Annotated in this window: 46 protein-coding genes and 2 pseudogenes (1 of these 48 only partly in view); 30 read left to right on the top strand and 18 right to left on the bottom strand. The window is 61.5% G+C overall.

Going from position 1 to position 45,935, the window contains the following annotated elements; genetic code table 11:
- Window positions 1-600, top strand: a pseudogene (locus tag EN862_RS33195) (dienelactone hydrolase-related enzyme); the annotation flags it as partial.
- A gap of 34 nt (window positions 601-634) precedes the next feature.
- On the opposite strand, the gene EN862_RS33190 reads toward EN862_RS33195, so the two are convergent.
- Window positions 635-964, bottom strand: a complete 330-nt coding sequence (locus EN862_RS33190; RefSeq protein ID WP_245519802.1) for a hypothetical protein — start codon at window positions 962-964, stop codon at window positions 635-637.
- Between the two features lie 481 nt (window positions 965-1,445).
- Here EN862_RS33190 and EN862_RS33185 point away from each other — a divergent pair, with 481 nt between their 5' ends.
- Window positions 1,446-1,922 (top strand): phage prohead protein, encoded by a 477-nt coding sequence (locus EN862_RS33185; RefSeq protein WP_245519801.1) that lies wholly within the window; start codon window positions 1,446-1,448, stop codon window positions 1,920-1,922.
- Window positions 1,923-2,217: 295 nt separating this feature from the next.
- On the opposite strand, the gene EN862_RS33180 is transcribed toward EN862_RS33185, so the two are convergent.
- The 6 genes from EN862_RS33180 to EN862_RS33155 all read right to left on the bottom strand — a co-directional run bounded on the left by EN862_RS33180 (window position 2,218) and on the right by EN862_RS33155 (window position 10,144).
- The gene (locus EN862_RS33180) at window positions 2,218-4,929 is read right to left on the bottom strand and encodes a CoA-binding protein (protein ID WP_127868717.1); all 2,712 of its coding nucleotides are present in this window, start codon (window positions 4,927-4,929) and stop codon (window positions 2,218-2,220) included.
- A 12-nt stretch (window positions 4,930-4,941) separates the two neighbouring features.
- Window positions 4,942-6,225, bottom strand: a complete 1,284-nt coding sequence (locus EN862_RS33175; protein ID WP_127868716.1) for an ATP citrate lyase citrate-binding domain-containing protein — start codon at window positions 6,223-6,225, stop codon at window positions 4,942-4,944.
- 186 nt (window positions 6,226-6,411) lie between these two features.
- Entirely contained in the window at window positions 6,412-7,188 is a 777-nt protein-coding gene (locus EN862_RS33170; protein WP_127868715.1) for an ABC transporter permease, read from the bottom strand.
- Window positions 7,172-8,002, bottom strand: coding sequence for an ABC transporter ATP-binding protein (locus tag EN862_RS33165; protein ID WP_127868714.1), 831 nt, complete (start codon window positions 8,000-8,002; stop codon window positions 7,172-7,174). The genes EN862_RS33170 and EN862_RS33165 overlap by 17 nt, the downstream gene beginning before the upstream one ends.
- Window positions 8,003-8,014: 12 nt before the next feature.
- Window positions 8,015-9,016, bottom strand: a complete 1,002-nt coding sequence (locus EN862_RS33160; RefSeq protein ID WP_127868713.1) for an ABC transporter substrate-binding protein — start codon at window positions 9,014-9,016, stop codon at window positions 8,015-8,017.
- Window positions 9,017-9,061: 45 nt separating this feature from the next.
- Window positions 9,062-10,144, bottom strand: coding sequence for a 4-oxalomesaconate tautomerase (locus EN862_RS33155; RefSeq protein WP_127868712.1), 1,083 nt, complete (start codon window positions 10,142-10,144; stop codon window positions 9,062-9,064).
- A 105-nt stretch (window positions 10,145-10,249) separates the two neighbouring features.
- On the opposite strand from EN862_RS33155, the gene EN862_RS33150 reads away from it, so the two are divergent.
- On the top strand, window positions 10,250-11,167 hold the full coding sequence (locus EN862_RS33150; protein WP_127868711.1) for a LysR family transcriptional regulator: 918 nt from the start codon (window positions 10,250-10,252) through the stop codon (window positions 11,165-11,167).
- A gap of 5 nt (window positions 11,168-11,172) precedes the next feature.
- On the opposite strand, the gene EN862_RS33145 is transcribed toward EN862_RS33150, so the two are convergent.
- Window positions 11,173-11,484, bottom strand: coding sequence for a hypothetical protein (locus EN862_RS33145; RefSeq protein WP_193771622.1), 312 nt, complete (start codon window positions 11,482-11,484; stop codon window positions 11,173-11,175).
- 307 nt (window positions 11,485-11,791) lie between these two features.
- Here EN862_RS33145 and EN862_RS33140 point away from each other — a divergent pair, with 307 nt between their 5' ends.
- Window positions 11,792-12,244 carry a MucR family transcriptional regulator gene (locus EN862_RS33140; RefSeq protein WP_127868710.1) on the top strand — a complete coding sequence of 151 codons (453 nt, stop codon included), beginning with the start codon at window positions 11,792-11,794 and terminating at the stop codon, window positions 12,242-12,244.
- A gap of 256 nt (window positions 12,245-12,500) precedes the next feature.
- A complete protein-coding gene (locus EN862_RS33135; protein WP_245519800.1) occupies window positions 12,501-12,791 on the top strand; it encodes a hypothetical protein in 291 nt (96 codons plus the stop codon).
- 34 nt (window positions 12,792-12,825) lie between these two features.
- Here the strand turns inward: EN862_RS33135 and EN862_RS33130 are convergent, their stop codons facing one another.
- Window positions 12,826-13,143 (bottom strand): hypothetical protein, encoded by a 318-nt coding sequence (locus tag EN862_RS33130; RefSeq protein WP_127868709.1) that lies wholly within the window; start codon window positions 13,141-13,143, stop codon window positions 12,826-12,828.
- A 91-nt stretch (window positions 13,144-13,234) separates the two neighbouring features.
- Here EN862_RS33130 and EN862_RS33125 point away from each other — a divergent pair, with 91 nt between their 5' ends.
- The 5 genes from EN862_RS33125 (at window position 13,235) to EN862_RS33110 (ending at window position 15,204) form a co-directional block, all read left to right on the top strand.
- The gene (locus EN862_RS33125) at window positions 13,235-13,513 is read left to right on the top strand and encodes a hypothetical protein (protein ID WP_127868708.1); all 279 of its coding nucleotides are present in this window, start codon (window positions 13,235-13,237) and stop codon (window positions 13,511-13,513) included.
- The gene (locus EN862_RS33120; RefSeq protein ID WP_127868707.1) at window positions 13,513-13,893 is read left to right on the top strand and encodes a hypothetical protein; all 381 of its coding nucleotides are present in this window, start codon (window positions 13,513-13,515) and stop codon (window positions 13,891-13,893) included. The genes EN862_RS33125 and EN862_RS33120 overlap by 1 nt, the downstream gene beginning before the upstream one ends.
- Window positions 13,894-13,895: 2 nt before the next feature.
- Window positions 13,896-14,600, top strand: coding sequence for an SOS response-associated peptidase (locus EN862_RS33115; RefSeq protein ID WP_127868706.1), 705 nt, complete (start codon window positions 13,896-13,898; stop codon window positions 14,598-14,600).
- Window positions 14,601-14,612: 12 nt separating this feature from the next.
- Window positions 14,613-14,786 carry a hypothetical protein gene (locus EN862_RS36385; RefSeq protein ID WP_193771621.1) on the top strand — a complete coding sequence of 58 codons (174 nt, stop codon included), beginning with the start codon at window positions 14,613-14,615 and terminating at the stop codon, window positions 14,784-14,786.
- Between the two features lie 172 nt (window positions 14,787-14,958).
- A complete protein-coding gene (locus EN862_RS33110; protein WP_127868705.1) occupies window positions 14,959-15,204 on the top strand; it encodes a hypothetical protein in 246 nt (81 codons plus the stop codon).
- A 378-nt stretch (window positions 15,205-15,582) separates the two neighbouring features.
- Here EN862_RS33110 and EN862_RS33105 read toward each other — a convergent pair whose 3' ends face one another.
- Window positions 15,583-15,810: a DUF768 domain-containing protein gene (locus EN862_RS33105; protein ID WP_127868704.1), complete on the bottom strand. Its 228-nt coding sequence runs from the start codon at window positions 15,808-15,810 to the stop codon at window positions 15,583-15,585.
- Entirely contained in the window at window positions 15,807-15,989 is a 183-nt protein-coding gene (locus tag EN862_RS33100; protein ID WP_127868703.1) for a hypothetical protein, read from the bottom strand. Before EN862_RS33100 ends, EN862_RS33105 begins: the two co-directional genes overlap by 4 nt.
- Before the next feature lie 893 nt (window positions 15,990-16,882).
- Between EN862_RS33100 and EN862_RS33090 the strand changes: the two genes are divergently transcribed.
- The gene (locus EN862_RS33090) at window positions 16,883-17,173 is read left to right on the top strand and encodes a helix-turn-helix transcriptional regulator (protein ID WP_127868702.1); all 291 of its coding nucleotides are present in this window, start codon (window positions 16,883-16,885) and stop codon (window positions 17,171-17,173) included.
- 18 nt (window positions 17,174-17,191) lie between these two features.
- On the opposite strand, the gene EN862_RS33085 is transcribed toward EN862_RS33090, so the two are convergent.
- A complete protein-coding gene (locus EN862_RS33085; RefSeq protein WP_127868701.1) occupies window positions 17,192-18,067 on the bottom strand; it encodes an RNA ligase family protein in 876 nt (291 codons plus the stop codon).
- A 127-nt stretch (window positions 18,068-18,194) separates the two neighbouring features.
- Between EN862_RS33085 and EN862_RS33080 the strand changes: the two genes are divergently transcribed.
- The 14 genes and pseudogenes from EN862_RS33080 (at window position 18,195) to repC (EN862_RS33015) (ending at window position 32,426) form a co-directional block, all read left to right on the top strand.
- The gene (locus EN862_RS33080; RefSeq protein ID WP_127868700.1) at window positions 18,195-18,380 is read left to right on the top strand and encodes a DUF3606 domain-containing protein; all 186 of its coding nucleotides are present in this window, start codon (window positions 18,195-18,197) and stop codon (window positions 18,378-18,380) included.
- Between the two features lie 259 nt (window positions 18,381-18,639).
- A complete protein-coding gene (locus EN862_RS33070) occupies window positions 18,640-18,921 on the top strand; it encodes a hypothetical protein (protein WP_127868698.1) in 282 nt (93 codons plus the stop codon).
- Window positions 18,922-19,158: 237 nt separating this feature from the next.
- A complete protein-coding gene (locus EN862_RS33065) occupies window positions 19,159-19,884 on the top strand; it encodes a thermonuclease family protein (RefSeq protein ID WP_245519799.1) in 726 nt (241 codons plus the stop codon).
- A 907-nt stretch (window positions 19,885-20,791) separates the two neighbouring features.
- Window positions 20,792-22,708: a ParB/RepB/Spo0J family partition protein gene (locus EN862_RS33060; protein ID WP_127868776.1), complete on the top strand. Its 1,917-nt coding sequence runs from the start codon at window positions 20,792-20,794 to the stop codon at window positions 22,706-22,708.
- 558 nt (window positions 22,709-23,266) lie between these two features.
- The gene (repC, locus tag EN862_RS33055; RefSeq protein WP_127868775.1) at window positions 23,267-24,541 is read left to right on the top strand and encodes a plasmid replication protein RepC; all 1,275 of its coding nucleotides are present in this window, start codon (window positions 23,267-23,269) and stop codon (window positions 24,539-24,541) included.
- A gap of 37 nt (window positions 24,542-24,578) precedes the next feature.
- Window positions 24,579-25,041: pseudogene (locus EN862_RS33050) on the top strand (thermonuclease family protein); the annotation flags it as partial.
- Window positions 25,042-25,445: 404 nt separating this feature from the next.
- Entirely contained in the window at window positions 25,446-25,781 is a 336-nt protein-coding gene (locus EN862_RS33045) for a DUF736 family protein (RefSeq protein WP_127861674.1), read from the top strand.
- Between the two features lie 120 nt (window positions 25,782-25,901).
- Window positions 25,902-26,108 carry an antitoxin VbhA family protein gene (locus tag EN862_RS33040; protein ID WP_127241535.1) on the top strand — a complete coding sequence of 69 codons (207 nt, stop codon included), beginning with the start codon at window positions 25,902-25,904 and terminating at the stop codon, window positions 26,106-26,108.
- 68 nt (window positions 26,109-26,176) lie between these two features.
- The gene (locus tag EN862_RS37575; RefSeq protein WP_348632100.1) at window positions 26,177-26,548 is read left to right on the top strand and encodes a hypothetical protein; all 372 of its coding nucleotides are present in this window, start codon (window positions 26,177-26,179) and stop codon (window positions 26,546-26,548) included.
- Window positions 26,545-27,225, top strand: a complete 681-nt coding sequence (locus EN862_RS37570) for a Fic family protein (protein ID WP_348632101.1) — start codon at window positions 26,545-26,547, stop codon at window positions 27,223-27,225. The genes EN862_RS37575 and EN862_RS37570 overlap by 4 nt, the downstream gene beginning before the upstream one ends.
- A gap of 219 nt (window positions 27,226-27,444) precedes the next feature.
- Window positions 27,445-28,329, top strand: coding sequence for a zincin-like metallopeptidase domain-containing protein (locus EN862_RS33030; protein WP_127868774.1), 885 nt, complete (start codon window positions 27,445-27,447; stop codon window positions 28,327-28,329).
- A 444-nt stretch (window positions 28,330-28,773) separates the two neighbouring features.
- Window positions 28,774-29,985, top strand: a complete 1,212-nt coding sequence (gene repA / locus EN862_RS33025; protein ID WP_127868773.1) for a plasmid partitioning protein RepA — start codon at window positions 28,774-28,776, stop codon at window positions 29,983-29,985.
- A 39-nt stretch (window positions 29,986-30,024) separates the two neighbouring features.
- On the top strand, window positions 30,025-31,062 hold the full coding sequence (repB, locus tag EN862_RS33020; RefSeq protein ID WP_127868772.1) for a plasmid partitioning protein RepB: 1,038 nt from the start codon (window positions 30,025-30,027) through the stop codon (window positions 31,060-31,062).
- A gap of 158 nt (window positions 31,063-31,220) precedes the next feature.
- Window positions 31,221-32,426: a plasmid replication protein RepC gene (gene repC / locus EN862_RS33015; RefSeq protein WP_127868771.1), complete on the top strand. Its 1,206-nt coding sequence runs from the start codon at window positions 31,221-31,223 to the stop codon at window positions 32,424-32,426.
- Window positions 32,427-32,482: 56 nt separating this feature from the next.
- On the opposite strand, the gene EN862_RS33010 is transcribed toward repC (EN862_RS33015), so the two are convergent.
- The 4 genes from EN862_RS33010 to EN862_RS32995 all read right to left on the bottom strand — a co-directional run bounded on the left by EN862_RS33010 (window position 32,483) and on the right by EN862_RS32995 (window position 36,431).
- The gene (locus EN862_RS33010) at window positions 32,483-33,157 is read right to left on the bottom strand and encodes a protein-L-isoaspartate(D-aspartate) O-methyltransferase (protein ID WP_127868770.1); all 675 of its coding nucleotides are present in this window, start codon (window positions 33,155-33,157) and stop codon (window positions 32,483-32,485) included.
- A gap of 293 nt (window positions 33,158-33,450) precedes the next feature.
- A complete protein-coding gene (locus EN862_RS33005) occupies window positions 33,451-34,617 on the bottom strand; it encodes an adenylate/guanylate cyclase domain-containing protein (protein WP_127868769.1) in 1,167 nt (388 codons plus the stop codon).
- 254 nt (window positions 34,618-34,871) lie between these two features.
- Entirely contained in the window at window positions 34,872-35,066 is a 195-nt protein-coding gene (locus EN862_RS33000) for a DUF6494 family protein (protein ID WP_127868768.1), read from the bottom strand.
- A gap of 192 nt (window positions 35,067-35,258) precedes the next feature.
- The gene (locus tag EN862_RS32995) at window positions 35,259-36,431 is read right to left on the bottom strand and encodes a site-specific integrase (protein ID WP_127868767.1); all 1,173 of its coding nucleotides are present in this window, start codon (window positions 36,429-36,431) and stop codon (window positions 35,259-35,261) included.
- A gap of 83 nt (window positions 36,432-36,514) precedes the next feature.
- Here EN862_RS32995 and EN862_RS32990 point away from each other — a divergent pair, with 83 nt between their 5' ends.
- From EN862_RS32990 to EN862_RS32980, 3 genes are all read left to right on the top strand, one after another.
- Window positions 36,515-36,808, top strand: a complete 294-nt coding sequence (locus tag EN862_RS32990) for a type II toxin-antitoxin system Phd/YefM family antitoxin (protein ID WP_127868766.1) — start codon at window positions 36,515-36,517, stop codon at window positions 36,806-36,808.
- Window positions 36,795-37,226 (top strand): plasmid maintenance toxin (PemK-like), encoded by a 432-nt coding sequence (locus EN862_RS32985; protein ID WP_127868765.1) that lies wholly within the window; start codon window positions 36,795-36,797, stop codon window positions 37,224-37,226. The genes EN862_RS32990 and EN862_RS32985 overlap by 14 nt, the downstream gene beginning before the upstream one ends.
- Before the next feature lie 224 nt (window positions 37,227-37,450).
- Window positions 37,451-38,572: an RHE_PE00001 family protein gene (locus EN862_RS32980; RefSeq protein WP_127868764.1), complete on the top strand. Its 1,122-nt coding sequence runs from the start codon at window positions 37,451-37,453 to the stop codon at window positions 38,570-38,572.
- A gap of 143 nt (window positions 38,573-38,715) precedes the next feature.
- Here EN862_RS32980 and EN862_RS32975 read toward each other — a convergent pair whose 3' ends face one another.
- A complete protein-coding gene (locus EN862_RS32975) occupies window positions 38,716-39,777 on the bottom strand; it encodes an ImmA/IrrE family metallo-endopeptidase (RefSeq protein WP_210235698.1) in 1,062 nt (353 codons plus the stop codon).
- A gap of 22 nt (window positions 39,778-39,799) precedes the next feature.
- Window positions 39,800-40,378: a hypothetical protein gene (locus EN862_RS32970; RefSeq protein WP_127868762.1), complete on the bottom strand. Its 579-nt coding sequence runs from the start codon at window positions 40,376-40,378 to the stop codon at window positions 39,800-39,802.
- Between the two features lie 543 nt (window positions 40,379-40,921).
- On the opposite strand from EN862_RS32970, the gene EN862_RS32965 reads away from it, so the two are divergent.
- Complete coding sequence (locus EN862_RS32965; RefSeq protein ID WP_245519798.1) at window positions 40,922-44,008, top strand: helicase-related protein; 3,087 nt, start codon at window positions 40,922-40,924, stop codon at window positions 44,006-44,008.
- Window positions 44,005-45,935: the beginning of a TaqI-like C-terminal specificity domain-containing protein gene (locus EN862_RS32960; protein WP_127868761.1), read on the top strand. The gene runs 2,101 nt beyond the window's last position; only the first 1,931 of its 4,032 coding nucleotides appear in the window; the start codon lies at window positions 44,005-44,007; its stop codon lies beyond the right edge, outside the window. The genes EN862_RS32965 and EN862_RS32960 overlap by 4 nt, the downstream gene beginning before the upstream one ends.

The raw sequence follows: 45,935 nt of genomic DNA, 5'->3' as shown, positions 1-45,935 counted from the left end.
GAGCGCAGCCGTCCCGGCTCCCTGCATGCAGATTATATGCTTAGCCCGAATATCGGGCGAACAATTCAATCTGTAAGGCAGGGAGTATTGGATGGGCGAAAACTCATACGGTGGTTGAAGAGCGAAGGTTATCGAAAGGTTTCGGTTCTCGGTATGAGCTTAGGCTCCTGGGTCGCGGGGTTAATTGCTGCGCACGACTCGGCTGTGTCAAAAGCCGCGCTGTTTCTGACGGCGGGGAGTCTTGCGGATATGGTTTGGACGGGTCGCGCGACACGATTGATACGTGACAGCCTTGAGCCTGAGATTGAACTGACCGATCTCAGAAGGGCCTGGGGGCCACTTAACTTGGAGAATTACGCACATAGTTTGGCACGGCCTGATCTCGATCTTCATGTTGTGTTGGCTAAGAGAGACAAAGTGGTGTTGCCAGAGCTGTCGAAGAGGTTCATGCGGAGGCTGAAGGACGCCGGAGCGAGGCCAAATATTGTGGAATTAAACTGTGGTCACTATTCACTCGCCATTCCGCCTTACATTTTGTTGGCCGGTTTGAGCTTGAAGCGGTTTCTGTCGCGAGCTCACGAGGCGGCCCGGCGATCCTGAGCTTGGCGTTGGCCGTCGGACTGTAAGCTCCGGCTCAGGCAATGGTCTCCACGATTTCATAGCTTTGGACCAGTGGTCCAATTCCTTCGTTGAGCAGGGTCAGGAGGTTCTGGGCCGTCGGAGCGAGGAGTTCAATCCGCTCGATGCGTACCGGACTCCATGAAGGCTCATCGTCCTCGTTCGAAGTGACTTCGTCGCGGAGCTCGATGACGGCCTGCCGCACCTCGTCCAGTTCTGCAAAAAAGAAACCTGGGGTTCCAGTGTCCTTCCATCGGTCTTCGTTCGGCTCAGCCTCATAGTTCGGCTGCTCCTGCTGTACGCCCTGCCGGATGCCACAATTGCCTGCCCTGTCGCTGAAGATCAAATGGACAAACCGGCTGTCGAAATGCGGATCGTCGATCGCAAGCCGAGTTTCTGGATCCTTTCCTCGAAAGAGGGTTCTGCCCCTGCTCCTGCCAGTTGATTGCTGAAAAGCGCCTCACGAATCAGTGTAGCCGAATTGGATACGCGGATGCACCTTGGAACGGTGTGCGGCGGCACGGAATTCTGGCACGTCGCTTCGCGACCGCGCTCTATGCATGCGGCACGGAACCGAGCTTCGCGTGGTCTCCGCCTATACGGGTGACGATCGCTCGTGCGGGCTGCTTCGCAGCCAACAATCAAAATCGATACACCCAAAATGGCAGCATGCGGCAGTTTACAGCGGCGGACGAAATCCGCATAGTGCGCGACGCCAACGACAATCACGAGTTGGTGATGGCAAGTCCCTAGCCCTTCTTGTCATCAACCACGGGAGCCGTCCTGGAGCATTCCGGGACGGCTCTGTTCGAATCCGGTGACCGATCATGACGAAGAAATCTGCTGCCTGCCGTCCCCTGTTCGTAAGCAGATCGCTTCTCAATCCGGATGACTTGCTCGGATGGGCTCAGGGCGAAGGATTTCAAAGACCGATCCGCGCCTCAGCGCTGCATGTCACGATCGCACTCAGCCGCGAGCCGTTGCCGTGGCGAGAGATTCCGGCATGCGACGGCCATCTGTCCGTGCCTCGAGGGCGCCGGCGGCTGGTCCACCAATTCGGTGGTGTGGCTGTCCTGATTTTCGGATGCCGGAAACTGCGCCAACGTCATGCGCAGTTCCGCCGGCACGGGGCGAAGTGGGAACACCCGACCTATCAGCCTCACGTTGCGTTCGCGATCGATGATGATCGTGACCTCTCTCTTGTGCGGCCTTATGCCGGGCCGCTTCTGTTCGGGCCGGAAGCTTTCAAGGAACCGTTCGAGAGTTATTGCCGGCCGCTCTCCGCGGCCGACTTCCATTCCTGAGGAAGGAAAGAGGGCGCTGCCCTCTGGCCCCTGTGCATTATTGGGACACAGATTCACGGTAGGCGTTTCGCCGCTGCCTGATCGGCAAGGTTCGACCCCTCTCTGCCTTTCCGCCGCACAGCCTGAACCGGAAGTTCTGACCCAAGCCGGACATCCATTCGGGCGAAGCAAATGACCGCTAAGGGTGTGGGTTCCGGTCATTTTTAAAGTCAAAGCCAAAGCCGGTGTGGGATCAGTTCAGTATTCCGCGGCGGCGATGGTGCGGACCGCGGGCTGGTGGCGGGCGGGGTCGCCATCAGACCACGAAGCCGCAGGCGGGCGGGGGGGTGCGGGTGTCCATGTTGCGGCCGCGGTTCAGGTGGTCGTCGATCTCGGCGGCCGCGCCGATCATGCGACCGTATAGGAAGACGGTGAAGGCCGCGGTCTCCAGGTCGCGCTCGGTCAGGGTGCCGGACTTGAAGTCCTTCCACAGCAGCGCCAGCAGCAGCGCCGCAATTACCGCGTCAACGTTGACGCAGAAAACGTAAGGCGAGGCCCCCTGATTGTGGAGTGCCTGGACGAGCTCGCGGTAGAAGGCGTGGAAGACGTTGTACTTTCCTTGCCGCGCCATGAATTCCGCGATGAAGCGCTCGCGCGGATCGTGGTTGACGGGCTTGCCTTTGAAGACCGGGTGGTGGACGCCGGGGAGCGCGCGGACCTCAGTGCCGAGCTCCTTGGCCTGGGCCTTCTCACGGCGGTACGTGCGCGCGAACGCCGTCGCCATCGCCTTCAGGTCGAGGCCGTGGGCTGGGTCGGAGGGGTCGGTCAGCCCGGCGTCCTTGAATTGCTCGAGCAGAAAGGCCATGCCCTCGAAGCCGTTGCCGCCGTGGCTGTAGCCGGTATGGGTAAGGAAGCCGACCATCGCCTTGTTGATCTGCACGCGCGCCGGCGTCTGTGGCCCGTCCGCCGAGACCGCGCCCTTGGCACCCTGAGCCGAGATCGACCCAGGGCCGTTCGAAATCAGGAGCCCGACGAGCATCTGCAGCGGCAGCGCCTCCTCGGGGGTGGGCTTCTTTCCAGTCATGGCGAGGAAGCAGAGGTCGGCCATCGTCCATTGCCCAAAGCGCTCGTCGCGTCGGATGCCCCATAGCGAGCCCGACCGGTGGTGCTCGCCGGGGATCGTCGCGCCAACCATGACGCCATAGAGCCGCAGGTACCAGGGCAGTGTCTCGGCGGTAAGGCGCGAGATGCGCTTGCGCACCAGCGGCCCCCAGGCGATTGTCGTGGCGATGGCCGCGAGAATTGCGTCCCGCGACAACCGGCCGCCGAGGCCTCCAAGGAACTTCAGGAACGCCGACCTGCCGCCGCGAGCCGCGATCGCTGCGAGCATCGCCTCTGGACGCGGGTCGGCGGCCTCGGCCTCGGTGGCCAGGAACAGCGCCCGGGTGGCGTCGTCACAGACAATCCCCGAGGCGTCGAATTCCTCGTCGCGCCCGTCCCTAAGGCCCGAATGGGCGAAGAGCCCGATGAGCGCCCGGGTGCAGCCGAGCGCCCGCTCCACCCGCTTCGGCCCGACGATGGCGGCGGCGGCTGCCATCACCGCGTTCGGAGCATTGCCGGCCTCCCGCGCCGCGTCGGCGGCGACGAGGATCGGGTCGCCGACGAGGTTGACCTCGGCTGCGACCGCGACGTCGAGCATCGCTCGGTCGTTCTCGGTGGCGATCTCGTGCACGAGCGGCAGGGCGACGGTCGCCTCCAGCGGCTCAAGCGCGAGATCGAGCACTGAATGGCCGTGCACGCTCGTCACTTGGGTTTTCGGGTCCATGACCGACGCGCCGGACTTGTCCTTCATGTTCTGCCGCGCGACCACCGCCCCGACCTGGGCGCCGAGCGCGGCGATCTGGCCGGCGTAGGGCTCGGGCGCGGTGACGGCCGGCATGGCGAGATCGGGCGGCAGCCGCAGGCCCTGGTCGTTGGCGACCCAGGGCTTTAGCGCGAGGTCCCCACGCGGCGCGAAGTCGGGCGCGGCGCCGTTGAGCGCCATCACCGCGGTGAGGGCGGCGGGGATGTCGGCGATGTTGGTGACGACGGCGCCCTTCGCGGACACGACCGGGTTCTCGGGCGTGAAGCGGCCAGGCACGCCGAAGGCCTCCATGAACCAGCGCTCCTTGTCCTCGGCGCTGTCGCCCGAGCCGGCCATAGCGCCGGCATGCCCGACGGCACGGGTCAGCTTCGACTTCCAGCGGCCGACGACGCAGGCGACGACGGGCTTCGTCCAGTCGATGCCCTGCTCGTAGTAGCCGCCGGGTTCGGCATAGAGCACCGCCGCCTTGGAACGGTCGTCGTTGCCGAAGGCGTGGGCGAAGTCGGGCGCGGCGTAGTGGATGTAGACGTCCTTGCCGGAGGAGACGAGCGTCGTCGTGCCCCAGCCCGCAGTGCCGAGATACTGGGCGATCGTCGTGGTGAAGCCGCCGGAGTTCGAGAAGATCGCAACCGAGCCTTTGAGCAGCGACTCCTCTGGCTTGTCGCCGCCGAGCGCGCCGCCGATGCGCACGCGGTTCCACGAATCGGCGACGCCGAGGCAGTTGCCGCCGATGATGTCGATGCCGTTCGCCTGAGCCATCGCCCGAATCTCGCGGGCGTCGTGCACGGAGATCTTCTCGGTGATGATGACGATCTTGCGCAAGCCCGGGTTCACCCGCACGAGCTCGGCCACGCCGTCGCGCACACCCGACGGCGGCAGGTAGACGACGCCGGTGTCGAAGGCGTGGCCGGCGTCGAGCCCCTCGCGCACGTTGTTGTAGACCGGGATGTCGCCCACGGGCGTCTTCAGCACGTGCCCGCCGCGGCCGGGCGAGGTGCCGAAGACCACGTTGCCGCCGGAGAAGGCGTGGCTGGTCGGCGTGACCGTGCGCGACTCGCCGCCGAGGATGTTGAGTACGCAGACCCGGTCGTCGCGGGTCGCGATATCGGCCAGTGACCGGAGGCCGAGGAAATAGGGAAAGCCTTCGATGCCCTTGTGATACATGTCCGTCCTCCCTCAGGCCGCCGCGGCCTTGAGCCCCAGGGTAGCGGCGATCTCGTCGCGGCCGCCGGCGCGCATCCACGTGTCGACGCGCTTGGCGTAGTTCACGACCTCGGAGATCGCGCTGTCGAAGCCGAAGAAGCGGTAGGGCAGGCCGAGGGACTCCAGCGTCTCGGCGAGGTTGCCCATACCGCGCACCAGGTTCGGACCGCCGCGTCCTACGACGACGTAGAGCGGCGTCGGCCCGTGCGCGGCGAAATATTCGCGCAGCGCGTCGCCCATGCCGCGGAAGGTCTCGAGGATGTCAGTGTTGTTCGACTTGCCGCCGATGATGAAGAGCACGTTGGTCTGGGCGAGGAAGTGCCGGTAGCAGATCGAGGCCACCGCCTTCATCTTCTCGTAGGGCGGGTTGCCGCCGAAGTCGGACGAGATGATCGCCGCCTCGCCCAGCACCTCGGTGACGAGGCTGTTGGCGCCGCCGCCGAAGGTCGGGGCAAGGATGGTGCCGCTCTCGTTGATCACGAAGACATCCGACTGGCCCTGGTGGGTGCGGAGTTGGTTCACCTCCTGCTCGAATGCAGAGATGTCTGCCGCGAACAGCTGGTCCGGCAGCCCGAGCCGACCCACACGCGGATCGTCGCGGTCGAAGCCGCACTTGAAGTCGCAGGCCACCGGCGTCAACCGCCCGTCGCGCCCGGGACGCATGCGGATCGGGTTCAGCTCCAGCGTCGTCATGCCGTAGTGGTGCATCAGCTCCCAGAGCTTCGGCAGGTGCTGCACCAGCGGCGAGATGATCTCCCGCGGCGCGCCAATGTCCGTCAGCGCGTTCGCCACCACGAAGGCCTTGAGCCCCGTGAGCGCCTCGAAGGGCACGGTGGCGATGTCGGACTTATCGAGATCCTCGATGTCCACGCCGCCGCGGTGGGTCAGCGTCATGGTCGGCGCGCGGAAATGCGTGTCGTCGGTGGTGGCGAAATAGACCTCGTGCTCGGCGGGAATGCCGGCCTCGAAGGTCACGCCGTTGGCCTTGGCGAAGGCGTTGCCATGACGGTGCTCGGCGAAGTAGAGCCGCTCCTTTTCGGCGAGCGCGGTCTTGAGGTCCCGAGCCTTGCCGATTAGTCCCGCCTTGCCCTTCTTGCCGACGCCGCCGCGGAAGACCGGCTTGACGAAGATCAGGCCATGGCGGGCGATCAGGTCCTGGATCGCGTCCTCGCTCGCGTCAGGTCCGAGCACCTCGGACGCGGGGAAGTCGACGTGCCTGAGCAGCCTCGATCCGTAGAGCATGCCGGTGAGGTGCATGGCGGTTCTCCCAATTGATCGTAGCATGGTTCGGCCGGTTGACCTGATCGGCACTCAAGCATACGAATTTATCGAGGTCGATGAAGTAAAGGTTAGGCTCGCCGCAACAGCGTCCGGCTAGCCTCAGTTCTGTTTTCGCCTTGGTCGCCGGCCGGCATTGCTGCCGACCGGAGCCGTCGGCGCGCGTCAGGTGGCCCGGCTCTCGGTCGAGTGAGGGCTCCACTTGATCAGCCGGGCCTCGGCGACGTCCAGGATGCTGTCGATAATTAGGACAAATATCGCGAGGATTAGGATCCCTGCGAAGACACCGACCGCATCGAAATTGCCTTCCGCCTGAGCGATCAGATAGCCAAGCCCGGCGGATGAGCCGAGATACTCGCCGATAATCGCCCCGACGACGGCAAAACCGACCGAAGTGCGCAATGAGGACAGAATCCAGCTTGCCGCTGCCGGGAAGTAGACGTGGCGAAGCAGGTCCGACCGCTTGGCTCCGAGAATGCGGGTGTTCGACAGCACAACCGGGTTCACTTCACGGACGCCCTGCATGGCGTTGAAGAAAGTGACGAAGAACACCAGCGTGACGGCGAGCGCCACCTTGGACCAGAGACCGAGGCCGAGCCAGAGTACGAATATCGGCGCAAGCACGACGCGAGGGATCGCGTTCAAACCTTTGATGAAAGGATCCAGAATGCGCGCGGCGGAACGACTGAGGCCGAGCCAGACGCCTGCTGCCACGCCGAGTGCCGTCCCGACCAGATAGCCGAGCACGGTTTCCGTCAGGGTGATGGCCACATGGTTATAGAAGCTGGCGTCCACCACCCAGGACGCCACCTGCTTGAGGATGTCGACCGGAGCCGGGAAGAAGAAGACGTCGATGATGCCCGCCGCGACACCGAGCTGCCAGCCGCCGACAATTGCCACCAGCAGTACGACTTGGATGAGGCGTTCAGTCGTGGCGTTCATAGCTTTTCTCCACTTCGCTGCGCAGCGATGACCAGATGTTGCGATAAAGATCCATGAAGCGCGGATCGAGCTTGATTTCAGCGACATCGCGGGGGCGTCGGAGATCGACGGGGAAGCTGTCGATCACGTGCGAGCGCGGTCCGGCGGCAAGCACCACGACCCGATCCCCGAGAGCGATCGCCTCCTCAAGGTCGTGCGTGATCATCACCACGGCGCGCCGTTCCTCCTGCCAAAGGCGCAACAGCTCGTTCTGCATCAGGTGGCGGGTATGGATGTCGAGTGCCGAAAAAGGCTCGTCCATCAGGATGACCTTGGGGCCAGTAATCAGTGCCTGCGCCATCTGCACGCGCTTGCGCTGTCCGCCGGAAAGCTGATGCGGGTACCGATGCTCAAAGCCCTTCAGGCCAACCTTCGCCAGCCACTTCATCGACTGCTCGCGCCGTTCGGCAGCGCCTGTGCCCTTGAACATAGGGCCAAGTTCGACATTCTCGAGCGCAGTCTTCCAAGGAAGCAGTGCATCCTGCTGGAACAGATAGCCGATATCGTTTTGGATCCCGCGTACCGGCTGACCCTCAATCGCGACAGTACCGCTCGAGGGCTTCAGCAGCCCGGCAATCGCGTTAAGAATCGTGCTCTTGCCGCAGCCGGTCGGCCCAACGATCGCGAGAAACTCGCCATCGGCGACAGCCAAGTTCACATCCTGCACGGCCACATAGGCGCCAAAGGACATGGTGACGTTGTCGATGGTAACCATCGGCTTCGCATGATGCGGACTGTTCGTCGGGGGTACGGTTTTCACTACGGCCAATGCCATGACCTCCTCCTGTCAGTTGGCGGCGACGTTCGGGACTTTGTCGACGAACTCGTTCGTGTAGGTTTTCTTAAGGTCGATCTCAGCCGCAGCGACTTTTTCATTGAAGCTCTTTAGGACCGCGAGCGGAGTCTTGATATCTTCCTCGTTGATACGGCCGTCCTTCGAGAAGATCGCCTTCGCGTTCTCTACCGCCTTGACGTAGGTTTCACGATCGCCGGAGATGAACTCCTTCGGCAGCTTGTCGACGATCTCTTCCGCGGAGTGACTATTCATCCACTCGAGCGCCTTGACCGTCGCATTCGTGACCTTCTGGACGGTCTCCGGATTTTTCTCGATATAGCTCTGTGTGGCATAGAGGACGGAGGTTGGGTAAATCCCACCATAGATCGCCTTGGCTCCCTCGTCGCTGCGACCGTCGATCAGGATCTTGCCGACGCCCTTGGCCGCTATAAAGGTTGCCGCCGGGTCGTAGTTGACGAGGAGGTCGACCTTGCCCTGTTCAAGGGCCGCGACGGCGGCAGACCCGGAGCCGACGCCGATCAGCGACACGTCGTCGCCCGACAGGCCGTTGCGCTGCAGGTAATAGCGGACGAAGAAATCGGAAGACGAGCCTGGCGAGGTGATCCCAATTTTTGCGCCTTTGATCGTTTCCGGTTTTGCCGGGTCGAAAGTGCTGTTCTTGCCGCCAGCCAACACGAGTCCGGAATTGCGGGCGAGCTGCACGAACGCCACGACAGCCTTCTTCTGCGCCTGCATCTGGATCGTATGGTCGTAGAACCCGACGGCGATATCCGTCGAGCCGGCGACAAGGGCCTGAAGCGTCTTCGACCCACCCGATGCGAAGTTCTCGACGGTCACCTCCAGGCCTTCCTTTTCATAAAGGCCAAGCCCCTGGGCGACCGGAAAGGGAAGGTTGTTGAGATTGTAAGAGCCGACGCTGATGCGGACCGGATCCGCGAACGCGGAGCCTGCAAAGGCAACGGTTGCCGCAAGGGCAAGCATGAGCTTACGCATGATTTTCCTCCAGGTTATGTGGCGCCCTCCCGGCGGCCACGGTCATTATGCCGCGCAGACGAACTGCGCGACAGGCTTTGCGAAAACATGTCCTTCGAATAGGCGGCGGGCGGTGCGCAGGATGCCCGCGACGATCTTGCCGTTCCTGTCCTGAAGCTTGACATCGAGATGGCCGCTCGGATGCTCGATCGACAGGACCACCGGTGGTTTGCAAGTGCCGATCAAGCGGGATGCCACCGTATTTTCGGTGATGCAGGCCGTCGCGATCCCGACAGCACCTGTTGTGGCAAGCGAGGGATGGCACTGGTGCGGCATGAAATAGCGCACATTGATGTCGCCGTCTGCCCTTGGCCGGGAAATCAGCACCGGCTTCGGTGTCACCTGGTTGCTGACATCACCCATACCCATTCGCTTACCGGCGGCAATGCGCAGGCTCTCGAGCCGTTCCAACAGCGCCTTGTTTCCGTTGAGTTCGGCGGCTGTCTCGAATCCGCCGACGCCGATGGCCTCAGCCTCAAGGAGTATCATTGGCATGGCGCAATCGATGCAAGTGACGCTGACGCCGTCGATGACCTCGTTCGGTTTGCCTGTGGGAAATAGCTGACCCGTACGGGCGCCTGCTGCATCCATGAAGGTAAGCGCAATCGGCGCCGCGCTGCCTGGAACGCCGTCGATCGCCGCGTCGCCTAGATAGGAGACGCTACCGTTGGGCGTCGGGACATCTGCCTCGATCAGCTTTCCGGTGTTGACGTTGTGAATCCGGACGAGCGTCGTAGGACCCTGCACCGGCACAAGCCCCGCCTCGATGGCGAAGGGGCCGACGGCGGCAAGCATGTTGCCGCAGTTGGGGGACGTATCGACGAATTGCTGGTCGACGCGCACCTGTGCGAAAAGATAATCGACGTCCGCGCCCTTGATGCTTGCGGGACCAACGATGGCCACCTTGCTTGTGACCGGATTGCCGCCGCCAATGCCGTCGATCTGCAGCGGATGCCCTGACCCCATGACCGAGAGCAGGATCTGATCGCGAAGGGCCGGATCGGACGGTAGATCGGAGGAGAGGAAGAAGGGCCCCTTGGACGTGCCGCCGCGCATCAGAGCGCACGGAATGCGGATCAGATCGTTCATCGTGCGACATCCTCCCTTTTCATGCGCTCCGTGGCTCAATCATCTTGTTTGTTACGTGAATCCGATTAATATGAGAAATGCTAAAATCGGAGCTTTTGATGCGCTATGAACATCAACTGTGAAATCCTGGACCTCCGCGCCTTTCTACTCGTCGTGGAGCTCGCGAGCTTCCACCGGGCAGCGGAGTCGCTCAATCTCTCGCAGCCGGCGCTGAGTCGTCGCATTCAGAAACTCGAAGGCTCCATCGGCGCCCCCCTCTTGGAGCGGACGACGCGCCATGTGGCGCCCACCGCCGTCGGCGGGGAGCTGGTCCCGCTAGTGCGCCGGATGCTGGAGGAGTTTGACGGTTCGCTCTTCGCCTTCCGCGAGCTGGGGGAGCGGCGAGGCGGTCTTGTTACCATCGCCTGCTTGCCGACGGCGGCTTATTACTTCCTGCCCTCAGTGATCCGGCAGTTCGATGCGCAGTACCCCAACATCCGCTTCCGGATTCTCGACCTTCCGGCGACCGACGGGCTTCAGGCGGTCGCGCGCCGGGAGGTCGAATTCGGGGTCAACATCATGGGTTCGTCCGATCCCGACCTGACCTTCGATCGTCTGATCGAGGACCCCTTCGTTCTCGCCGCACGAAAGGAGCACCCCCTGGCATCAAGGGATGTCCTGACCTGGCAGGATCTCGTCCCCTACCAGCTCATCACCGTCCATCGGTCGAGCGCGAACCGGATCCTCTTGGATGCCGCGCTGACGAAGTCGAACCTCGCGCTGCGCTGGTCCTATGAAGTGACGCATCTCTCGACGTCACTCGGTCTGGTCGAAGCCGGTCTCGGGATATCGGTCCTGCCGCGCATGGCGACCCCGCAGGGCGACCATCCGTTCCTGGTCACAAGGCCCATCCGCGATCCCGAAATCTCGCGCACGATCGGGGTCGTGCGTCGACGCGGCGCATCGCTCTCGCCGCCCGCCGAAAGGTTCATGCGGATGCTGATTGAAACCTGGGGTGAAGCTTCAACGCCCCGGTTCACCTGACCAGTTCAATGGCAAGGCCGCTCGGGGATTCTAGCCCGCATGCTCCCGAGGTGCGCGAAGCCGGCTTCGGCATTGGCGCGCAGAGCGGCAATCGTCTTCAGGGACACCTCATTACGGGTGGTCTTGGCCACCTCCAGGGTCGACTCGAAAGCCTCTTGAGTCGTTTCGGCGTTTGATTCCAGTTTGGAAAATGCTTCCTTCGCCTGCTCAACGCCCTGTTCGGCGACAGCGCGAATCTGCTCGGTAGCCTTGGACGGCTCGAAGGGAGCGGATTCCGCGTTTTCGATCGTTTCGGTCTTGCCGGGGATCTTGGCCATTTTTCCATCCTTTTCCAGAGAGCGGCATCGAACAATGCCCCCCTCCTTCATGTACGAAACCGTCGCAACCGATTTATGTAACTGACATGAAAATGCGCCCGACACCGAATATCCCGCTGCGCGCAGTTTGACGACGCTTTGATGCAATTCGCAGCCACGGTCCGCCTGGTCATATTGAGACCCCGCTCATCGGGGCAGCATCGTCGTGTAGTATGACTTCGTTCAGGTAGCGTCTTCACGCTGTTGCGCTGCGCCGAAAACTGGCTAAGAGGTTTCATCTATTGTTGCTGCGAAACGGAGTTACTGCATGCCGGAAGATATTGAGAACGGCCGAAGCCAGTTGATCGAGCTCACCGCGGACATTGTGTCTGCCTACGTCAGCAAAAACCCAGTGCCGGTTGCGTCTCTTCCGGAGTTGATCGAAAGCGTGAATTCGTCGCTGTCGAGGATCGGACAGCCGGCCGAGCCTGAGAAGCCGGCCCAGGCGCCTGCGGTCAATCCGAAGCGGTCGGTGTTCCCAGACTACATCATCTGCCTCGAGGACGGGAAGAAGTTCAAATCTCTCAGGCGCCATCTCGACGTGCATTTCGGACTGACACCCGACGAGTACCGGGAGAGGTGGGGATTGAAGCCGGACTATCCGATGGTGGCGCCGAACTACGCGGCCCAACGTTCGGCGCTGGCGAAGTCGAGTGGGCTCGGCCGGAAGCCAGCGGCAAAGTCGTCGAAAAGCACGGGCAAAAAGCGTTCTCTGCGGTGATCACGGAGCCTTGCCCGTTTTGCACGAGCTCCGATGTGAGGCCATACGTGACAGGCGAGGCGCGAGTTGTGGCGCGGTGCGAAGGCTGCGGCGCATCCGGCCCGGTCTGCATCGACGAATTGAACGCCGTTAGAAGCTGGAATCGCCGTCCGGCTACACCTGATCAGGATTGGGACTGAGGGTTGGCTAACCAGCCTCATCTTCGACAAGGTCACAGAATACCCGACCGCCGGGGCGCCGATAGGAGTGTTTTGTGATGATCCGGATTCTTGTCGCGGCCGGTGCCCTTGCGCTGGCCGGCTTTGTTGCCGCCCCGGCAAACGCGCAAGAGACTTTCCAGGGCTACGATTGCACGGATGACTGCTCGGGCCACGAAGCCGGGTACGATTGGGCGGCGAGGAACGACATCACCGACGAGCGGGATTGCGATGGCGATAGCCGATCTTTCAACGAAGGCTGCCAAGCCTACGTTGAAGAGCAAGCGGATGATGCAAGTCGGAACGGCCAATCCGACGACGAAAACGACAGCGAAGACGGCGACGAATAGGAACTCGGCCCGGGCGTCGGTGATGGTTGGCCCACTACTCATCGCGCCAGACTACCCGCTTCTCCCATCGAATCTCCACTAAGCGCCGAAAGCGGATGGTGTGCGCCTGCTCTCCTGTCGGGTGGAATAGCTGCGCGCTCATCCACTCCCGGCTCTTGCATTGCTGGCAGCGGACCTTGTCCCGTACCTCGTCGATCGTGACGTTGCCGATCACCTCCCGCAGCTCGAGCGGTTTGTAGTAGCGCGTGACGTTGCAGCGCGCGCAGCGGATGCCCGCCACCTGCCCGGCGTCATGCGCATGCGTCAGGGTCCAGGCCGCGCCTCTCGGCCACTTTTCGGGTTGCTCGGGCATACGCTGAAATGAGGAACATATTCCTCACTGGTCAAGGGGATTGACTCCAGTGTTCTCATTTTGTTCACTGTCGGCAATTAGGAGACAAACCATGAAATCGATCATCGTCACCGAGTCCGAACAGCCCGAGATATACGCCACGGTCAAGCGCGAGCGGCCCGCAATTCACCGGGCCGTCAGCAAAATGGCAAAGCAAATGCGCGACCTCTCTGACGTCAGTCAGAAGCAGGCCATTGCTGAATTGACGGCCACATGGATCAGGGCAGTTTACCCGGAAAACTTGGAACTGGTGCTGTCACTTTCGGACGCCATGCGCGAACAGACCGATATCTATCTCAAGGAAAGCAAGGGGACCGGTGCACGGCACTGATGGTCAGGCGCAGCCGGGGAATACCAACGCCTTCGGTCATCGACCGCGAGATGCCGCACCAGGTCGCGCTGCCCGACGATCTTTGCACGGACCGCAACTTCACGCTGATCAGGCGCTTTCTTGAGGAGCGCGGCCTGACATACAGGACCAGGGCGGTGATCGCGGTTTGGAACGACGGCAAGCAGGAGCAATGGCGGCTGCACTGCTTCACCGATCGCGAGGCCGCGGCGTCGTTCCTTGACCACTTCGGCGGCATCGTGTTCGATCCGAAGCGAGACAGGGAGAATGGGCGCGCTCGCGGTGTCTGGCGCCGCCAGGGCGCCTATGAGCGAATTCTGGAAATGGGGCCGCTCAGCGTGCCCGAAGCCCTGCGGAGCTAAGCATGTGCAATCTCTACAACATCACGACCAGCCAGGAGGCGATCCGCCAGTGGACGCGGGCGCTGCGAGACACCTCCGGCAACCTCGAGCCGTCGATTGACATCTACCCCAACCAATTTGCCCCGGTGGTCCGCAATGCTGCCGACGGCAGCCGCGAGCTCGCCAATCTGCGATGGGGCATGCCGACGCCGCCTGAACGGATGCGCGGCAACGCCGATTCTGGCACCACCAACGTCCGCAACCCGCAATATGCCCATTGGCAGCCCTATCTCGGCGTCGAGAACCGCTGTGTGGTGCCGGTGACTAGCTTCGCCGAGCCGTCGCCGACACCGGGCGACAAGGACGCCGAAACCGGCGTACAGAAGAACTTCTGGTTCGCGCTCAGCGAGGAACGGCCGCTGTTCTTTTTCGCTGGCATGTGGACGCCCTGGCACGGCGTGCGCAAGGTGAAGGAAGGCCCCGGCGACCACGAGCTCTACGGCTTCCTGACGACCAGGCCCAACGCGTTAGTCGCGCCGATCCACGAAAAGGCGATGCCGGTGGTCCTGACCACGCCGGAGGAAACTGAATTGTGGCTCACCGCGCCGTGGTCGGAGGCGAAGAAACTGCAGCGGCCGGCGCCGGACGATGCGCTGGTGATCGTCGAGAAGCCGGCAACGCAGATCAAATTCCCCGCCGCGCCGCCCGCTCAGGCATCCTTGTTCTAGAGAGAAATCGCCGTGGATCAGGTCATAAACCTGGACAGCCGCCAGGAAGCAGCGTCGCAGAAGGTCGGCGATAGGTTCGTCTCCCTGCACAAGGGCGACACGATGAAGGCGCTGAAGGAAATGATCGTTCTCAACGGCCACCTGCAGGACCGGATCGACGCGCTCAAGCGGCGGCAAAACCAGTGAGCGACGAGCCGTCCCGCCCCGGAGAGCTAGTGCAGCCGCGTGATCATGGACCGCTTGGCCATGCTTGCGAGCACGCCGGATGCCGCAAGGATGCCGGTTGGGGTTTCGCCCGGCCAAGGCAGCCGTCGCATTGGTTCTGCTTCGAGCACCGCGGCGAGGGAGAGAGGTTCCTGTGATCAGCCCGCCTAGACGCACCACTGCTTACCCCGACCGCGAGGTCGATTGTCAGGAAGCGATGGAGCCCGGCTTTCAGGCGATCGTCGACTGCATGCTCGATGCCGGCTGGCAGCGCGGCGAGGTGATGCGGGCGTTACGGCGTCTGATCGCCGCCGACAACATGACGCAGAAGGAAAACGCCAGGGTTGAAACCGAGTTGGCAATGGCGCGGGCGATGATGCGCGCCGGGAAACACTTGTAGCTCAGTTGCCCTCCCCTCGGCAAACTCGCCAGGCAGGTGCCCTTCAAAATGGGACGCGATATACGCTGATCAGTTGGCCTTCTTAGGTTCGGGCTCCGGAGGCGGCGTGTTCGGGCCGGGGCAATCAGACAATTGCTCACACGGAGAGGACCGATCGCCAACGCCGCCATAGCGTTCCACGAGTTTTGCGAATCCCAAGGCGAAGGCGGAAAGAAGCGCCAGGACAACCACGATTCGGACGGCCATTCGGGACTGTAGCAGAACCTCGATCCGAGTTTGACCAGCTACAGGTAGAAGAGCGAATTCCGCGGCGCGAGCCAAGGTGTCCTTCGTTGTGGACGGATGGCAATTTAGAATGGGTGAAGCCCCGCGCGGCAGTCACTCGGATTCGAAATCTGGCGGACCATTTATCGCCGCAAGTATCGCTTCATAGGCACTGCCGATTTCCTCTTCGATCTCGTCCTCGGAAATACCTGCGGCCTTCGCATCGGCGAACAGCTTGGTCGTCAGCTCCGCCACAGAAATGATGTCGGCGCCGACGCTGCCGCGCATCACGTTGTTGTCGGTGATCCACTTCCCAAAGAATTCTGCCCCGCGTTCGCTCATAGGCGGTGCCGCGCCTTCAGGAAATGAGCCTCTCGAAGTAGGGAATTCCAATCGGTCCCGATCAACGTGATCAGCTCGCGGGCTTGCTCTTCGGTAATGTCTGCCTCTCTGACCAGGCGATCGGCCAGAACCTTCATCGCCCCACTTTGCAAACCTGATTTGTTGTCATCGTCACTCATGAAAATATGGCCTCCTAATCTCTAGAATGATCTAGAAGGCGGACTGTTCAGGTAGGCAAAAAAATTCGGCGTTGGCTGAGCCACGGGATCATCCGCGGACCCGGGCCGACGGCGATCGTGCCTGAAGACGCAAGGGACTGACTCACCGCCGACGGACCTCCCGATTTTTCTTCGCGTCAGGCCTGCCGTGTGAGATAATTCGGAGCGGCGTCGAGGGCGTCGACAATGTCATTGTCCCGCTACAGTGGTGTTTACGAACCCGCTGATCTGGCCATGCTCCAGCGGGTATTTGATCGGCTATGCGACGCACGACGCCTAGCCAAGAAAGACCGTGAGCTGCGGGAGTTCCTGGCTATGGAATTGTTCCAAGTTTTCGATGACGGCACCAACGACGAAGCTGGCCTATTGCACGCCCTCTCCAGGCACCGACGGCAATAACGCAAAGCGCTCGTTAAAAGCCCGCCGCCTCAGGGAAAGAACGACGGGCTTGTGCTTGGGCTTAAGAGCTGGCGGCCTAAGGGGGACGACGACCGCCACTCGAAATAATGGCTGGGCTAGCATTCAGTTCCGAACAATTTTGCGAAATCTGAATGGCAAAAGCGGGCTGGTGGGAACACCCACAGCCCGGCTCGCTTATCATGGTGACACAGGATTTCGCGGGCCGGGCCGTGTCCGGAAGCTGGGTTCCAGGGCACGGCTAGATTGCAGCCATTTTGGAGCCCGCACAACACGGCCTATGGTCTATTAGCGATTTCTTGACTGAGCCGGCGCGCGCCCCACCCTTATGGCTGATGGCAAAGGGCAGGCATCAACGTTGGCGACGAGGTCCCAGCGTACGACGCCGTCGGTGGTAGCAGCCGGAACATTTTAGAGACATTGAATGTTCCACATCTATGGACAGCCGAGACCAACTCTCAGCAGAACAATTGAGAGCCGCACGAGCTCTCTTGAACTGGTCGCGAGTGCGACTGGCTGCCAAAGCGAATCTTAGCGAATCGACGATCTGCGAATGTGAGAACGGCTTTAGGGAACCGAATCCCCGTAATGCCTTCGCAATGCGGCGGGCTTTGGAGGACGCGGGAATTGTCTTTACCGTTGAAGGGACCCCATCATTAGCGCGCTCTGAGGGTCAGAATAGTGGTCGCCACGCTGACAATAGAAACTGGCGCCGCCGCGCGCGGTAGCAGCTGTTTGACTAAGGCTTATTGCTCCCAAAAATCCTTCAGCGTGGCGTGACGCAGCTTTTCCTCGCCCTTCAGGAATTTCACCAGGCCGACCAAGCCGGGGTTCAGCCATTCGGCCTTTTCCTTCGCCAATCCCTTCGGCGGCGGCGCGCCGGCCCTGCGCTGCACGCGATCCCAAAGGGCCTGCCGCTTGTCGGCTTTGAACGTCACGAAAGCGCCGCCCATATAGCGGCCATTATCGGCCATGAGCACCATCGCAGGCTTTCCGGTCTCGCGCTTCACGCCGATGATGTCCATTTCCTTCTCGACGTAACACTTCACCTTACGCCAGTTCATCGTCGAGCCGCTGCGATAGCCGCTGTTCAGCCGCTTCGAGACGATGCCTTCCAAGCCCGCCTCGCATGCCAAATGGTAGACGGCGTCGCCGGCGCCAGGCAGCGCTTCGCTGAACTGGATACGCCCGCCGGCAGGGATAAGGGCCTGCAGCACCTCCCGCCGGTCTTTTAGCGCCATGTCGCGCAGATCGTGTCCGTTGAGGTGCAGGAGATCGAACGCGACCAGATAGAGATCCTGTGGTCGCCTGGCGATGGCCGAGCGCAGCGCGTGGAAGTCGGACAGCCCGGCTTCGTTGGTCACGATCGTCTCGCCTTCGATAATGAAACTTTCCGCATCGAGCTTCTTCGCCTCCGCGGCCAGCGGCCGATACTTAGCCGTCCAGTCGATCCCAGTCTTCGTGTAGAGGCGGATGCCGCCTGCGTCCTTGACGAGCTGGGTGCGGTAGCCGTCGAATTTGACTTCGTGGCTCCATTCGTCGCCCTTGGGCGGCTGCTCGACGAGCTCCGGCTCCATCGGACGAATGAAGGACAGCCGGGCGCTGCCGGCAGGCTTACGCATTGGAACCCCACGCGATACCCGAATTTGATTCAATATCGCACGGCCGCAAGCTTTCCGTTAGCATCTACTAAAGAATCGGGAACGTTCCCGCCCTGCTGCGGTTGTTTCTCAACCAGGAGGAACGGGCATGGCAGACGACAGGACGAAACGCGATTTCCGGGACCGTGACCGTGTGTCAGCAGATGAGGATTATGAGGTTCGCTACTTCGCCAAGCAGCACCATATCACGCCCGAGCAAGTTCGGGAGTTAATCGGCCAGCACGGCAACGACCGCAGGACCTTGGAACGCGAGGCCAGGAAATTGCGCGGGTGACGAAGCTTTCGGAGCTTGGGCCGCCCATCACCGGGCGCCGACATGGGGGCGATCCTGCCTGCGAGCAGGATCACTTCTTAAGTTGCAGGAAATGCGGTCAGCCGATCGACCGGCGTGATCTCCGGCAAGTCATTTGGCATGAACGGCCGGACCATGAGCGACTTGAGCTGGACAGTTGATCCCAGATTCTTTCGGGGGAGCAGCGGAACCAATTTCGAGCATCGAAGTTAGCAGGCGCTGCTAACGGGGGACTCTCGCGATGCTGCTTGCTCTGGACGATGCGATCTCGTCGGCTGTTTTGGCCGGCAGAGCCGCAGACGCGGAAATCTTCGGAGTTATCGATCTCACCAGCAAGATTGAGGCCCGGATCGGCGCCATCAGCTTAGGGCGCGCCATCCAGTTCGTCGCCAATGCGTCGGTGCTTGGATACGACGTTCGCGGTGCAATGGTCTTATATGGGGAACCAGGAACACCAAGCTTGAGGATATGGGACTGCGAACATCTGTGGGCGCAATACGGTGGCGCACTTCTCGAACCATAATGCGAGATGTCCTGGCGACTGATCTTGGATCTTCGCGTGCATTTGCAGTGCAGCGTAATAGAGTTCCCCTAGAGGCGCCGCTGGACTTCAGGCGTATTTAAGAGCATCCTCCCGAGCGGGGGAATGGGCTTGGATAGGTCTCGGCACGACAATCAATCTGATCAATGGCGCAAGCGCACTGGCGCCAGGCGCTCGCGCGCCCTGCGGTGGGCAAGCGTGCCACGGCGTCTGATTTTCGTGACCGTCGCCGCGGCCGGCGCGCTGGCCGCCCAAACGGCCATGAAGCACAGCGACAGCCTGCCCGAAATCAATCTGCAGAACTTGATTGGCCCCAAGCCGCAGCCGATCGCCGGCGTCGCATCCGTCATCGACGGCGACACGATAGAGGTTCATGGACAGCGGATCCGCTTCAACGGCATCGACGCGCCGGAGAGCCACCAATATTGCGACGACGCCAAGGGGTTCGAGTATCCCTGCGGCCGGCGATCGGCCGAAGCGTTAGACAGCTTCCTAGCCGCATCGAGGCCGGTGCAGTGCACGTTCGTGACCTGGGACCGCTATAACCGCTATGTCGGCGACTGCCGGCGCGCAGACGGCGCTAGCGTGGCGGCGTGGATGGTCGGGCACGGTCAGGCGCTCGATTGGCCTCGCTACAGCCATGGCGCCTACGCAGGACAGCAGGGGGAAGCACAAGCGGCGAAGGTCGGTCTGTGGGTCGGCAACTTCCAGGCACCGTGGGACTGGCGCGCGTCGCATGCCGACGGCGCGGCGCCGTCGAACCAGCTGCTCGGCATCGTCAACCGCAAGCTGGTTGCGCAGAGCGGTAGCTATTCGTGCGAGCCGCGCCGCTACTGTTCTCAGATTAGCTCGTGCGACGAGGCACAGTGGTATCTGCACAACTGCTCATGGGGCCGGAAGCTTGATCGTGACGGCGACGGCGTGGCGTGCGAGACGCTGTGCTGAAACCAGAAACGAGCGTGGCAGCCGCTTCGTGACTTCAAGGAAGCCGATCGGACGCAGTTGTCTCCGCACTGCCCGCGACCCAATCCCGCTCTCTCGTGATGGCTTTCCTGGTGCGGCTGCGGATCTTCCACGATCAACCCGCAAGGGGTCCGCCAGTAAGCTGCGGCCGCTCGGCCGACGCCTTCGGGTGATCGCACCCGCCTCCGCACCCGCCGCGGCCGTTCCCGACCACACCCGCCGGGCGAATGGAGGGGGCTTCGCCAAGAGCGACGTCCGCCTAGGACGAAGCCTCGCCACGGCCAGCGCGCCGTCCCTCGGTGCCGCGGCGGCCGAGCCCTTTCGGCTTGCCTTCGCTACCGACGTGCCTCCAGTGGAGTTCGGCCGTGACGCGGAGCGCTCCATACTCGGAGCGGCGCGGCCGAACGGGCCACATCGAGTAAATTGGCTAACTCCGAATACTACAACAAACCGCTTGGCGGGGCAGTCGGTCCCGGTTTCCGCCCTCCAGGCGGCGCTATGCTAAACCTCCTGCGGCTGCCCTTTTAACCGGTCAAGCGGTGCACAAACTGGCTCCGGCCGCTGCGTTGCCTTCGCTTTGTACGCTCACTGTTTGTTTCGAGGGGAAAGGGAGCGCTGCCCCCTCTCCCCAGCAAGGAGAAAATCGGTCTCCCCGTCCTTCCTCCGCTTGGGCCTTCGGCCTGCGCTCCGTGCAGGATCGACGCTGATCCGCATCCGCGGATCAGCGTCGCCCCTTCGGCTTCGCCTTCGGGCGGGTGATCCCCCTCCGATTTCTCTCCTTGCCCCCCTCTCCCCCGCTGTTCCGCACGAGCTCGGGAGCAGGAGCGGGGCTCCTGCCCCTTCGGGCAGGAAACCGCTTCGCGGGAAAAGGGAAATCAGGAGAAATATCATGACCGAGACCATCACCATCCCCTTGAACAAGCTGGACGTGGACCCAAAGAACGTCCGCAAAACCTATAGCGCCGAGGGAATCAAGGAACTGGCCGCGACCATCCGAGCCGACGGTTACAGGCTGTTGCAGAATCTCATCGTCAGGAAGGGCGACAAGAAGGGCCGCTATTTCGTGACGGCTGGTGGCCGCCGCCGCGCCGCACTCCTCCTTCTTGCCGAGGCGGGTGAGATCGCGAAGGACTTCCCCGTTGAATGTAAGCAGCGTGAGGCCGAGGACGCTACGGCGATCAGCTTGACCGAGAATCTGCATGAGCCCATGCACCCGGCTGACCAGTTCGAGGCATTCAACGCCCTTGCCCAAGAGGGCAAAGCAATCGCTGATATCGCCGCCCGTTTTGGCACGACCGAAACGATTGTGTGCAAGCGGCTGGCGCTCGCTCGCGTGTCGCCGGTGCTGTTGCAGATGTTCCGCGACGAGGACATGAGTTTTGCGCAGTTATCGGCCTTCACCGTGAGCGACGATCACCAGCGGCAGGTTGAGGTATGGAGTGCCCTGCCCTCTTGGAACCGTGATGCTTTTTCCATCCGGCGTGCGCTCACCGAGGAATTGGTTGCCGCAACTGACAAGCGTGTCCAGTTCATCGGCGGGCTGGCCGCCTATGAAGCGGCGGGCGGCGCCGTAAGGCGCGACCTGTTCGATGAACGCAACGCCGGTTATGTCGCTGATACGGTGGTGCTGGAAAAGCTGGTGGCCGAGAAGCTTGAGGCGGCGGCCGAGGCGGTGCGCGCCGAAGGCTGGAAATGGGTGGAGTGCCGCGCTTCGATGCCGGAAGGGCTTCACAGCATGGAGCGCCACTATCCCGAGGACGTGAGCCTTTCTGAGGAAGATCAGGCGGCGCTCGACGCCGCGCAGGCAGAATATGACGAGCTTGCCGAACTGATCGAAAGCGGTGCAGCCGACGACGAGGCCGAGGCAAAGCTTGAGGAAGTCGAAAAGCGGATTGACGCCCTGACCGCCCGCACGGAAGCCTTTTGCCCCGAGGCACTGGCGAACGGCGGCGCTTTCGTCATGCTCGATTATTACGGCAGGCTTTCCATCGAGCGCGGTTTTGTGAAGCCGGACGATGCCGAGGTAACAGACGAGGACGAGGCCGACGAGGGCTTGCCGAGTATCGCAGGCGAAGCAAAGCCCGCAATTCCGACCGTCACACATTCGGCGGCTCTGATAGAGGACCTGACGGCCCACAAAACTGCAGCGCTGCGCATTGAACTGGCGAACAATCCTGACGTTGCCCTTGTCGCCGTCGTGCATGCCATGCTGTTGCAAGTGGCCTATCCATACAATTCGGAGCAAAGCGCACTTCAACTGTCGATCACCCACGAGCGGTTGAAGTCTTCGATGAAGGACGCCGAAAGTTGCAAGGGACTTGCGGCGTTCAGTGACCTGTCCGAAAACTACGGCCATCACCTGCCGGGTAATCCCGCCGATCTGTTCGATTGGCTGCTAGAGCAGCCGCAGGACACGCTTCTTTCGCTGCTGGCCTTTGGTGCCGCTCATGCGGTCAACGCGGTGGAGAAGAAGTTCACCGACCGCAAGAAGGGCATTGAGCAGGCCAGTCAGCTAGGCCGAGCACTCAATGTCGACATGTCCGAGTGGTTCGAGACGACCGGCGACAGCTATTTCAAGCACGTCAACCGGACCACCATCGAGCTTGCCGTGGCCGAAGCTAGGGGCCGGGAGGCGGAGCTTTCCGTGAAGGCAGCGGCCAAAAAGACCGAAGCCGTCATGATCGCCGAGCGACTTGTTGCCGATAGCGGCTGGATACCCGCCCCTGTGCGGATAGCTGCCGCCGACGAGGCGAGTTCTGTCGAGCACGAAACGGACAAGGAGCAGTTACCCGAAGCGGCTGAATAAAAGATCAGCCGCAGGCCGGTTGCGTGTCTCCCGCGCGACCGGCCTTATTTTCAGTTTGAGGGGAGGCCCGAGCCCCCTCCCCTCAAACTCCCCTTCCCGCCCTCGATTCGCATCGGCTTGGCTACCGCCAAGCCGGTTTAGCGCTATCTCATGTATCCAAAATGGCATCATGATAATCGCAGGCAAAGAAGGCGGCTGGAGCATCAAGTACAGCAGAAACTCAAGCATTTTGGCCTGTGTACGCAGCCTAGGCCCGGTGAGTTCGATTGCGCATGTAGCACAATTATTGCGCCAAAAAGGTAACTCAGGTTATTGTTGGCGCAAAATCATTCGGGAATCGGTGTGATTCCCGAATTCCTGCATCCTAACGCGTTACGACGGAGAAGACCGACCCGGCCAGAAAAAGAAAACCGCTCCCGAACGAAATCCGGAAGCGGGGGTACGAGTTGATAAATTAAGCAAAACGTTTCTCTCAAACCCTCCCTTCCTTGTCAACTCAAAACACCGGTTCGGTGAACGGGGAAGCCTTGCCTGGTCCCTAGTGAAAGGAGACGAGGAATGGGGGAACCATACCCGCAATTGCGGCCAATCGGCCGTAGAGTGACGCCGCAGCGTGCCGAGTTCCGGCGACTGGCACAGTCCGCCAAATTCGGGACCGCAACGCGCGGACAGCTTGCCGTGCTTGCGCAAAACCTGCCCTGCACAGGCCTGATCAATGCGACCGAAGCCCATCTTCTGGTCACGCTGATCAACACTGCGTCAGCCGATGCCTTCGACAAGGCTGGCCGGCCGATAATCTTCAAATCGAACCAGCAGCTTGCGTTTGAGATCAATCGCTCAGCCGGCCGGGTCAGCCGTTTGCTGTCCAGCCTCTTCGACGCCGGCCTGATCACAATGCAGGACAGCGGCAACTACAAACGCTACCCGGTTCGCAACGCAGACGGTTCGGTAGTCGATGGCTGTGGCATCGACATGCGGATCCTCATCGTTCGATACCGCGAGCTTGACGAGCTCGTCAGGCAAGCGAGAGCTGAGCGGGCGGCCGCGAGTGCCGCGCTGCGCCGCTATCGTGGCGCACTACGCAATCTCCGCTACGCCTTTGCGGCCGTTTCGGGTCTCTCCGAGCGCGTTAGAACGCGGCTCGAGGCGCGGCTTGAAAAGGTCGTCGCCCTGGTCGGCGTCGCAGCAAAGGCGCCGAGCGCGCTATTGCAGCGCGCGACAGGCCTTTTCGAATGGCTCTTCGAGCGAGTCATGCAACTCCCACGGCGCCCAGAAGCTGCGCCGGAAACACTAGATTCGACATGCGCGTATGCCGAAAACGGCATGCACAAACAGATTACAAGCCCCGATCCACTTGAAGATAGTAATGAGAATCGGCGTTCGGCTGACGCCGAACAACTCGGTGTGCTAGCGGCGGGCTCCGCCCGCAAAGGGGCTCTTGAAGAGAGCCTGGGGCGAGGTTCGCGCCAAGTCAACAAACCGCAGCGGCCGCCGCAGGCGGTTGTTGCCTTGCATGACGTGGTGCGGGCACTGCCCGCGCTAAAGACCTACGGCTTTGCCCTGCCCCGAACCTGGGGTGATCTGGCGCGGCTCGTGCCGCAAATGTGCCGGCTTGCCGGTATTTCCGACGATGCGCGCCGCCGCGCCGTCGAGCAGATGGGCGAGCAGCAGGCCGCCGTCGCGGTTGCCGTTACGCTACAGAAATTCGACCGGCAGGAGGTTTCGTCGCCGGGCGGCTATTTGCGGGCCATGACAGACCGCGCCGCCGCCGGCGAGCTCCACCTTGCCCGGTCGGTATTCGGGCTTGCCGCCCGCCATTCCATGGAGGTCTGAATTGAGATTTCGAGGAATACTGCCCGTCGCCGCCGCGATTTTGTTGGCCGCGGCGGGGAGTGCCGCGGCCGAGCCCACCACCTGGTCGGGAACGGCGCGTGTGATCGACGGCGACACGATCAGCGTGAGGCGGCAACGCATCCGAATTGCGGCGATCGATGCATGCGAGCTGAAGCAGACCGGAATCCAGAACGGAAAAGTCTGGCCCTGTGGCGCCGTCGCCCGCAGCTATCTGCGGAAAATGATCGACGGCAAGCACGTGCGCTGCGAGATCATCGACAAGGACCAATACCGGCGATTGGTCGGACAGTGCTTTATCGCCGATACCGATATTGGCCTCGCCATGGTCAACGCCGGCCTCGCCGAGTCGATGCTTCGATACCTACCCCGTTCCCATTCTATCATGCGAGGCCGAGAACAGGGCGCGGGATCGACGTTTAGGCATCTGGTCGGCGGAGATCGAAAGCCCGCATCTTTACCGGCGCGGGAGTCGTCTTCCAAGCCTTAGACGGTGTAGCCATATTGGCGCAATGGATTGGCAAGAGCCGCGAAGCAATTTGCTTCATAATATAGCGAGAAAAACGGCGCTACCCCGTTGCTTGAGCGCAAAAATTATATAAAATGAGGCCTTTTCTCGTTGAATAAGGCCGTCATGAGGCCAGTGTGATGTTACCAATGATGTTCATCAATCACCCCTCCAAGGCGGTTGCTTTTGACGCTCGTTCGCACGCCGACGCGGTTTGCGCAAAGCCGGATTGCGGAAAAATTTCCCCGCCTTCGGCTTCCTCGCGCCTCAAATTTCTCCGCCCTCCGGCCCCCTCCGCTTCGCTCCGGCCTGCGGTGCGCACCGCTTTCCGGCATGCCTTGGAACGATCATCGCAACCACCAAAGAGGAGTGACTGAAATGAAGAACATCACCAACTACATCCAATTCAACGGCGACGACCTGGATACCGCCTCGGGCGCAGGCCTCATTTCCACCATCGACCGCGACCTCGACGTCAAGGTCACGCCCTTCAGCTCGGATAATGAGAAGGCACCGACGCATCGCGTCTACGCCAAATCGCCGCGCGGCCACGACATCGACGTCGGCGGCATCTGGAAGAAGAAGAACGCCGAGGGCAAGCCCTACTACACGCTCTCGATCAAGCGCCTTGGCTACAACGCCAATCTCGGCCGCTTCCCGGGCCAGGACGACTCGACACTGCAGTCGATCATCGAATGGGAACCCCGCGACTGATCGTGGCGAAGCGCCCGGCGAAAGGCCGGGCGCTTTCTCCTCGCGATGCCGAAAGCCGCTCGAAGCGGTCGATTTTCAGCGCCTTTTCTGCTAGGGTGGGTCGTAACTGGAGAATTGCCGATGAACATTCATTCCGCTCGCCCGGATCGTTCCCCGGAGGCCATCGCAAGGCGCAAGAAGGCGACCGATCAGGCGCGCGCCGCCAATATCCGGCAGGGCTATACCTACGATCCCCTCCTCGAGGAGGCGACAGCCGCTTATGTCGCCGGCGACATAAGCCGCGACGAATACCGCGCGCGCGTCGTGCGGCCGGCGCAGCGATCCTAACGAACTCTGCCTCATAGAGGCGATCAGCCGCCTGTCATCTACAGGCGGCTTTTTTATTGAGCGCGCCCATGTCCGACGATACCCCGAAAGGATCGTACTTCTATCCCAACACGTCGGACGATCCCGATCGCACCGACGTGCTGCGCAACAAGTTCGAAATCCGATCTCATTCCGAGCTGCGCACCGAAGAATATCGCGCCACCGCGTTTCGCATGGCGGAGATCGCCGAAGGCGATGGACCACAAGGTCGCTTCGACGAGGAGCACCTGAAGGCGGTTCACGCCCACATCTTTCAAGACGTCTATGAATGGGCTGGACATACGCGCAACGAGAGTCCGATCGTCGACGGCGAGCGCATGGAGCCGATCGGGGGTCTCTCCAAAGGCGGGACCTCCTTCCTGCCTGGTTCGCGCATCGACATGGGCTCAACGAGGCACTGAAGCCGATCCGCGATCCAGAGCTTCTGCGAGGTTCGACGAAGGAGCAGCTTGCCGAACGTGCCGGCCAGGTCATGTCCGATCTCAATTATGTGCATCCCTTCCGCGAGGGCAACGGTCGCGCCCAAGAAGCGTTCATTACCGAGTTGGGCCGCGAATACGGCCACGACGTGGATTTTACCGTCATCACCAAGCCGCGCATGAACGAGGCGTCGATCGAGACCACGAACGACCCGTCCAGCCCGGCGATCAAGCACGTCATCGAGGACGCGATCGATCCGAACCGCCGGGAGGCTCTTCGCGCGGCGTTTTCCGACCTGGAGCAGCGTGGCGAAAACCCGTACGAGCACAACATCCGCACAGCCCGCCCGGGCGAAGAAATCACCGGCCAGGTGCTCGGGCATGACGATCGCTTTGCCAGCATCGTCACGGATGCGGGCATTGTCGCAGTCGATCGCGCTGACCTGCCGGAACGATTGCCGGACGACGAGGCGGAAATCACCTTCACCGCCAACTCGGACTTTTCTCGCCTCGATCGCGATCCGCAGGACATTCAGGCGCAGCCGCAGCCGGAAAGGGCCGAAGCACCACAGCAGCATTCCAGCGCCGCGTTGAAGGCTATCGAGGCGGATATGGTAGCGCAGCGCGCGCGAGAGCGCGACGACGACCGAGAGCGATGACAGCCATCACCGGCAACAAGCTGCTCATGGCGTCGTAGCAGCCGCAGTGTCCATGCTCCGGCCGTCTCCATCCGTTGGGTGATTTGACGGGCAAGCTACGATAGCCCCTCCCCCATGCAACCGCTTCGCGGTCCTCCTCTACCGTTTCGGCCCTTCGGGTGCGTGGGCTCGTTTCGGCTATCTCCGTTTCCTGCCGTCAACCAACGGATGGAGACGGCCATGCAGAGCATCAAGGACACCTACCAGCGCATCACGGATACCATTGTCGAGCAGCTTGAGGCCGGCACCAAGCCCTGGATACGCCCCTGGCGCGGCAATGCCCGCCGCTCACTGGCCCCGCGCCGCGCAACCGGCGAAGTCTACCGCGGCATCAACACCCTAATGCTGTGGGTCGCCGGTCAGATGTTCGGCTACGAGGAAGATACCTGGATGACCTACCGGCAAGCGCAGGATCTCGGCGCTCAGGTCCGCAAGGGCGAGAAAGGCACGCTCGTCGTCAAATACGGCACGTTCACCCCGAAGGACCACGAGGACGATGAGGACCGCGCCATTCCGTATCTGAAGGGCTATACCGTCTTCAATGTCGACCAGATTGACAGCCTTCCCGATCGGTTTTTCAGCCCGGCCGAGGAGCTGCCGACGTCTTCGGTTCCACACATCGACACCGTCGAGGCCTTCGTCAGAAATACCCGAGCGAAGGTCAGTTATGGCGGCACGAAAGCCTGCTATCGGCCTGCCATCGACGACATTCTCATGCCGGACCGCGAGCGGTTCGATAGCGAGGTCCATCTTTATTCGACCCTGTTGCACGAGCTTGCACATTTTTCGGGGGCTAAGCACCGCCTTGACCGGGATCTGACCGGTCGGTTCGGCAATGAAGCATACGCGATGGAAGAGTGCATAGCCGAATGTACCGCGGCCTTTTTATGCGCCGATCTTGGCGTAGACCATGACCCGCGGGACAACACCGCCGCCTACTTGGCGAGCTGGGTGGCCGTGCTAAAAAATGATAAGCGCGCGATTATCACGGCGGCTGCCAAGGCGCAGGCTGCCGCCGACTATCTCACGGCCCTCCAACCGGGAGCCGGACTGACAGCTGCCTAGTGCAGTAGGCTCCAGTCTTTTCGTTTGACCGATCGACGGGCAGAGCTGCCCGTCGATGATCTTAAGGCACGGGGACGCCGGTCAAGACCGGCTTGCCGCCGTGTAGCGGTTGCCTCGACGGCCGGTTTTGCGGACCTAAAGGGAAGTGTCGGCAAAGACGCGATTGATCGCCCAAAGCGCCGCCTGATTTGTGCAACTCATGGCACATCACGATTGTGATCAGTGGCGCGGGTTTACTGAAGTAAACTCCAGAACCCATGCGAACGAGTCGCAGAACTGCGGCGCCAAGTGTTCCACGTGAAAGTTTACGGCAGTAAACCGGCATTGCGCGAATCGACATTAACCTTTTGTTAACATTAAATTCCTTGTCGTACCGCTCGAATCAGAGCTAAATGCGCTTTCTAAGCGAATACAACGGAAATTCGCATTTTGGAATTCGCAACGATGAATATCGCACCCACGTTCACAAGCGCTCTCGCCGACTTCGACGAACTGATCCTGAAGCAGGGCGGCGAATTGTCAAGGAGACTGCAGAAGCATCGGCTCGACAGCTTTCCGCCTGACGCGAAGAAGACCCTTCGTGCCTTCCAGCTTTCGGAGGCCGCCAGCTATCTGGGCATTAGTTCAGGGCACCTGAAGAACTTGTCCCTGGAGGGCAAGGGGCCGCAGCCAGCGGTCACATCGACGGGGCGCCGCTCCTATACAGCCGCGCAAATGCTCGAGATGCGGCATTGGCTGGACAGAAACGGACGGTCGGACGTGAAGAAGTACGTTCCCCACCGCCGCGGAACAGAACACCTTCAGATTATTGCTGTTGTGAATTTCAAAGGCGGCTCCGGCAAAACAACGACGGCAGCCCATCTCGGACAACACCTCGCTCTGACAGGGCATCGGGTGCTTGCGATCGATCTAGATCCGCAGGCATCACTTTCTGCCCTGCATGGGTTCCAGCCAGAAGTCGATCAGGACGAAAGCCTATACGAAGCTCTTCGTTACGACGGCCAGCGGAAGCCGCTGTCCGTGCTCATAAAGGCGACGAACTTACCTGGGCTCGATATCGTGCCGGCAGCGCTTGAGTTGCAGGAGTTCGAGTACGACACGCCCCTTATCCTCGCCGAAAAAGGAACGCGTGATCTTGGGCGGGTGTTTTTCACGAGGTTGGACTCAGCGCTTGCAGAGGTCCAGGACCGCTATGATGTCGTGGTCCTCGATTGCCCTCCGCAGCTCGGGTACCTGACCCTGACGGCTTTATCGTCGGCTACCGCGGTCCTGATCACGGTGCATCCGCAAATGCTAGATGTGATGTCGATGTGTCAGTTCCTATTGATGCTTGGCGAGATCCTCAATCCGATCAAACGCGGCGGCGGCAATATGAACCTCGACTGGTTTCGTTATCTTGTCACGAGGTTCGAGCCTGGCGACGGTCCGCAAGCGCAAATGGTCGACTTCATGCGCGTGATTTTCGGTGGCTTCGTCCTCAAGAACGAGATGTTGAAGAGCACCGCGATATCGGACGCGGGTATCACCAAACAGACACTCTACGAGGTCGAGCGTAGCCAGTTGACAAGGTCAACGTACGACCGTGCCATGGAATCCCTCCATAGCGTCAACGGCGAGATCACTTCGCTGGTCCACCAGGCATGGGGGCGGACATGACGCTGATTGAAGTGGCACACCCCATCGGAGGGCTTCGAAATGGCACGTAAGGGTCTGTTGGCGGGCATCTTGGATGAGGACGAGTTTACGGCCGTAAACTCGGCCGAGACAGCTGCACCGCTTGCAGCGCGATCCGGCAGGGGTGCTTTCGGCATGATGAGCCGGGCCGCCGACGAAATGGCGACCAAGGTCGAGGCCGCACAGGAAATAGAGAGAAAGCTGCTCGCAGGTGAGACGGTCATCGAGATTGATCCCGACCATTTGGACAGCTCTTTCGTCATCGATCGAATGGACCAGGACGAGGGTCGCTTCGAGGACTTGGTGCAAGCCATTGGTGAGCGGGGACAGGATTCGCCAATCCTTGTCAGGCCGCATCCAAGCACCGAAGGCCGTTACCAGATCGTATTCGGCCACCGGCGCGCAAAAGCCGCAAAGGCGCTTGGCAGAAATGTCCGAGCGGTCGTCAAGCCGTTGTCTGATCGTGACCATGTTGTCGCCCAAGGGCAGGAGAACACTGCTCGAGCGGACCTCTCGTTCATCGAACGCGCGCTGTTTGCGGCTAAACTTGCCGCACGCGGGTTCGACACCCAGACGATCATGTCGGCCTTGTCGGTGAACAAGACTGTCGTGTCGAAAATGGCATCCGTCACAAAACAGATTCCGGTCGAAATTATTCAAGCAATCGGTGCTGCGCGAGGAACCGGGCGAGATCGATGGTACGACCTGTCGGTCAAATGTCGCGTTAGAGGTAACCTCGAGAGGGCCACGAGGTTCGTCGGAAAACAGAAGTTCCTAGAGGCTGAAAGCGACACGAGGTTCAGCCTTCTTTTCAATCACCTTCCCGGCGACGAAGCAATCGCCGATCACCAAGCGGCAACGGGATCGAAGAGGGCCCTAGCTCCAGCTTGGGCTCCGTCTGACAAATCCGTCCGCGTCACGGCGAAAGATACCGGAAAGGCGTTCACGCTGTCCTTGAAAGAACGGGACGGAGTTCGCTTTGGTACCTGGATTTCCGAGAATCTGGAGCTGCTCTACAGCGAGTTCAGGCGATCGGAAGCGAGCAACACAGGAGAATGAACCCGCAAAAGAAAAAGGCCCCCGAACGTCACCGTCGCGGAAGCCCTTCTCGTATCTAGACAATCCGAGAATCTCATTTCCGCGAATCACTGTCAAGAGTCCTAGGCGTCGTTTTGGCGAGCAGGTTTCTTTTGCCTAATTAGAAGGCGAAGGAAGAAATGGAGACGGGTATTGCAACGACGCCCTTTGGGCGGCGGCCGATGTCGCTTGCCATGCTGGCAGCGCAAAACGAGTCACGCGAGATCCCCAAGGGCAGGGTGGTCGACAAGTGGCAGATCTATCGTAACCTCTGCGAGGGCAAGAGCATTGTCGGCATCGGCGATCGCGCTCTGGCCGTCCTGAATGCGTTGCTATCATTCTATCCGGACAGTGAGTTGAGTGAGGAAAACGGCCTCATCGTCTTTCCCTCAAACGCACAGCTGTCCCTCAGGGCGCACGGAATGCCCGATGCCACAGTGAGGCGCCACCTGGCGGCTCTTGTGGACTGCGGGCTAGTCATCCGACGGGATAGCCCGAACGGCAAGCGTTATGCGCGGAAGGGCAGAGGAGGGGAGATTGAGGAAGCATTTGGCTTCTCCCTGGCGCCGTTGCTGGCCCGTGCCTGCGAGTTCGAGGCGGCGGCCGAGTGTGTTCGCGCCGACAACAGGGCGCTCAGGCTTATGAGGGAACGCATTACGCTACACCGCCGGGATATCCACAAGCTGATCGAGGCGGCCGTAGACGAAGACGTGCCGGGCGACTGGGGAGGCTTGTGGAAGCGTTTCCGCAGCGTTGTGGAGGCAATTCCGCGCCGTGCATGCATTGCCGAACTTGAACCGATCGTAGCCGATCTAGCCGCGTTGCATGACGAAGTGGATAAGCTGTTGGAAATTCATATGGAATCCACGAATCCGAGCGGCAATGACTCTCAAAGCGAGCGGCAGCAATCTGATTCAAATACCGACTCTATTTTTGAATTTGAACCTGCTTTCGAAAAAAGCGGGTCGACGGTCGAGCCAAGGACAAGGACCGCAGAGCCCCCGAAAACATACCCACTAGGGATTGTGCTGAAGGCCTGCCCGGAAATTGCGGATTACGCCGTCGACGGGATTGGCAACTGGCGCGATTTAATGATCACCGCGGCCCAGGTGCGCGGTTATCTCGGCGTGTCGCCTTCCGCATACGAGGACGCCTGCCATGTGATGGGGCAGGAAACTGCGGCAATGGTGATCGCCTGCATTCTGCAACGGGCGCAGCACATCAATTCAGCGGGCGGCTATCTGCGAGTGCTGACCGATAAGGCTAAGGCAGGGGAGTTTTCGGTTGGGCCGATGCTGATGGCTGCTTTGAAAGCTAATGGGCCACCAACCAGGATGGCCGGGTAACTGGCTAGCGTGACGATGGGAACCTTCCGTCGCGGCCGTCTGCACCTTTACCTTTATTAGGCCGTTTCGAGTTGGCTGAACCGAACAGGGATAATCTGCCGAGTCTCGAGCTGCCCTGCCGCATCCTTATCGATGACAGTCAGAAGCTGTGCATTTTTAGATCCTAAAGGCAGGACCAGGCGTCCTCCCGGCTTGAGTTGCTTCAATAAAGCCGGCGGTGTCCGCTCAGCCGCCACGCTAACCAGGACCTTGTCGAATGGGGCGTGCTCGGGCCAGCCGCGAGACCCGTCTCCGACACGAATGCCGACATTGGAGAAGCCGAGACCCTGCAGGAGTGCCTCGGCATGACCTGCGAATTCCTCGATGATTTCTACGCTCCAAACCTGTCCGGCGAGTTCCGCGAGGATTGCAGTTTGATAGCCTAGGCCGGTGCCGATCTCGAGCACCGCCTCGTATGGTTGCGGCGCAAGGAGATCGGTCATCAGAGCGACGATGAAGGGCTGCGAGACGGTCTTATCAAAGCCGATCGGCAGCGGCATATCCTGATAGGCATAAGCCGCGACCGCAGCTGGCACGAAGAGATGCCGCGGCATCCGCCTCATCGCTGTCATCACCCGCTCATCGAGCGTTGCCTTGCCGAGTTCTTCGCTTGCAAGTTCGGCATGGATCGCAATCATCTCGACCATGTGCCTGCGTAGTACCGCGAGATGCTCTTCGGTCATTGGCTTCATGACGGTCGGGGTTTCCTCAACCAGGCTTGCTGCCACAGTAGCCTTATATCCGGTGGCAACACAGCAACGCCCGCCATCGTTTCTAGTTGCGGGAGGCCCACGACGAGTGGCGGTGAGTTGGGCGATTGCGTCTTGGTTAGCTATTCGGGGGCGGCGCACTCGCGGTGTTCGGCTGGCGCCCAGAGGGGGAAGAGTCGGGGACTTGCCCGGCGCTGCGTTCGGCGATCAGGAAGATGATCAGCCTGGCGTAGATCCAGGCGCGAGCGAGTTCCGGCTTCTTGGCCGCCAATGCCTCAAGCCGTGACCAGCTCAAACACCTCTTGCGTCTCGGCAAAGCCCTTCAGCACGTGCCTGCCCAGGCTGCGCACCGCATCCGCCGGCATCGAGCGCGCGACCTCGGCCGAGCACACGGCCCGCCGATCGAGCGTCTTGGCGATCCCTTCCAGCCGGCTGGCGAAGTTGACGGTCGGGCCGACCACCGTGAAGTCAAGCCGGTCGACGCTGCCGATGTTGCCGTAGACCACCGGCCCGATATGCAGCGCCGCGACGAACGGCAGGTCGGGCAGGGTCGTCTTAGCCTTGTCGAAGGCCCGCTCGATGCCGCGCACCGCGCGCCCGCAGGCGCCGCCGCGTCCGTCCTGCTCGGTCGGAAAGATCGACAGCACACTGTCGCCGATGAACTTCAGCACGTCGCCGCCCTCGGCGCGCACGGCGTCGACCACGATCTCGAAATGCGTCCCCATTTTCTCCAGCAGCGCATCGGGCGCGAACCGTTCGGAGAGGCCTGTGAATCCGCGGATGTCGGTGAGAAGCACCGCCGCCTCGAGCTCCGTGGTGGCGCCGCGGTGGAATGCCCCGCCGACGACGCGGCCCGCCGGCCCGGCGCCGAGATAGACCTCCAGCAGGCTCTCCATGGAATGCCGCATGGCGGCCGGTTCGAGTGCGGCCGAAATCGCGGGCGCCAGGCTCTCGATCAGGGCGATCTCGGCTTGCGTAAAGCCGCCCGGCCGGTCGGTCGTGAAGGCGCCGCCCTGCACGGAGCCGTCCCCATATTCGATCGGCACCGCCAGGTAGTCGGTATTGCCCGCCTCGGCGAGATCGACATAGACCTCGTGCGCGTCCGTCCCGAGGTGTTCGAGTGAGTGCCGCACACTGCGGCGCTGTTCTATCACCACGTGGAACGGGCTACCGTAGTAGGACGACGTGGAGAGCGTTGTGCGCGGCCGCGTATAGAGCAGTGCGCCTTCGCCGCGGGTCCAGATCACGCCCCACACACCGATCATCGGATTGGAAAGGCGCTGACCGATACGCACGCGTTTGAGCGCGACCCCGGCTGCGACCAGCCGTTCCGACAGTCCGCCGACGATCGCTTCGGGGGGACAATCCCGCCGCGCCGGTCCGATCAGCCAAGTGATGAGTTCGGCCTGTTTTGCATGACGATTGTGTTCCAAGTCGGACATCGCTGAAACCTTTATTCTAGGCCAGCACCACATCCGGCCAAAGCCAAACTTGGCCAGCCGCGACTCCGACGCCCCCCTCTGAGCGGCCGCTCCTGCTCAGCTTGCGCTTGCTCAGCCTTTCGCGCCGAATGACCAGTCGCAGAATCAGCCGCTCACCGGTGCCTTCGTCGATACGAAAACGCTGACCTCGCCTTCCTGCTCAGTCTGGGGAGCACGTTTATCCCTTAAACTTAGTCTAGGTCGCTTCGCCCGGCTTATGGAAGTTCGATCTCGCCGTCCACCACGTGGTTGAGGCCGGTGCCTTCCGCCGTCAATGTCATGCGGACGTTCAACTTCTTATCGCCGCCGATTTGCCCTTCACGCACCATCTCCTCGATCTTGCGCTGGGAGGTGACGCCGACTTCCTTCAGGAACTTGCGGATCGACATGTTGAAGGCGTCTTCGCTCATGGCGGAACTCCTCTGTGTCCGGAAGAGATTGTAAGGGAAGGCAAGGGATCAAGGAAGCAGGATGGTGACGCTCGGTCCCATAGAAACAGATCCCGAGCCGGCAGGAGGCGTCGGGTCCTTGAACTTGATCGGCCTCACAGGGCCGTCTTTATGCGGGCAGCAATGTTCCCGAGAGGAACGGCTGAAGATGCGTCAGACAATCAGCCTTGCCGCGCGTCCCAGCTGCCGTTCCGCGTCGTTGTAGTAGCGCGAAGCCTGCTGGACGGATCGGTGCTGCGACTGCTGCATGGCTTCGACGAGGGGGATGCCACGGCGGGCGGTTTCGGTCAGGTAGCCGGCGCGCAGGCCGTGCGCGGAAAACAGCTGCGCATCGAGGCCTGCCGCGGCGGCGCGGCGTTTCAGGATGAGGTTGACGGCCTGGGGGGTGAGAGCGCGCGGCTCGAGATTGCCCCAGCGGTCGATTCCCCGGAATACTGCGCCTTCGGTGATCCCGGCCCGCGCGAGCCAGTCTTTCATGGTCGAAACCGGCCGGCCGATGAGCAGCACGAAGGCGTCGGTATCGGCTTGGGTCGTCTTGGTGCGTCCGAGGTGGATCGACAGGCACGGCAGTTTCTCGCTGTCCGGATCCTTCGGGTCGACGGGGACCGGATCTTCGTCCCTGAGCTGCTCGGCACGCAGGCGGGCGACCTCGCTGCGACGACGGCCGCCGGAGGCAAAGGCGGTGAGCAGCAGGGCGCGGTCGCGGACGTCGACCAGACGATCGCCCGCGCAGGCCTTGAGCAGGGTGGCGAGAATATCGGCGGTCACTGCCTTGCGGCTCTTGCGGCCGCGCGGCCGGGCGCTTGCGCGCACTGCGATCTTGATGGCGCTCTGGAGCCCCGGCGCGTTGAATCTTCCCTTGAGCCCCCTCCATTTCGTCAGCGTCGACCAGCTCGAGAGCCGCCGGCGCACCGTCGCGGGCGCATGCGGACCGTCGCTGCGCAGCAGGCCTTGCTCCTTTAGGGCACCTGCCACGTCTTGCGGCATGCCGTGCGCCAGATCGGTTTCGCGCTTGGCCGGGTCCCAGAGGTGGTGGGCGACGAACTTGATCAGCAGTACCTCCGGCGCCGGCCAGGGGAGAGGCTGTCCGGTGGCGGCGAGCGACCAGGCTTCCAGATAGCCGAGGTCGGAGGCGAGCGCGCGCAGGGAATTCTCGCCGATCCCTTCTTTTGCGAGGTGGCGCAGGGTTTCGATGTCGTCGTCAGTCAGCAACCCGGCCAGAAAATCGCGGCGGTCGAACGGCAGCACGGAATCGAGCGCGTCGAGGGCTTCGGCCCGTCTCGCGACGGTTTCAGCATTCTTGGTTTTGGCAAGCTGCCCTGTCACTGGCTCGTTTCCATTTGGCTGGCACCCGATACTTGTGGAAAGCCCGGAAAGCCCGTATATTCCGGAACAAAGGAGTCTCGCCGATGACCACCACCGTCACCGCCGCCGCCGTTTCGAAAAACTTCGGCGCCTATCAGGATGCCGCCGTCCGCGATCCGGTCATCATCACCAAGAACGGCCGTCCGCGCACCGTGCTGCTGGCCTACGAGGATTTTGTTCGGCTGTCGAAGCGCGACCGGCGGGTCGAGCTGACAGCGGAGCTCAGCGCCGACGAAACCGCCGCGGTCGAAGCCTCTGAAATGGAGCCAGGTCTCGACCATCTCAACGACGAGCTCCCCAGGGCAAAAGGCCTGACGGCAAAAAATGCTGCCGGCTGAAATCAAGGTCGGCCACGTCTTCCGTTATTCCTATCTCTGGCATTGGCAGCACCGCGAGGGCCGCGAAGAAGGCGACAAGGACCGGCCCTGCCTGGTGCTGGCGCTGGTCGCCATGCAGGAGGACGGCTCGCCGGTCGTCCGTGTCCTGCCGATCACCCACACGCCGCCTTCCGATGCCGGTGATGCCATCGAAATCCCGGCTGCGGTCAAGCTGCGCTTGCGGCTCGACGGCGAGCGGTCGTGGATCGTTTTGACGGAAAGCAACCGGTTCGCCTGGCCGGGCCCCGACATCCGGCCGCTGGAGACGGAGAGCGGCTATTACGGGCCACTGCCGCCGGCGTTGTTTGCCGCGGTCAAGCGCCGGTTTGTCGCCATCGCGACGGGCCAGGCCCACACGAGCACGTCGCGCACGGCGTGACGCCGTTAGGGCAGGGGCGGTCTCCATCGAGGCGTCTTCCTGTCGGGTTTCTGGGGCCGTTGCGGCCGTCATTTGCACCGATCCTAGCGATTTCAAGCCTCGGAATCCATCACTATCGATAAGAGGGACTTATCGATAGCGAGATAGCCGCCTGTGGAAACCACCTGCAAGTCAAGTTAAATGGCAGATAGCTGGACTATCGCGAATCAGCTATCGTGAAATCAATGACTTACGACATCGCCAAGCTGCCTGTGGAAACCCTCATCGGGCCGGTTGCCCGCGCCACCGAGCTGTTGGCGCGTCTCGACGAGCGGCTGTTCCGCTCTCCCATTCGTGAGGGCTGGATCGAGCGGCAGAATTTTGCCGACGCTACCGCTGCACTTTGGCTCGAGGGCGAGCTCGTCCACCTCGAGGACCTGGTGCTGCACGACGCGCACATGGATGTCCGAGCGCCGACCCACGAGCTCACCCGCGCGCATGCGGTTTTGCGCGCCAGACGGCAAATTAGTTCCCGCGCTCCGGACTGGGCGCTGAGCCGCGAGGGCCTTCGCCAGCTCACCGGCCGCGGCGCGGTGGAGCCGGCAGAAGGAGGCCGGGAAGGGGAGGGGAGTTTTGTGCCAGCGCTTGGCGCTGACGAGCCGATCGACACGGACGAGCCGGATCCGCTGGCGCAAGAGTTGGCGGCGATCGACGCCGTGCTGGAACGGTCGACCAAGGTGCTGGAAGGCGGAACGGCAGCGGCTCGCAAGGAGGCGGCGCCAAAAGCCGTTCGTCCAGCTCTGGTCTACGATCTTGACTGGGACGAAGATGCCCGGCTGGCCGAGTGGCAGGGTGTGCTCGGCGAAACGCGCCAACTGCCGGTGATCCTGCGCGCGGCGGTTCTGTTCGACACATGGTCCAGCATCGACGTGCTGCAGCATGCGTCGTGGCTGGGGCCGTTGCTGGTTTCGGCACTCCTGAGGCAGGAAGGGCTCGCCGGCTGCCACCTCGCCTCACTGCATCTCGGCGCCAAGAATATTCCAAGAGAGCGTCGGCGGGCCCGCAATCGCGACGACCGACTATTGGCCTGCATCGACGCCGTACACGAGGCCGCGCTGGCGGGATTGAAGGAGCATGATCGCCTGGTGTTGGCAAAAAGCCAGATGGAGCGGCGGCTGCGTGAGCGCCGCGTCAGCTCGAAATTGCCAGGCTTGGCCGAACTCGTCATGTCGCGTCCACTCGTCTCCACGGGCATGATCCAGGACCGCCTTAAAGTCTCGAAGCAGGGTGCGCTCAACCTTGTCAGCGAACTCGGCCTGCGCGAGATGACGGGCAGGGGAAGGTTTCGCGCGTGGGGGATTGTGTAGTCCGCAGGTGTTCGTGAGGGAGGCCCAGCTAGAGGAAGGCGAGTAGTGGATGAGGTCTCTGAGACTTCTCATGACTCAGGCGGGAAGCCGCAAGCGTCGGCCCGGGAAGACCGCAGGCGCACGACCGTGGCAAGTACGAAAGGTCATCTCATAATGGTGAACTTGGGCTTTGGAGTTTCCGCTGGGTCCGGCGCATCGTAGAACTCAGTCAGGCCATTTTCACGCGTATGAAGCAATTGGGCCACCTCTTTGCGGGAATAGCCAAGCGCATCAAGATGAACACGTAGCATCGTTGCGACAACAGTCGGGCGTTCTGGTTCAAAGTCCAGTTCGGGCGGCTCACGAAGCCGCAGCCGTCGCGCGCTGATTTGTTTCCATAGATACTGTGCCTGGTTCTTGGTCACGAGGTTCAGTGAACTGGCGCGCATGAGCAGGGCCTGCATTGCCACCTTCCATTCGGGCTTCAGGGCGGCCAACAACGCGAGGTCGACGCGCCGCCCCACAAAATACGGCCGAATGTCCGACGCCGGCATCAAGAGTGCCGACGCGAATACGTTGGCCTCCTCCTCCATTGTGGGAGATGGAAAGCGGTGCATGACGAGATGTCCAAGCTCATGAGCGAGCGTGAACCGAAGGCGATCCGCTGGCTGTTCGCTATTTAGAACAATCAGCGGCGGGAGACCCGGTGTCGCAAAAGTCACCCCACTGACTGCGGCGCCGGCCAATTGAGAGTGGGAGACCAGCACTCCGGCGCGCTCGACAAGCAGCGTCAAATCCTTGATTGGCCCACGCGGAACCTTCCAATGGGCGCGTACGAGCGCTGCTATGTGTTCAGGGTCGCCATAGTCCTCAATATCGAGACGTGGCAGATCATTGGCATGGGCATATTCAGCGCCGTCGAGGAAGCGGCGCAGGTGCATAATCCGGATGTTCAGTTCTGCAACGATTGCGTCCATCTCGCGAACTGTCACATCCGCTTTCCGACGCCACATCGGATGGACGCTTACGGGCGCACCATAGACTGGATCGGTCAGGAAGAAGAATGACTTCGGCAGTTCGTATGCAGTCTCGGCCCTCAATACGACTTCGTCTCTCGGCTCGACAAAGCCGTTCTCGATCCGAGACAAAAGCGATTGATCGATGCCGAGACGAGCTGCGGCTTCGGTCTGCTGGAATCCCTTTCGCTGCCGCGCGATGCGCAGCATTGCTCCGTTGGCGGGCATGCGATTAATCGCCCGTTTCGAGTTTGTCTGTCGGCTTCCTGGGGCGGACGAGTGGGGGCGTATCCGGGTCCGGCGCGCGCGTCGGCATCGGCAGGACCACGCCGCTTTCCCCACCGGAAATCGGGTAACTCCAAAGCTTGCGATGTCGGTCGCGCTTGGTCACCGCCACTGCTTCGACCTTCGTCGCGAGCTTGTCGAGAGTGTAACAAACCTCCACTTTGAAGATCTCAGGCAGCAGGTTCGGGATTTCCAGTTGGGGATCGACAAACTCAAGGACCGCCTGGGTCTCGATGTTCGAACCAATACCCTTAGCGTTGGCCTTCTTGAAGCGAATGAGAACTTGATCGTGGAAGAGGAACTTCACGGTCTGCCCGTTGGGCAGAACGCGAATATCGGCATCGCCATCGAACTCATCGAGAGCCAGCTTCTTAATGAAGTCGAACAGGATGGATGCGCGAGACCGCGGGGACAGAACACCCTTCTTAGGCATCTCCAACCATTCGTCCCACGCTTTCTTCAGGATCGAGTGCAAACGGAACTCGAAATTGGAAAGGATCGTGCGAACCGTTTCCTGCTCGGTCATCGAATCGTCCCCGCTAATCGCCGGTCAAGCTGGCACGGCGATTTCCCAAATGCAAGGATTTTTATGCACAAGCTATGATCGCCGATCTTTTCCGCCACCTTCCACGTGATCTCGGCGCGCCAATCCGGCGCCATGTTCTGCGTTGCTTCCTGCCCCTTCGCGCCGAGCGCCTTTAGCAAAGAAGTTACGCACATGCCTGCGCGATCATCGTCGTTGCGAACCCAGTCAAGGGTATGCCAAAACCCCTAGGGGTTTGCAAACTCCACCGTGTTATGGACTCGTTGCAAAGTGATGGGTTCTTGCTTCACTCAAGTCCATCACGATGTTCGAACTATCGTCGTCTGTCGCATTAAAGTGACGTTGAAATGAGGAGACAGCGTGAAGATAGGTAGATCAGGCATCAGAGATAACCGCGGAAGGGGAGAGGTTCACGAGTTCATCACTGAGCGCGCGGTTCCGGACAGTCGCCTGTCCGTTGTCTCAGCTTATTTTACGACCTTCGCTTATGATCGTCTCCGGACGACGTTAGACAGCGTTGGGCAGATGCGTTTCCTCTTCGGTGAGCCCAGATTCCTGAAGGACGCGGACAATGCAGGCCTCGTCCCTCCCGCCTTCTCGTTCGATGAGTCTGGGCTGCATCTCACCGAGCAAATCCGGCAGCGGGCCGCTGCATCGCGCTGCGCCCAATGGATCAGGGACCGGGTCGAAATACGGTCGGTGAAGCGTTCCGGCTTGTTGCACGGAAAGCTGATTCACATCGACGATGGACGACGCCCGCATGCCGTGCTCGGCAGCTCGAACTTCACAATCAACGGGCTCGGATTGAGCGACTCGGCGAACATCGAACTCAATCTGATCGTCGATAGCGATCGCGACCGAGAGGATCTGCTGGCCTGGTTCGACGAGCTTTGGAGCGACACTGGCCTGACCGAGGACGTGCGCGAGGAAGTGCTGCGCGCGCTCGAAGCCAGCTATGCTCATGCCGCTCCCCAGTTAGTCTATTTCAAGACGCTGCTCCATCTGTTCGGCGACTTTTTGACCAACCAGGCAGCGGAAGAAGCGCTAATCCAGCAAACAGCATTCGAGCAAACTGCAATCTGGCGCGCGTTGTTCGATTTTCAGCGCGACGGCCTACGCGCGGTGCTCGCCAAGATCGAAAAACACGGCGGCTGCATCCTCGCCGACAGCGTAGGCTTGGGCAAAACCTTCACCGCCTTGGCTGTCATCAAATGGTTCGAGAAGCGCAACAAGAACGTGCTCGTGCTGTGTCCGAAGAAGCTACGCGAAAACTGGACCGATTATCTCGCCACTAACAACAGCGAGATGAACGCTTTGCGCGAGGACAGGTTCGGTTACACTGTTCTGTCCCATACCGATCTTTCGCGGGAGAAGGGTAAGGTTGGCGACATCGACCTCGCGCGGATCGAGTGGGGCAATTACGATCTGGTCGTCATCGACGAATCCCATAATTTCCGAAGCGCATCCCGGAACAGGACCGCAGGCGGACGCCGCAGCCGCTACGAGCGGCTGATGGACGATGTCATTAAGGCCGGTCTCCGGACCAAGGTCCTGCTGCTCTCGGCTACGCCGGTGAACAACGATCTGAGCGACCTCAAAGCACAACTCGACTTAATCTCCGCCGACAGGGGTGACGGTTTTACGGACTTAGGCGTGCCCAACCTCGGCATGCTGATCGGCGGCGCGCGCCGACGCTTTGCCGACTGGGCGAAGAGCGGCAGCCGCGATGCCGGCGAACTGCTGAACAAGCTGCCACCTGCCCTGTTCGGCCTGCTGGATGGCGTGACGATTGCGCGCTCACGCAAACACGTCGAGCGCCACTACGCCGCCTCGATGGAGGAAATCGGCGGGTTCCCGAAGCGGACCACGCCCGAATCCATCTTCGCTAGCATCGACAGCCAAGGCGGTTTTCCGGCGTTCGAAGAGGTAGATGCAGCAATCAGCAAGCTGGAACTGGCGCTCTATGGCCCGCTGACCTTCGTGCTTCCAGAGTATCGCGCCCTCTATGACAAGGGCGGCAATTTCGACCAGGCCAATCGCGAGAAATACCTCATAGCGATGATGAAGGTCGGCTTCCTCAAGCGACTGGAAAGCTCCGTGAGCTCGTTCCGTCAAACGATGGACCGCATGATCGACCGCATCGACCAGCGGCTCGACGATCTCGATGATTTTGATGCGACGGCGGCCATCGACACGCCGGTGCCGGAAGAGACCGAGCTGGACGATGAGTTGGAAGAAGCCTTCGAGGTCGGCGGCGCGCTGAAATACAAACTCTCCCACATCGATAGGGCGGCGTGGAAAGCGGCACTGACGCGCGACCGCGAGCGGATCTGCGCTCTCACCGACGAAGCGCGCAAGGTCACGCCCGAACGCGACGCGAAGCTGGACCGGCTCAAGGACATCATTCGCGCCAAGTCCACCAAGCCAACCACCAATCGCGATGGCGAAGCCAACCACAAGATCATTCTGTTCACGGCCTTCACTGACACCGCCCGCTATCTCTACCAGGAACTGCTTCCGCTTGCGGGTGAATGTGGGCTGGAAGCGGCGCTTGTGACGGGAGACGGCTGCAAGGCAACCTTCGGCCGGGCGCGCTTTCAGGACGTGCTGGTCAACTTCGCGCCGCGCGCCAAGCGCCGCGCGTCGATGCGAGGCGCTAAGACTGACGGCGAAATCGATTTGCTGATCGCCACGGACTGCATTTCTGAGGGCCAGAATCTCCAGGATGCCGACCTATTGGTGAATGTGGATATCCATTGGAATCCCGTGCGCCTCATCCAGCGCTTCGGGCGGATCGACCGCATCGGCAGCCGCAACGCTTCGATCCGCATGGTCAATTTCTGGCCAACCGAGGACCTCAACAAATACCTGCGCCTCAAGGATCGAGTGGAGGCCCGCTTGGCGCTGGTCGATCTTTCAGCGACGGGCGACGACGATCTGCTCAATGCACGTGCCCAGGCCGATGGCGACGCGCGCTGGCGCGACGAGCAACTTCTACGACTGAAGGATGAAATATTCGACCTGGAGGAAACAGGAGGCGGCGTGACGCTCGCCGATTTCGCGCTCGACGACTTCCGTGCCGACCTGCTTGGCTTCGCGCGCGCCAACGAGCAGGCGCTGCGCGACGCGCCTCTAGGGCTGCACGCGCTAGTGCCCAATGAGGTCGACGACGGTGCCATCGATCCCGGCGTGATCTTCTGTCTCCGTCGTCGCCCACCCGACCCGAACCCCGAACAGGCGAAGATCAACCCGCTCGATCCCCACTATCTTGTCCATCTGAAGGATGATGGCTCGGTGCGTCTCGGCTTCGGCCAGCCTAAGCCAATCCTGGAAGCGTATCGAGCGCTCTGCCTGGGGCATGGCGAGCCTTTCGAAGCGCTGTGCAACGCCTTCGACGACGAGACCAATCATGGTGAGCAGATGGAACGGTATGATGGGTTGATCCGCGCCGCCGTCGCCTCGATTGGCGAAACCTCGGCGGCGCGAACCTTGGCAGCGCTCGCGGGCTCGCGCGGCGCGCGCGTGCCAGACGGGAGTGGGCAAGCCCGCGCCAGCCTCGAGTATGATCTCATCACCTGGCTGATCGTTCGGCCTGCGGTGGGGGCAGCATGAGCCACGCTCCTGAACGTCTCTCTGCGATCCGCCACGCGGTTTCCGGGCTGGCTGGCGCGGATCTCGCTGACGCGGGTCGGACACTGCTCGACTCTATGGGCTATCGCAGCCCCAAGACGCTTGACGCGCCCGCTGCACCGACCCGGTTCCTCGCCGCGCTCGGCATGGACACGGCGCGTTTCGAGACGGGCCGTTGGCGCGCTGTTCATTTCCTGTTCCAACTCACCGGCGACGAACTGCCGGCGCTGTCGCGAGGCGGCGATCCGGCCACTGGTGAGAGATTCCAGCGCAGTGCGATCGACTCCTTCGTCTTCCTCGCCATCGACCTCGATAATGGCGGTTGGTCGCGTCGCCAGCTCGTTGCGATAGTGCGAGCGCTCAATCGCGGGTTCGCTATGCCCGCGATCGTGCTGTTTCGTCATGGCAAGCGAGCGACGCTGACCGTGATTGACCGTCGCGCCAACCGACGCGACGCTTCCCGCGACGTGGTCGGCGGCCGGATCAGCCTGATCAAGGACATCGACATCGCCAAGCCCCACCGCGCCCATATTGAAATCCTGGCCGACCTCTCGCTCGCGTCGCTCGCTCGGCGTAGGGCTCCGTCAGATTTCCGCGCGCTCTATGATCTATGGCTGGAGACGCTGTCGGCCGCCGAACTCAATAAGCGCTTCTATGAGGAACTGGCCGACTGGTTCGCCTGGGCGAGCACCAGCGCCCCGCTCGTCTTCTCCAAGGGACAGGGCGCCGGCGAGGGCGCCAAGGAAATCGCGCTGATCCGCCTGCTCACGAGGCTCATGTTCGTCTGGTTCATCAAGGAGAAGGGTCTAGTTCCCGAGGCCCTGTTCGACGCTGGCGCGTTGGCGAAGCTGCTGAAGGAGCCGCCCGCCGCCAGCCCCACCGGCCATGGTTATTACCTCGCCATCCTCCAGAATCTGTTCTTCGCCACCCTCAACACCGAGATGGGTAAGGATAACCGGCGCTGGCGGCAGGACGAGGGCGGGCAATCGAAGGACTACCTCGGCCACCATGTCTATCGCCACGCCGCCCTATTCGCCGAACCTGACAAGGCGCTTGAAGTATTCGATAGCGTGCCCTTCCTCAACGGCGGCCTTTTCGAATGCTTGGATACCGAAATTGCCAGCGACGATCCGCGTGCGGGTCACGCTGAGCAAGAGCGTGGACGGCTGATTCTGCGCATCGACGGGTTTTCCGATCAGCCGGACAAGCAGCCGCGACTGCCTAACGCCCTGTTCTTCGGCGGGGCAAAAGGGGTCGACCTGTCCGGATGGTTCGAGAAGGCCAAGGCACGGCGCGACGTGCCCGGCCTGATCGACCTGTTTGAGCGCTACAAGTTCACCGTTGAGGAGAACACACCACTTGAGGAGGAAGCCGCCCTCGATCCCGAGCTGCTGGGCAAGGTGTTCGAGAACCTGCTCGCCTCCTACAATGAGGACACCAAGACCACCGCCCGAAACAAGTCCGGTAGCTTCTACACGCCTCGTGAGGTGGTCGATTTCATGGTTGACGAGGCGCTGGTCGCCTGGCTGCTGCCGAAGCTGCCGAGCGAACTGGACCTCAATGCCGCGCGTCCGGGTGCGCAGGGGCTCGACTTCGGTACTATGCCGGGCGAGCTTGACCTCAAGAGCCCTCCGCGCACACCATCCTCGGGACTTTCAGGGAAAGACGAGGCTCGCCTTCGCGCCCTGCTCAGCTTCGCCAGCCGCTCGCACGACTTGAGCCGCGCGCAAGTGGACGCCCTGATCGCTGCCATCGAAAGCTGCAAGGCAATCGATCCTGCCGTAGGGTCGGGTGCCTTCCCGCTCGGCCTACTACAGAAGCTGGTCCACATGCTCGACGTGCTGGATCCCGGCGGAGAAAAATGGAAGGCGCGCAACCGGCTCTACTACGAGCGCCGTCTGGCCGAGGC

Origin of the sequence: Mesorhizobium sp. M2E.F.Ca.ET.219.01.1.1, assembly GCF_004016445.2 — a bacterium.
Classification (GTDB): domain Bacteria; phylum Pseudomonadota; class Alphaproteobacteria; order Rhizobiales; family Rhizobiaceae; genus Mesorhizobium.
The sequence above is the reverse complement of the archived record's forward strand: the minus strand, read 5'-3'. Positions and strand labels throughout refer to the sequence as shown.

Coding starts and splice junctions, on each gene's coding strand:
- EN862_RS33185 (WP_245519801.1), top strand. CDS start 1,446: ATGACGAAGAAATCTGCTGCCTGCCGTCCCCTGTTCGTAAGCAGATCG.
- EN862_RS33180 (WP_127868717.1), bottom strand. CDS start 4,929: ATGTATCACAAGGGCATCGAAGGCTTTCCCTATTTCCTCGGCCTCCGG.
- EN862_RS33175 (WP_127868716.1), bottom strand. CDS start 6,225: ATGCACCTCACCGGCATGCTCTACGGATCGAGGCTGCTCAGGCACGTC.
- EN862_RS33170 (WP_127868715.1), bottom strand. CDS start 7,188: ATGAACGCCACGACTGAACGCCTCATCCAAGTCGTACTGCTGGTGGCA.
- EN862_RS33165 (WP_127868714.1), bottom strand. CDS start 8,002: ATGGCATTGGCCGTAGTGAAAACCGTACCCCCGACGAACAGTCCGCAT.
- EN862_RS33160 (WP_127868713.1), bottom strand. CDS start 9,016: ATGCGTAAGCTCATGCTTGCCCTTGCGGCAACCGTTGCCTTTGCAGGC.
- EN862_RS33155 (WP_127868712.1), bottom strand. CDS start 10,144: ATGAACGATCTGATCCGCATTCCGTGCGCTCTGATGCGCGGCGGCACG.
- EN862_RS33150 (WP_127868711.1), top strand. CDS start 10,250: ATGAACATCAACTGTGAAATCCTGGACCTCCGCGCCTTTCTACTCGTC.
- EN862_RS33145 (WP_193771622.1), bottom strand. CDS start 11,484: ATGGCCAAGATCCCCGGCAAGACCGAAACGATCGAAAACGCGGAATCC.
- EN862_RS33140 (WP_127868710.1), top strand. CDS start 11,792: ATGCCGGAAGATATTGAGAACGGCCGAAGCCAGTTGATCGAGCTCACC.
- EN862_RS33135 (WP_245519800.1), top strand. CDS start 12,501: ATGATCCGGATTCTTGTCGCGGCCGGTGCCCTTGCGCTGGCCGGCTTT.
- EN862_RS33130 (WP_127868709.1), bottom strand. CDS start 13,143: ATGCCCGAGCAACCCGAAAAGTGGCCGAGAGGCGCGGCCTGGACCCTG.
- EN862_RS33125 (WP_127868708.1), top strand. CDS start 13,235: ATGAAATCGATCATCGTCACCGAGTCCGAACAGCCCGAGATATACGCC.
- EN862_RS33120 (WP_127868707.1), top strand. CDS start 13,513: ATGGTCAGGCGCAGCCGGGGAATACCAACGCCTTCGGTCATCGACCGC.
- EN862_RS33115 (WP_127868706.1), top strand. CDS start 13,896: ATGTGCAATCTCTACAACATCACGACCAGCCAGGAGGCGATCCGCCAG.
- EN862_RS33105 (WP_127868704.1), bottom strand. CDS start 15,810: ATGAGCGAACGCGGGGCAGAATTCTTTGGGAAGTGGATCACCGACAAC.
- EN862_RS33100 (WP_127868703.1), bottom strand. CDS start 15,989: ATGAGTGACGATGACAACAAATCAGGTTTGCAAAGTGGGGCGATGAAG.
- EN862_RS33090 (WP_127868702.1), top strand. CDS start 16,883: ATGGACAGCCGAGACCAACTCTCAGCAGAACAATTGAGAGCCGCACGA.
- EN862_RS33085 (WP_127868701.1), bottom strand. CDS start 18,067: ATGCGTAAGCCTGCCGGCAGCGCCCGGCTGTCCTTCATTCGTCCGATG.
- EN862_RS33080 (WP_127868700.1), top strand. CDS start 18,195: ATGGCAGACGACAGGACGAAACGCGATTTCCGGGACCGTGACCGTGTG.
- EN862_RS33070 (WP_127868698.1), top strand. CDS start 18,640: ATGCTGCTTGCTCTGGACGATGCGATCTCGTCGGCTGTTTTGGCCGGC.
- EN862_RS33060 (WP_127868776.1), top strand. CDS start 20,792: ATGACCGAGACCATCACCATCCCCTTGAACAAGCTGGACGTGGACCCA.
- repC (WP_127868775.1), top strand. CDS start 23,267: ATGGGGGAACCATACCCGCAATTGCGGCCAATCGGCCGTAGAGTGACG.
- EN862_RS33045 (WP_127861674.1), top strand. CDS start 25,446: ATGAAGAACATCACCAACTACATCCAATTCAACGGCGACGACCTGGAT.
- EN862_RS33040 (WP_127241535.1), top strand. CDS start 25,902: ATGAACATTCATTCCGCTCGCCCGGATCGTTCCCCGGAGGCCATCGCA.
- EN862_RS37575 (WP_348632100.1), top strand. CDS start 26,177: ATGTCCGACGATACCCCGAAAGGATCGTACTTCTATCCCAACACGTCG.
- EN862_RS33030 (WP_127868774.1), top strand. CDS start 27,445: ATGCAGAGCATCAAGGACACCTACCAGCGCATCACGGATACCATTGTC.
- repA (WP_127868773.1), top strand. CDS start 28,774: ATGAATATCGCACCCACGTTCACAAGCGCTCTCGCCGACTTCGACGAA.
- repB (WP_127868772.1), top strand. CDS start 30,025: ATGGCACGTAAGGGTCTGTTGGCGGGCATCTTGGATGAGGACGAGTTT.
- repC (WP_127868771.1), top strand. CDS start 31,221: ATGGAGACGGGTATTGCAACGACGCCCTTTGGGCGGCGGCCGATGTCG.
- EN862_RS33010 (WP_127868770.1), bottom strand. CDS start 33,157: ATGAAGCCAATGACCGAAGAGCATCTCGCGGTACTACGCAGGCACATG.
- EN862_RS33005 (WP_127868769.1), bottom strand. CDS start 34,617: ATGTCCGACTTGGAACACAATCGTCATGCAAAACAGGCCGAACTCATC.
- EN862_RS33000 (WP_127868768.1), bottom strand. CDS start 35,066: ATGAGCGAAGACGCCTTCAACATGTCGATCCGCAAGTTCCTGAAGGAA.
- EN862_RS32990 (WP_127868766.1), top strand. CDS start 36,515: ATGACCACCACCGTCACCGCCGCCGCCGTTTCGAAAAACTTCGGCGCC.
- EN862_RS32985 (WP_127868765.1), top strand. CDS start 36,795: ATGCTGCCGGCTGAAATCAAGGTCGGCCACGTCTTCCGTTATTCCTAT.
- EN862_RS32980 (WP_127868764.1), top strand. CDS start 37,451: ATGACTTACGACATCGCCAAGCTGCCTGTGGAAACCCTCATCGGGCCG.
- EN862_RS32975 (WP_210235698.1), bottom strand. CDS start 39,777: ATGCTGCGCATCGCGCGGCAGCGAAAGGGATTCCAGCAGACCGAAGCC.
- EN862_RS32970 (WP_127868762.1), bottom strand. CDS start 40,378: ATGACCGAGCAGGAAACGGTTCGCACGATCCTTTCCAATTTCGAGTTC.
- EN862_RS32965 (WP_245519798.1), top strand. CDS start 40,922: ATGCGTTTCCTCTTCGGTGAGCCCAGATTCCTGAAGGACGCGGACAAT.